Source organism: Streptomyces sp. NPDC057438, assembly GCF_042802995.1.
Classification (GTDB): Bacteria; Actinomycetota; Actinomycetes; order Streptomycetales; family Streptomycetaceae; genus Streptomyces.
This window is the reverse complement of sequence record NZ_JBHVDD010000031.1, coordinates 1-56,214: the sequence shown is the minus strand read 5'-3', so window position 1 is coordinate 56,214 and position 56,214 is coordinate 1. Positions and strand designations below refer to the sequence as shown.

The window sequence follows — 56,214 nt, the reverse complement described above, 5'->3', positions numbered from 1 at the left end:
GAGGCGACCGGCTCCTCGGCCGCCGGGGTCTCCACGTGCTTGCGGGCGACCTGGAGGTGCCGTATCCGCATCCGGGTCAGATTGCAGACCGTCGACCGCAGATACGCCTCCGCGGCCTCGGCGTCCCGCAGGCGCCGCCACTTGCGGTAGATCTGGTAGTACGCCTCGGCGACCACGTTCTCCGGGTCGTCGGCGCCCAGCAGCACCGCGAGCCGCAGCATCGAGGAGTAGTGCAGCTCGAACAGCCGGGCGACGCCCGCCTCGCGCTCCACGTCGGCGGGATCGCCGAGGGCGCCCGGCGGCAGGGCGGGGTTCGGGACCTGTCCGGGGTGCGGTACCTGGGGTTCGGCCGGGGCCGGCACCTGGCTCCGGGGCTGCCCGGCGGCGGCCAGGGGTGCGGATGCGGCCGGGGGCACCGGCACACGGAGGTGCTGTCTGCGTCTCACGGGTTGCTCGCTCCCGTCTCGGGGCGCCGCCTGACGGTCAGGCGGGACGGTAGGTCGGTCGCGTCGGCGCCGCGCGGGACACCGAGCCGTTCGAGGACCGTGGTGCCGACGACGGCGACGGTCAGGTTGAGCAGGAGCGCGAGCAGGCCGGCGTAGATCTCCAGCGAGCCGCCGCCCAGGAGCACGATGGACGAGAAGCCCTCGCGCACCACCAGGAACGTGCCGGTCAGCATGCCCACGCCCCACCCGGCGAGCAGCGCCCGGGGGTGCAGCCGTCCGGTGAAGAGGCCGACGGCCACCGCCGGGAAGATCTGCAGGATCCACACCCCGCCGAGGAGCTGGAGGTTGATGGCGTCCTGGTCACGCAGCCCGAACACGAACGCGATCGCCCCCACCTTCGCGGTCAGGGACACCACCTTGGCGATGCGGACCTGGCGCTTGGGCGTGGCGGTGGGCTGGAAGTACTCGACGTACACGTTGCGGACGAAGCCCGTGGCGGCCGCGATCGACATCACCGCCGCCGGGACCAGCGCACCCACGGTGATCGCGCCGAACACCAGTCCCGCCAGCGGTCCCGGCATCAGCCGGTCCACCAGCATCGGTACGGCCGCCTCGGCACCGCCCTCGGGTGCCCGCACCCCGGACGCGAGCGCGGCGATGCCGAGGAACCCGAAGAGGGCGAGCAGTCCCGTCCAGGCGGGCAGCGCCACGGAGACCTTGCGGACCGTGTGCGGCCCGTCGGCGGCGAACCCGGCGGTGAGGACGTGCGGGTACATCAGCAGGGCCAGGGCCGAGCCGAGCGCGAGGGTGGCGTAGGCGGGCTGCTGTTCGGGGGCCAGCAGCAGCGCGGACCCCTCGACCCCGGTGCCGCCGAGCCGCCGGGCCGCTCCCTCGAAGACCGCGCCCGGGCCGCCGAACCGTTCCAGCACCAACCAGCACACGGCGGTCAGCGACACGAACACGGCCACCGCCTTCAGCGCCGAGATCACCGCGGGCGCCCGCAGCCCGTGCCGGTACGTCGCCACCGCGAGCCCCGCGAACAGCGCCACCATCACGAGGTCACCGGCCGCGCCCCGCGGATAGACGCCCCCGGCCGTCAGCACGGCCCGGATGCCGAGCAGCTGCAACGCCAGGTACGGCATCGTCGCGAGGATCCCGGTCAGCGCCACCACCAGGGCCAGCGGCGCCGAACCGTACCGCCCGCGCACGAAGTCCCCGGCCGTCACATAGCCGTGCCGCCGGGCGACCTCCCAGAGACGGGTCAGCAGGACGAAGGCCAGCGGGCACACGATCACCGTGTACGGCACCGCGAAGAAGGCGGGCGCCCCGTTGCCGTACGCGAGGCCCGGCACGGCGGTGAAGGTGTACGCGGTGAAGATCGTCCCGCCGAGCAGCAGCCAGGTCCACACCGGGCCGAGGCTCCGGTCGGCCAGCGCCCACCCCTCCAGCGACGGCAGCCGCGCCGAGGGGCGCAGCCGGCGCGCGGTCACGGCGAGCAGCGACGCTCCGCCGATCACGGCGAGGAACGTCGCGGTCATGGCTGCGTCCGCCATGGGTCACCGTCCTTGGTGTGCCTGGGCTCGCGGGTGTGCCTCGGCCCTCGCGTGTTGGTTGCGCGGACGGCCGGTTCGGAGGACACACGGCGGCGGGAAATCTTCGGGGAATCTTCTGGAATTCGCTGTCAACCGGATCCGTCGGGTGGGCAACTCTTGCACAGACCCACAGCGACAGGGAGAGGAGCAGAGCCCATGGCACACCACGCTCACCAGCGACTACGGCGCGTCGCGACCGCCGTCCTGCTGCTCGCCCCCGCCGCGGGACTGCTCTGGGTCCCCTGGTACGCCGGTGCGGAGCCACGGCTCGCGGGAACGCCGTTCTTCTACTGGTACCAGCTCGCCTGGGTCCCGGGATGCGGCCTCTGCCTGCTCGCCGCGTACGCGCTGACCGGCCGCCGCCAGGAGGGGCGTCGTCCGGACGGACCGCGCCCCGACCGACATCACTGAGCCGCACCCGCCCGATCGTCCCTGCCGCACACCGCCGCAACACCCGTTGAAATCAGGAGCCGCCATGTCTGTGTCAGTCATGCCCGAATCCGGTCCCGAGGGCCCGGAGAAATCCCGCATGTCGCCGAGATCGATCGCGCTGTGGATAGCCGTGGCCCTCGTCGGCGCGACCGGCTGGGCCGTGCTCGCCCTGTCCCGGGGCGAGGAGATCTCGGCCGTCTGGCTGCTCATGGCGGCCCTCGGTTCGTACGCGATCGGCTACCGCTTCTACTCGCGGTTCATCGTGCGCCGGGTCCTCCAGGCCGACGACACCCGGGCCACCCCGGCCGAACGCCTGGAGGACGGCGTCGACTACCACCCGACCGACAAGCGGGTGCTGTTCGGCCACCACTTCGCGGCCATCGCCGGCGCGGGCCCGCTGGTTGGACCGGTGCTGGCGGCCCAGATGGGCTATCTGCCGGGCACCATCTGGATCATCGCGGGCGTGATCTTCGCCGGTGCCGTGCAGGACATGATCGTCCTCTTCCTCTCCATGCGCCGGGACGGCAAGAGCCTCGGCCAGATGGCCCGCGACGAGATCGGCAAGGTGGGCGGCGCCGCCGCGCTGATCGGCGTCTTCGCCATCATGATCATCCTGCTCGCGGTCCTCGCGATGGTCGTCGTCAACGCCCTCGCCGAGTCCGCCTGGGGCACCTTCTCGGTCACCATGACCATCCCGATCGCCCTCTTCATGGGCTTCTACCTGCGCTATCTGCGCCCCGGCCGGGTCGTGGAGACCAGCTTCATCGGCGTCGCCCTGCTGCTGCTCGCCATCGTCGGCGGCGGCTGGATCCAGGACTCCTCGCTCGCCGAGTACTTCGTCTGGAGCCCCGAGACCCTGGTCTTCTGCCTGGTCGGCTACGGCTTCGTCGCCTCCGTACTCCCCGTGTGGATGCTGCTGGCCCCGCGCGACTACCTCTCCACCTTCATGAAGGTCGGCACCATCGCGCTGATGGCCGTCGGTGTCGTGGTCGCCGCCCCGAACCTCCGCGCCGAGCCGGTCACCGAGTTCGCGCACACCGGAACCGGACCGGTCTTCGCCGGCTCCCTCTTCCCCTTCCTCTTCATCACCATCGCCTGCGGCGCGCTGTCCGGCTTCCACGCCCTGGTCTCCTCCGGCACCACGCCGAAGCTGATCCAGAAGGAGTCGCAGGTCCGGCTGATCGGTTACGGCTCCATGCTCACGGAGTCCTTCGTCGCCGTGATGGCCCTCATCGCCGCGTGTGTGCTGGAGCCCGGCCTCTTCTACGCCATGAACTCCCCGGCCGCGCTGCTCGGCCCGACCGTGGACACCGCCGCCGAGGCCGTCAAGAACCTCGGCTTCACCATCACCCCGGACCAGCTCACGGCGGCGGCCAAGGCCGTCGAGGAGCAGACCCTCGTCGGCCGCTCCGGGGGCGCGCCGACCCTGGCCGTGGGCATGTCGGAGATCTTCGCCGGGGTCTTCGGCGGCGCCGGGATGAAGGCCTTCTGGTACCACTTCGCGATCATGTTCGAGGCCCTGTTCATCCTCACCACGGTGGACGCCGGCACCCGCGTCGGCCGCTTCATGCTCCAGGACATGCTCGGCAACGTCTGGAAGCCGATCGGCCGTGTCACCTGGAAGCCGGGCATCTGGATCACCAGCGCTCTGGTCGTCGGCGCCTGGGGCTACTTCCTCTACGCCGGTGTCACCGATCCCCTCGGCGGGATCAAGCAGCTGTTCCCCCTCTTCGGCATCGCCAACCAGCTGCTCGCCGCGGTCGCGCTGGCCGTGACGACGACGGTCCTGATCAAGTCGGGCAAGCTGCGCTGGGCCTGGGTCACCGGTATCCCGCTGGCCTGGGACGTGGCGGTCACCTTCACCGCCGGCTGGCAGAAGATCTTCTCCGACAACCCGGCCATCGGCTTCTTCGCCCTCCGCGACAAGTACGCGGCGGCCGTCGACAGGGGCGAACTCCTGCCCGGCGCCACGACCATGGACGACATGCACACGATCGTCACCAACAACACGGTCGACGGCGTGATCATGGCGATCTTCCTGATCCTGGTCCTCACGGTCCTGGTCAACTGCGCCGTGGTGTGCGTCCGCGCCGTACGCTCCCCGGTCCCGCTGCCGTCCACCGAGGCCCCGTACGTCGAGTCGCACATCGACGTGGGGGACTCCGAGAAGGAGTTGGTGGGGGCTCGCCGGTGACCGCCCGGAACTGGGTGCGCGGGGTCCGCTGGTACCTGCGGGAGCTGACCGGCGAGGCCGAGTACGACCGCTACTGCGCACGGCACCGCCGGCACCATCCTCAGGCCCCTCTCCCGACCCGCAGGGAGTACGACGCCCTGCGGACCCGGCGGCGAGAGGAACACCCGGAGGGCCGCTGCTGCTGAGTCGCGGCCGCGGACCGCTCCGCGGCCGTGTCGGCCGAGGGGTGCGTGGTCGGGTGCGGGTGCGGGTGCGTGGGGGCTGGTCGCGCAGTTCCCCGCGCCCCTGAAAGCGCAGGCCCCTGCGGGCCTGAAAGCGACGGCCCTGCTGGCCTGAAAAGCGACCGCCCTGCGGGCCTGGAAAGCTCTGGGCGCAGCCCGTGCTTCTCAGGGGCGCGGGGACTGCGCGAGAAGCCCCACCGGGCCCGCACCCGAACCACGCACCCGAACCCACCCCGCTCCCACCCCACCCCCGACCCCGGATCCAGAGATGCTGAGACGCCGACCCGCCCTCCTGATCCGTGACGAACTCGACGACGATCCCCTGCACAGGACCCTGACCGAACTCCGCCCCGCCCCCCAGCTCCACGGCCTCGGCGCCGGCAGCACCCGCCCCCCATGGGAACGCGTGGCCGACCTCCTCCGGGACACCGGCCGTGACTGGGACCGCCGAGCACACCGCCTCGCCGTACTGGCCCGGCACCTCCCCGCCGCCGTCCCCCAACGCTGGACGGCGGACCGCCCGGACGACGGCGACGCCCTCACCCTGCGCGCCTTCGCCGAGTCGTACCGCACCTCCGCCACCGACCGGGCCGCCGTCCGCCGGGCCGAACACTCCTGCCTCCGCGCCGCCGAAGCCTGCCCCGAGGACCCCACCCCCTGGCTGGCGCTGCTGTCCCTGATGGACACCTGCGCCGTACCGGTCAGGGACGCGGTGCCGGTGTGGACCGAGGCCGTCGACCGGGCCCCCTGGCTCCGCACGGCCCACCACCGCCTGCTCCGCTACCTGTCGCCGCGCGGACACGGCACGGTCCCCGACATGATGGACTTCGCCTGGCAGGCCGCCGCCCGGGCACCCCACGGCTCACCGCTCGCCCTGCTCCCCGTGGCGGCCCGCGTCGAACTCATGGCCCACCGCCAGGACACGGCCCCGTTCGAAACGCTCGGCTCGGGCGGCGGCAACTGGCACGAGCCCCGGTCCGTCCACGAGATCGACCTGGCCCTCACCAGCTGGTTCGACACCGGCACCGCACCTCACGCCGAAGCCGTCACCGACCTCAACATCCTCGCGTTCGCCCTGACCCGCGCCCACCGTCCCGCGCAGGCCGCACCCGTCTTCCGGCGCCTGGGCCGTCACATGACACGCCACCCGTGGGACCTGCTGCCCGAGCCGGACCGCACGTTCGCGTACTGGCGGGAGCGGGCGGCCGACGGCCGCGGCCGGACCTGAGACCGAGCCCGGGACTCCTGCTATGCCGACGCGGACGCCGTCTCCTTCTCCTCCTCCGCCGCGGCGGTCGCGGCCTCCGCGCGGTCGCGGCGCTCGCGGCGGACGAGGACGACATAGCCGATCGGGACACCGAGCGCGAAAAGCCACCACTGCAGGGCGTAGGCGTAGTTCAGCGCGGCGTTCTCGTCGCCGGGGCTGCCGAGCTGCTCCGGCGTGTCCCCCTTCGGCTCGGGCGCCGTCTGCGCGAGATAGCCACCGAGCACCGGGACGCCGAGGCGGTCCGCCTCCCGCTCGCTGTCGATCAGCATGATCTGCCGGTCCGGCAGGCCCTGGAGATCCTTGATGCCGCTCGCCTCGGTCGTCTCGTCGGGCATCAGTCGTCCGGTGACGGTGATCTCGCCGCCGGCCGGCGCGGGAATCCTGGGGAACGCGGTCTGGCTCGGGCCGTCCGCGGGGATCCAGCCCCGGTTGACGAGCAGCACCTTGCCGTCGTCGAGCACGAACGGGGTCAGGACGTGGAAGCCGACCTCGTCGTCGGCGTTGACGCGGCGCCGGACGACGACCTCGTCGTCGGTGTCGAAGCGGCCCTTCGCGGTCACCGTGCGGTAGCGCTCGGCGCTGGTGACGGTGTGCCCGGGCGAGGTCAGCCGCTCCACGGGCACCGGCTTCGCGGCCAGCGCGTCGGCGACGAGCTGATTCCGGGCGCTGCGCTCCTCGTAGCGATGCATCTGCCAGATGCCCAGCCTGACCATGGTCGGGATCAGGACGAGCGAGAGCAGCGTGAGGGTCACCCACTGCCGGGACAACAGGAAGCGGTACACCCCACGACCGTACAACTCGGCCATGGGGTGTGTTCGGGCGGGTGTCCGCTCGGGCCGCGGGGGCGTGGTCAGACCTTGTCGACGATGCCCGCCCTCCCCTCGGCCCGCGCGCAGTGGGCGCCGCAGTACCAGTGCCCGTCGACGTCGACACCCTGGCCGATGATCTGCACCCGGCAGTGCTCGCAGATGGGGGCCATGCGGTGGATCGCACAGGAGAAGCAGTCGAAGACGTGTACCGCCCCCTGCGCGTGGATCTCGAAGGTCATTCCGTAGTCATTGCCACAAACTTCGCATCTCGCCATGCGCCACAGGGTGAGCCGTCACCACCGCGCGGGCGAGCGGGCGGCGGGCGAGTCGCGTGCCAATCACCCATCCGTACGGCCGCCGCCACGGGCCTCCCCGCACCTCACCCGTCGGCGGGCTCGACATCCCGGAGCAGTTGCCCGAACGCCGCCTCGTCCACGACCGGCGTCCCGTACTGCCGGGCCTTGACGACCTTCGACGTGTGCGAGTCGGGGTCGTTGGTGACGAGGAGGCTGGTCACCCGGGACAGGCTCGTCGCCACGTGCAGCCCGGCCTCGATCGCGCGGTCCTCCAGCAGTTCGCGTTCGACCGAGGTGTCCCCGGAGAAGGCGACCCGCATGCCCTGCTTGAGCGGTTTGCCGTCCTCGTAGCGCCCGGGGTTCGGGTGGGGGCAGGCGGGCCGCTTCCGCGAGGGGCGCCAACTGGTGGGCCGTTGGGCGCCGAAGCCGCCGGGGCCCGCCTGCTGTCCGATCCGGGGTGCGGCGGGGCTCTCCCGCCACTCGGTCAGCGGCCGGCACTCGTGCAGCGGCAGTCGTACGTTGCTCGCGGCGGCGACCCGCAGGCTGGGCCGGAAGGCCTCCGCCAGCACCCGCGCGTCGTCCAGCGCGTGGTGAGCGCGCTGCTGGACGACCCCGAAGTGCGCCGCCAGCGACTCCAGTTTGTGGTTGGGCAGCGGAAGGCCCAGCTCCTTCGACAGCGCGATGGTGCACAGCCGCTGCCGCACGGGTGCCTCGGTCTGCGCGCGCGCGTACTCCCGGGCGATCATCGACCAGTCGAACACCGCGTTGTGCGCGACGAGTACGCGGTCCGCGAGCCGCGTGGAGAACTCCTGGGCGATCTCCCGGAAGAGTGGCGCCCCTTCGAGTACGTCGCTGGTCAGCCCATGGATCCAGACCGGCCCCGGATCTCGCTCGGGATTGACCAGTGTGTACCAGTGGTCCTCGACCTCGCCCCGCGCGTCCAGTCTGTACACGGCCGCGGAGATTATCCGGTCGTCCCGGGACAATCCGGTCGTCTCCACGTCGACGACCGCGTACCCCTGGGGGTACGCGGCCGGCCAAGGCGCTTGCGGCGCTGCGGTCGTGTGGTCTTCGAGCATGGTCCCTGAGGATACGGGCCGAGACTGACAGCCTGTTACCCGGCGTCGGAGAGGGGCGGGTGACGGAGCGACAGCCCCGTCCCGCCCCGGCCGGATTGGCGGAGAGCGCCAAGAAGCAAGCGCGTGCCACCGGAAATACTTGTCAGTAACAACGTCTAGTCGTCACCGACCGGCGGATCTACCGTGCCCCCATGCCCAACCTGCCCGATGTCGTGCTGTGGTCCATCCCCGCCTTCGTGCTGCTCACCGTGATCGAGGTGATCAGTGTCCGGATCCATCCGGACGACGATGCCGCCGGGTACGAGACGAAGGACGCCGCGACCAGCGTCGGCATGGGGCTCGGGAGCCTCGTCTTCGACTTCCTCTGGAAGATCCCGATCCTCGCCGTCTACACGGCCGTCCACGAACTGACCCCGCTGCGCGTCCCCGTCCTGTGGTGGACGATCCCGCTGATGCTGCTCGCGCAGGACTTCTTCTACTACTGGTCGCACCGCGGCCACCACGTGATCCGGATCCTGTGGGCCTGCCACGTCGTCCACCACTCCAGCCGCATGTTCAACCTGACGACCGCCTTGCGGCAGCCCTGGACCACCTGGACCGTCTGGCCGTTCTACGTCCCGCTCATCGCCCTCGGCGTGCACCCGGCAGCGCTCGCCTTCTGCTCCTCCGCCAACCTCGTCTACCAGTTCTGGATCCACACCGAGCGGATCGGGAAGCTGCCCCGGGCGTTCGAGTTCGTGTTCAACACGCCCTCGCACCACCGGGTCCACCACGCTTCCCAGGGCGGCTACCTGGACCGCAACTTCGGCGGCATCCTCATCGTCTGGGACCGGATCTTCGGGTCCTTCGTCGAGGAGACCGAACGGCCGGTGTACGGGCTGACGAAGAACATCGACACCTACAACCCGCTGCGGGTCGCCACCCACGAGTACGTCTCCATCGCCAAGGACCTGAAGCGGGCGAGCGGTTGGGGCGAACGGGCGGGCCGCGTCTTCCGCGGGCCCGGCTGGCAGCCCGCACAACCGCCCGCCCGGTCGTCCCTGCAACCGCCCGAGCAGGCGCGGGCGGCCGGCCAGGGCGCGGGCAGCGTCGAGGAGACCGCCGCGTGAGACCGGACAGGGCGTCCGTCCTCCTCGTCGCCTTCGGGGCCGTCGCCGCGGCCGACCTCGGGTCTCTCGCCCTCGGCCTCGCTCCCGGGCACACCGTCGCCAAGCCGCTGCTGATGCCGCTGCTCGCGGCGTACGCGTTCACGAGGGGCGCGCCCCGGCCGCTGCTCGCGGCCCTGCTGTGCGGCTGGGGCGGTGACGTCCTGCTCCTCTCCGACGCCGAGCCCGCCTTTCTCGCCGGGATGGCGTCCTTCGCCGCCGGGCACGTCTGCTACCTCGTGCTGTTCGGGAGGTCCGACAGACCCGGGCGGCCCGCGTACGCCGTCGGGTACGGCCTCGCCCTGGCCGCAGCCGTCGCGAGCCTGTGGCCCGGTCTGCCGGCGGAGCTACGGCTCCCCGTCGCCGGCTACAGCGCCCTGCTGACCACGATGGCGTGGGCCGCCACACGGCTCGGGCCCGTCGCGGGCTTCGGCGGCGCGCTCTTCGTGCTGTCGGACATGCTCATCGCGACCGGCGTGGCCGACTGGCCGCAACCGCCCCGCCCCGACCTGTGGATCATGCTCACCTATCTGGCGGCCCAGTACCTCCTGGTCAGAGGCGCCCTCGACCGCCCCGGCGACAGCCGGACAGCCGCCCCGACGCACCCGGCCCGACCGGGCCGGACGGTGTGATCACCTACTGGCCCGCAAGCCGCGCTCACCGGCGGACCGGCAGTGGCGGCGCCGACATGACGGCGACCGCGCCGGGTGGCCGCGTCAGCGTGTGTGTGGGCTCCGGTCGTCATCCCTGCGAACCCGTCCCGTTGCGGCCTGGCGGTGTGATCGCCGGTCGGCGCGCGGGGTGTGTTCACCAGTGGATCGGCAGCGGCAGGGCCGTCAGCAGTGCCGAGACCGCGACGACGGTGGCGAGCACGGCCACCTCCGCCCGCGCGGGGGCGCAGGCGTCCAACCGGTCCCCGGTCGTGCGGCGCAGCCGCTGCCGGGCCCGCAGGGCGAGGGCGGCGACGACGGCCACCAGAAGCACCTTGGCCAACAGGGCGCGCCCGTACGCCGTCTGCGTCAACTGGTCCCCGACCGTCTCCGGCGGCATCCGGCGCAGGGTGCTCCACACACCGGTGGCGGTGACGGCGGCGAGCAGAACGGCGGCCACGCGCGCGTAGAGGCCCAGCAGCGCTGAGCCCGCCCGCGTCGAGCGCCACGCGCGGGTGCGCAGGGTCCGCAGAACGTGGAGCAGGCCGCCCGCCCACAGCGCCGCACAGGTCAGATGGACCAAGGTCAGGCAGGCGCCGACGAGCGGACCGTCCTCGGCCGGCGGATGCGCCCGCAGCGCCTCGGCGACGACGAGCACCGCCAGGGGCACCGCCTGGCCGGCCGGCCGGCGGGAGAGCGCCAGCAGTCCGGCCGCCGCGAAGGCGTTCACCTCCAGCAGGGCGAGTCTGCCGTCCCGGCTGTCGTAGAGGCCGCCCACGTCCAGGTCGGCGAGGGAGCCCGGGACCAGATTGCCCGTGGCCACGACCGAGGCCAGCCCCAGGGAGGCCACGAAGCCGGCCCCCGCCGCCCAGGGCGCCCCACTGCGCGGCACCTCCCCGCGCGCGCCGGGCACCCGCCGGGCCAGCCACCCCACGAACAGCTCACCCACCGGCACACACAAGGCCGCCAGAGCCACCGCCCGGAGCAGGGAGACAAGCTCGGCGCCGGGCGCCCCGGCCTCACCCGTACCGCCCAGCGCGACACGCGGCCCGAGCAGGGGGATCAGCGAGCCCGCGCTCACCAGCACGAGTACGACGACCGCCCGGCGGGCCCCGCCTCCGGGCGGCCCCGTCCGCCGCCCGGAACCCCGCCCGGGCTCGTCCGCCCCCGCCTTCGTCGACTCAGCTGCCCCACTCGTCAGGCTCACCCCGAAAAGTTCACCAGTCGCACCAGAACCGAGCAAGTGCCTGAAAACAACTGGCAGTTCGACATTGCCCCCATACGTACGGGTGAGTGGCCCGGGTGACTCAGGTCCAGCGCGGTGCGTCCGCGCCCCAGGGCCCCGGCGGGCGTGCCCAGTCGCCGGGCCCGCCCTCGAAGGACACCGGCGACAGGGCGTACCGCAGCCGCCCGAGCGGGCTGTCCCGCTCGGCGAGCCATGCCTCCGGTCCGTCGTACGCCTCGCCCTTGCCCGCGTGCTCGTCCGCGGCGTGCCCGATCCCGTCGGTCAGCCAGGCAGCCGTCCGAGCGAGGGACAGCCGCAGGACCCGGCCGTACCCCTGTTCCGCCTGCTCGGTGAGCGCCCTCAGCACGGCCGCCGCCAGCAGGTATCCCGTGCCGTGGTCGAGGGCCTGGGCCGGCAGCGCGCCCGGCCGTTCGCGCGCGCCCTCGATCGCCGCGATGCCGGTCGCCACCTGCACGAGGCTGTCGAAGCCCCGCCGCCCGGCCCACGGTCCGTACGCGCCCCACGCCGAGATCTGTGCCACGAGCAGGCCGGGCCGCCGTGCGACCAGCTCGTCCGGTGACAGCCCGAAGCGGTCGAGGGCGCCCGGCCGGTAGCCGGTGAGGACGACGTCCGCCGCGGCCAGCAGCTCCTCGAAGGCGCGCCGGTCGGCGGCGCGGCCCAGGTCGAGAAGCGTCGACCGCTTCCCGGTACCGGTGTCGGCGTGCTGGTCGGGGAGCTCGGGCAGCCCCGGCGGGTCCACGCGCAGAACGTCCGCGCCCAGCAGGGCGAGCGTGCGGCCGGCAACCGGCCCCGCGATGACCCGGGTCAGGTCCAGTACCCGCAGTCCGGCCGCGGGCAGCAGGGGCGGAGCCTCCCCGACCGCCGCGAGCACGCGCGCAGGCGCCGTGTCCAGCCGTTCGTGCTCGACCAGCGGCCGGGCCGCCACCGCCCTGGCCTGCTCGTGCGCCGCCCACTGCGCGGCCGTCCGCAGGGCGACCGCCAGGCCGCCGGCCGCGTACACCGTCTCCTCGACCTCCAGGGACGCCCGCCCCGCGAGCGCCGCCCCCACGTCGGCGACCGGGTCGGGGGAGGTCTCCGGCACGCCCAGCGCGGACAGCAACCGCTGCCGGTGGTGGGGATAGTTGGCGTGGGTGCGCACCCACCCGTCCGCCGTCCGCCAGAACCGCGACAGCGGCGCGAAGCTGACCGGCGCCCGTCCCTCGACCCGCAGATGACGCTCACTCACGAAGGCGGTGCCGACCGCCCCGTCGTCCACCCGCACCCGGGGCACCTCCGCGAGCCCGGCCCGCCGCGCCCCCAGCTCGGCCGCCGCCAGCGCGCACACCCCGACGCAGGTCCGCGCCCGCTCCCGTACCGGCAGCCGGGCCCGCAGCACCCCGTCCCGCTCGACGGTCGAGACCCTTTGCGGCAGCGCGGGATCCCCGCCCAGGGCCGCCCACACCCAGTCCATGTCAGTCATGATCCGAACCTACGCAACGCAAGGGCCGGGCGGTGTGCCACCGCCCGGCCCGGCCTCCGTGGAGAGGGTTGCGCTCCTTCTCGACGGCTACTTCTCGACGGCCTTCAGGGCGTTGACGATGCCGAAGCCGTAGAAGCCGTTCTGGTCGAGGGTGCCCTGGCACACCGCGTCCTGCGTGCCGTCACCGTTCTGGTCGTACGACGTCGGGCAGGCGTGCTTGTCCGCCTCGGCCTTCAGCAGCCGCTGCAGCCGGCCCGGGTTGGCCCCCGGGTGCGTGGACTTCAGCAGCGCGGCGACACCGGCGGCATGCGGCGACGCCATCGACGTGCCCTGCAGGAAGCCGTACCCGCCGTTCGGCATGGTGGACAGGATGCGGCCGTTCTTCGACGGCGTGTCCGGAATCTGGTAGCGGGCGTCGCCACCCGGGGCCGCGATGTCGACGACACCGTTGCCGTACGTGGAGTAGTACGACTTCTCGTTCTTCACGCCGGTCGCGCTGACCGTGACGACACCCGGCAGCTGGGTCGGGACGTCGAAGCACTCGCTCGGGTCGATGGTGCGCGGGACCGGCGTGGTGTCGTTGGGGCTGGAGGCGTCCGCGATCGCGTCGGAGGCGAGGTCGTGGTTGGAGTTGCCCGCCGACGCCAGGTTCAGCGTGCCCTCCTTCGTGGCGTACTCCTGGGCGCGGTTGACCGCGTCGACGATCGCCTTCTGGTCCGGGTCGTCCATGCAGTTGTAGAGCCACGGGTCGACGTAGTAGCTGTTGTTCGTGATCTCCACGCCGTGGTCGGCGGCGAACACGAACGCGCAGACGACGCTCTCGGCGTAGAAGAGGCCGCTGACGCGGTCGGTCACGTTGATGCCGGAGACCTTCACGCCCGGCGCGACACCGGCGACACCGACGCCGTTGCGGGCCGCGGCGATCTCACCGGCCACGTGCGTACCGTGGTAGTCGTTCGTGGTGTAGGGACGCCAGGCGCCCTCACTGGTGTCGGCGACACCGCCGTCGCAGTTCGCCGACTGCGACTTGGAGAAGTTCGGCGCGAGGTCCGGGTGGGTGTCGTCGACGCCGGTGTCGATCACGGCGACGGTGACGTTCTTGCTGCCCGGGTTGATCTTCGCGGCCTTGTCGGCGCCGATGGCGCGCAGGTCCCACTGGTCGGCCTCGAGGGGCTCGGCGTCGGGGATGTCGGCCGAGGCGGCCTTCACCTTCGCGGCCTCCTCGGCCGTGAGGTAGTCGACACCGCCCACGTCCGTCGTACCGGCCGGCGTCAGCGGCGAGGTCCGGGTGGCACCGGCGGACTGCACACCACGCACGGCGCGGATCTTCGCGCCGAAGGACGGGTCGGTCGAGTGGACCACGATCACGCCGATCTCGTCGTACGTGATCACGATCTTGCCGCCGGCCTCGGCTATCGCCTCCTGGACGGCGGCTATCGTGCGCTTGTTCGTCTTCGTGTTCACGACGTACGAGAGGTTCGGGCCCTCCGCGGTCGCGGCGGTGGACTTCGCGACCGGGGTCGCCGAGGCGACACCCGGCAGGAAACCGAGCGAGGCGGTCAGCGACAGGACGACCGGCACCGCGAGAGCGAGCCGTCGTCTGGAGCGCAGATGAGCCATGGGTTCTCCACATCAGCTTCAAAGAAACCGGCCCAGGACACACCGGTGCCTGGGCAGGTACATGACGTTGGTGGTGCAGCCCGAAGCTATCTCTGGTCGTCGCCGGCCAGCAATGACTTCACGGGCGGGAGGCCGAAGTAGAGGGGTAACCCTCGAAGTCGCCGCACGTCCCGGCCGCTTCAGCATCGGTTTTCGAAAGAAACACACACGGTTGAACCGGTCCCACCGCGCCGCCGTGACGTTGTGCAGGGAGCCCGAGCACGATCGTGCATCCCGTCACCCCAAGGAACAGAGCCCACCCCATGTCCGTACCCCAGCCGTCCCCCGACCCGATGGCGAAGAAGCCACCGTCCGCCGTCGCGACGGCGGCGCAGACGCGAGGAGACTCCGTGGCAACCGACGCACCGCCCCCCTCGAAGACCGAGCATCACCTCCCCTCGCCCGAGGAGTACGCCGCGGTCCATGAGAGCGCCGAGTTCGCCGAACTGCGCCGCTCCTACCGCTCGTTCGCCTTCCCGCTGACCGTGGGATTCATCGCCTGGTACCTGCTGTACGTCCTGCTCTCCAACTACGCGGGCGACTTCATGGGCACCAAGCTGTTCGGCAACATCAACGTCGCCTTCGTCCTCGGCGTCGCCCAGTTCGTCACCACGTTCCTCATCGCCTGGTGGTACTCGCGGCACGCCGCCGCGAAGCTCGACCCCAAGGCCGAGGCGATCAAGTCCCGGATGGAGGGCGGCGCATGAGCCCCGCACAGCAGACGTTCCTCGCGGCCAACGAGGCGAGCCAGCACCGGCCGCTCATCATCACCCTCTTCGGCCTGTTCGTCCTCGCGACCCTGGCCATCACCATCTGGGCCGGCCGCCAGACCAAGGACGCCGCCGACTTCTACGCGGGCGGACGCCAGTTCAGCGCCTTCCAGAACGGCCTCGCGGTCTCCGGCGACTACATGTCGGCCGCCTCGTTCCTCGGCATCGCCGGCGCCATCGCCCTCTTCGGCTACGACGGCTTCCTCTACTCCATCGGCTTCCTGGTCGCCTGGCTGGTCGCCCTCCTCCTGGTCGCCGAGCCGCTGCGCAACTCCGGCCGCTACACCATGGGCGACGTCCTCGCGTACCGCATGCGCCAACGCCCCGTGCGCACCGCCGCCGGTACCTCCACGATCGTCGTGTCGATCTTCTACCTGCTGGCGCAGATGGCGGGCGCGGGCGTCCTCGTCTCCCTGCTCCTCGGCATCACCTCCGACGCGGGCAAGATCCTCATCGTCGCCCTCGTCGGCATCCTGATGATCGTCTACGTCTCCATCGGCGGTATGAAGGGCACCACCTGGGTCCAGATGGTGAAGGCCGTGCTGCTCATCGGCGGCACGCTCCTCATCACGTTCCTGGTGCTGCTGAAGTTCAACTTCAACATCTCCGACCTGCTCGGCACCGCCGCCGAGAACAGCGGCAAGGGCGCCGCGTTCCTGGAGCCCGGCCTCCAGTACGGCGCGACCGGCACCTCCAAGCTGGACTTCATCTCCCTCGGCATCGCCCTGGTCCTCGGCACCGCCGGCCTGCCGCACATCCTGATCCGCTTCTACACGGTGCCCAACGCCAAGGCCGCCCGGAAGTCCGTGAACTGGGCCATCGGCATCATCGGCGGCTTCTACCTGATGACCATCGCCCTCGGCTTCGGAGCCGCCGCGCTGATCTCCCAGGACGAGATCATCGCCTCCAACCCCTCGGGCAACACCGCGGCCCCGCTGCTCGCCCTGCACCTGGGCGGCGTCGACTCGGCCTGGGGCGCGATCCTGCTGGCCACCATCTCGGCGGTGGCCTTCGCGACGATCCTCGCCGTGGTCGCGGGCCTCACCCTCGCCTCGTCCTCCTCCTTCGCGCACGACATCTACGCCAACGTCATCCGCAAGGGGAAGGCCTCCGGCGCCGAGGAGGTCCGCGCGGCCCGCTGGGCGACCGTCGCCATCGGCATCGTCTCCATCGGCCTCGGCGCCCTCGCCCGCGACCTGAACGTGGCCGGCCTGGTCGCGCTCGCCTTCGCGGTCGCGGCCTCCGCCAACCTGCCGACCATCCTCTACAGCCTCTTCTGGAAGAAGTTCACCACCCAGGGCGCGCTGTGGTCGATCTACGGCGGTCTGATCGTCGCCGTCGGCCTGGTGCTGTTCTCGCCGGTGGTCTCCGGCGACCCGAAGGCGATGTTCCCGGACGTCGACTTCGCCTGGTTCCCGCTGAAGAACCCGGGCATCATCTCCATCCCGTTCGGCTTCCTCATGGGCTTCCTCGGCACCGTCCTGTCCAAGGAGAAGGCCGACGACGCGAAGTACGCCGAGCTGGAGGTCCGCTCCCTCACGGGCACCGGCGCGCACTGATCCCGGTCCACTCCGCCCGGGGCCGTCGTAGATCCCTACGGCGGCCCCGCGCGCTGGCCGGTCGTAGGGATCTACGGCGATTGTGCGCCGTATCCCGTCCGATCCGGCCCGTGATGTCGTCAGTGGCGTCACGTAGGCTCGCAGGTATCGGAAGAACCGTGATTGCTTCGAGGGAGGGGGCCCACGTGCTCATCGACACCTACGGCCGAGTGGCCACCGACCTGAGGGTCTCGCTGACCGACCGGTGCAATCTGCGCTGCACGTACTGCATGCCCGAGGAGGGCCTGCAGTGGCTGGCCAAGCCGGACCTGCTCACCGACGACGAGATCGTCCGCCTCATCGGCATAGCCGTGCGCACCCTGGGCGTCACGGAGGTCCGCTTCACCGGCGGCGAGCCGCTGCTGCGTCCCGGCCTCGTCGGCATCGTGGAGCGGGTGGCGGCTCTCGCCCCCCGCCCGCAGATGTCCCTGACCACCAACGGCATCGGCCTCAGGCGCACCGCGACCGCCCTGAAGGCGGTCGGCCTGGACCGAGTGAACGTCTCCCTGGACACCCTGCGCGCGGACGTCTTCAAGACCCTCACCCGCCGGGACCGCCACAAGGACGTCCTGGAGGGTCTGGAGGCCGCCCGCGACGCGGGCCTGACCCCCGTCAAGGTCAACTCGGTCCTGATGCCGGGCCTGAACGACGACGAGGCCCCCGACCTCCTGGCCTGGGCCGTCGAGCACGACTACGAGCTGCGTTTCATCGAGCAGATGCCGCTGGACGCGCAGCACGGCTGGAAGCGCGACGGCATGGTGACGGCCGGCGACATCCTGACCTCCCTGCGCACCCGCTTCGACCTCACCGCCGAGGGCCAGGACGCCCGCGGCTCGGCCCCGGCGGAACGCTGGCTGGTCGACGGCGGCCCGCACCGCGTCGGGGTCATCGCCTCCGTCACCCGCCCGTTCTGCTCGGCCTGCGACCGCACCCGCCTGACCGCCGACGGGCAGGTCCGCACCTGTCTGTTCGCCCGCGAGGAGACGGACCTGCGCGCCGCCCTGCGCTCCGGCGCGCCGGACGAGGAGATCGCCAGGATCTGGCGCCTGGCGATGTGGGGCAAGAAGGCGGGGGCGGGCCTGGACGACCCGTCGTTCGTCCAGCCGGACCGACCGATGTCGGCCATCGGAGGATGACCCGAGGAGACCCGCGCGCTCTACGGCGCCGGGCTCTCCCACTCGTCCAGCGCGACGACGTCCTTGAGGAACCCCCGCACTCCCAGGAACTGCGACAGATGTTCCCGGTGCTCGTCGCACGCGAGCCACGTCTTGCGGCGCTCCGGCGTGTGCAGCTTCGGGTTGTTCCAGGCGAGCACCCAGACCGCGTCGGCCCGGCAGCCCTTGGCCGAACAGATGGGGGAGGACGGATCGGAACCGGGGGTGTCGAGGATGTTCACACGACGACCCTAGCCGCAGAAAAGGCGACGCCGAGCAGCCACGGGGGGAGCTGCCCGGCGTCGGTCTGTCGCTCCGACGGGGGATGCGGAGCGCGTACGAAGTATGTCACGGGTAGGCCTCTGCCCGGCACAGGAACTACATGATTGATCTGAGCATTTCTTGAGCTTGGCGGGTGGCCGGATTCCGCTTCTCCCGGGCCCCCGGCACTCAGAGTCGCTCGCGCGACTCGCCGTGCCGGCCGCCCGCGGGGTCGGCCGTGACGTCCTCCGGGACGGATTCCGCGAAGCGTCCCCCGGCCCCGGAACCGGCCGAGGACGCGGCGTCCGTCTCCCGCGGCGGTGTGATCATCGGCCGCGTCGGGGCGTGGACGAACGTGGACGGCAGCGAGGGCGCGTTCTCCCGCCCCGCGTTGGCGATCACCACGGCCACGTACGGCAGCACCCCGCCGAGCACGAGGGCGACGACCGCGACGTGCCGTTCGACGTTCCAGAGGACCGCGGCGGCGATCACCGCGAGGGTACGGACGGACATCGAGATGATGTACCGGCGCTGCCGGGCGCGGACGTCGTCGGTGAGGCCCTGCCGGGCGCCGGTGATCCGGAAGACCTCGACGTTTCCCTGCTTCCGCATCACGTTCCACCACCCGCCTGTATCGGACGCTCCCCGGCCCGTGCCCTTCCGCGCCGCGGCGCGGAACGCGGTCCGGACACGGTCCACGGTACGCCGCGTCTGCGCCGCCTACGAGACCGGGTCACCTGCGACGGGGAGCGGAGGAAATGCGCCACGGCGCGTACGGCCCGGCCCGACATGCGGCGTATCGCGGGCGGGCCGACACTGGGCGTACTGCTCACGTCGAGCCGTACGAGGAGGCAGCCATGGGCTGGTTGTGGGCGATCATCGTGGGATTCATCCTGGGCCTGCTGGCCAAGGCGATCCTGCCGGGCAAGCAGCACAGCCCGCTCTGGCTGACGACGATCTTCGGCATGCTGGGCGCCGTCGTCGGCAACGCGATCGCACGCGGCTTCGGGGTCGAGGAGACCGCCGGGATCGACTGGAGCCGCCACATCTTCCAACTGGTCGCCGCGATCGTCATCGTGGCCCTGGGCGACATGGCGTACATGGCGACCCTCGGCAAGAGGAAACGGCGCACCTGAGCCCCGTGGAGGGGCGCGGGGGACTGCGCGAGCAACCACCACGCAGCGGCACTCGCCGGACCACCCACGCCCCTACGGCGCCTAGGCCTCGGCGGCCACCTCGACCGCGGCCAGGTTCTTCTTCCCCCGCCGCAGCACCAGCCACCGCCCGTGAATGAGGTCCTCCGACGCCGGCACGGCGTCCTCCGCGGTGACCTTCACGTTGTTCACGTAGGCCCCGCCCTCCTTCACGGTCCGCCGCCCCGCGGACTTGCTCGGCACCAGACCGACCTCCGCGAGGAGATCCACCACCGGTGCCAGCGCGGCCACCTTCGCGTGCGGCACCTCCGACAGCGCCGCCGCCAGCGTCCTCTCGTCCAGCCCGGCCAGGTCACCCTGTCCGAACAGCGCACGGGACGCGGCGATCACGGCGGCCGTCTGCTCGGCCCCGTGCACCAGCGTCGTCAGCTCCTCGGCCAGCGCGCGCTGCGCGGCACGGGCCTGCGGCCGCTCCTCGGTCTGCCGCTCCAGCTCCTCCAGCTCCGCGCGGGACCTGAAGGACAGGATCCGCATGTACCCGCTGATGTCCCGGTCGTCCACGTTCAGCCAGAACTGGTAGAACGCGTACGGCGACGTCATCTCCGGGTCGAGCCAGACGGCGCCGCCCTCGGTCTTGCCGAACTTCGTGCCGTCCGCCTTGGTCATCAGCGGTGTGGCCAGCGCGTGCGCCTCCACCCCCGGCTCCATCCGGTGGATCAGGTCCAGACCGGCCGTGAGGTTGCCCCACTGGTCGCTGCCGCCCTGCTGGAGCGTGCAGCCGTACCGGCGGTAGAGCTGGAGGAAGTCCATGCCCTGGAGGATCTGGTAGCTGAACTCGGTGTAGCTGATGCCCTGGTCCGACTCCAGCCGACGGGCGACGGAGTCCTTGGCCAGCATCTTGTTGACGCGGAAGTGCTTGCCGATGTCCCGCAGGAACTCGATGGCGGACAGGCCCTCGGTCCAGTCGAGGTTGTTGACCATCACGGCCGCGTTCTCCCCCTCGAAGGAGAGGAACGGCTCGATCTGGGCACGCAGCCTGCCGACCCAGCCCGCGACCGTCTCCGGGTCGTTCAGCGTGCGCTCCGCCGTCGGGCGGGGGTCGCCGATCAGGCCCGTCGCCCCGCCGACCAGCGCCAGCGGCCGGTGCCCGGCCTGCTGGAGCCGGCGCACGGTGAGCACCTGCACCAGATGGCCGACGTGCAGGGACGGCGCGGTCGGGTCGAAGCCGCAATAGAACGTGACGGGACCGTCCGCGAGAGCCTTGCGCAAAGCGTCCTCGTCGGTGGACAGGGAGAACAGCCCCCGCCACTTCAGCTCGTCGACGATGTCCGTCACGGTTCTCTTGTCTCCTCGGGTGGGTCGTAATCAGGTACGAGGTTATACGCCCTGGCTGACAGAACTCATATTGAAATCCGGCACCCGCAGCGCGGGCATCGCGGCCCGGGTGAAGTAGTCGCTCCACTCGCGCGGCAGCGTCTTCTCCGTGCGCCCGGCCTCCGTGGCCCGGCCCAGCAGGTCCACCGGCGACTCGTTGAACCGGAAGTTGTTGACCTCGCCCGTGACCTCGCCGTTCTCCACGAGGTAGACCCCGTCCCGGGTCAGCCCGGTCAACAGCAGCGTCGCCGGGTCGACCTCCCGGATGTACCACAGGCAGGTCAGCAGCAGCCCGCGCCGGGTGTTCGCGACCATCTCCTCCAGGGAGCGGTCCTCGCCGCCGTCCAGGATCAGGTTGCCGATCGTCGGCACCACCGGAAGCCCGGTCAGGCCCGCGCTGTGCCGGGTGGTCGGCAGGTGCGCGATCTCGCCCCGGCTGATCCACTCGGTCTCCCGCAGCGGCAGGCCGTTGTCGAACACCGAGCTGTCACCGCCGGAGGAGTGGGCCAGCACGAAGGGGGCGGACTCCAGGCCGGGCGCGTGCGGATCGCTGCGCAGGGTCAGCGGCAGCTCGGTCAGCCGCTCGCCGATCCGCGTGCCCCCGCCGGGCTTGCTGAACACCGTCCGGCCCTCGGCCGCGTCCCGCGCCGAGGCCGACCACATCTGGTAGATCAGCAGATCGGAGACCGCCGTCGGCGGCAGCAGCGTCTCGTACCGGCCGGCCGGCAGGGGAACCCGCCGCTCGGCCCAGCCCAGCCGTACGGCCAGCTCCGCGTCCAGGGCCGCCGGGTCGACGTCCTTGAAGTCCCGCGTGGAGCGCCCCGCCCAGGCCGAGCGCCTGCGGTCCGGGGACTTGGCGTTGAGCTCCAGCGTGCCGTTCGGCTGGTCGTGCCGCAGGCGCAGTCCCGTGGACGTGCCGAGGTAGCTCGACACCATCTCGTGGTTGGCGAAGCCGTACAGCTCGCGGCCGCCGGCCCGCGCGCGGGCGAACGACTCCCCGAGCGCCGGCGCGAAGTCAGCGAACACGGCGGAGGAGGTCTCGGCGGGCGCGTCCTCGAAATCGGGTGAGTGCGCCACGCCCGTGACCAGCGGCTGGGCGTCCTCGGCGGGTCCGGCGCCCCGCGCGGCGGCCTCGGCGGCCCGCACCAGCGGCTCCAGCTCCTCGGCGGTGACGGCGGACCGCGACACCACCCCCGAGGCGGTGCCCTCCTTGCCGTCGACGGTGGCGACCACGGTCACCGACCGGCCCCGGGTCACCCCGTTCGTGGTCAGCGCGTTGCCGGCCCAGCGCAGGTTCGCCGTCGAGTACTCGTCGGCGATCACCACACAGCCGTCGGCCCGCGACAGCTGCAGCGCCCGCTCGACGATCTCGTGCGGCTTGTTGGTACGGGCGCTCATCGACCGGCCTCCTGCGTGGTGTTCAGAATGTTGACGCCCTTGAAGAGGGCCGACGGGCAGCCGTGCGACACCGCGGCGACCTGGCCCGGCTGGGCCTTCCCGCAGTTGAAGGCGCCGCCCAGGACATACGTCTGCGGCCCGCCCACGGCCGCCATGGAACCCCAGAAGTCGGTCGTCGTCGCCTGGTAGGCGACGTCCCGCAGCTGCCCGGTGATCCGCCCGTTCTCGATCCTGAAGAACCGCTGCCCGGTGAACTGGAAGTTGTAGCGCTGCATGTCGATGGACCACGACCGGTCCCCGACGACGTAGATCCCCCGGTCCACCCCGCCGATCAGGTCCTCGGTGGACATCCCGGCAGGGTCCGGCCGCAGCGACACGTTGGCCATGCGCTGCACCGGCACATGCCCGGGGGAGTCGGCGTAGGCGCAGCCGTTGGAGCGCCCGAGACCGGTCAGCCTGGCGATCCGGCGGTCGAGTTGGTACCCGACGAGGGTGCCGTCCTTCACCAGGTCCCAGCTCTGGCCCGCGACGCCCTCGTCGTCGTACCCGATGGTCGCCAGCCCGTGCTCGGCGGTGCGGTCCCCGGTGACGTTCATCAGCTCGGAGCCGTACCGGAGTCTGCCCAGCTTGTCGAAGGTGGCGAAGGACGTGCCGGCGTACGCGGCCTCGTAGCCGAGCGCGCGGTCCAGCTCCGTGGCGTGGCCGATGGACTCGTGGATGGTCAGCCACAGGTTGGAGGGGTCGACGACCAGGTCGTACACGCCCGACTCGACGCTCGGTGCCCGCATCTTCTCGGCGAGCAGTTCCGGGATCCGCGCCAGCTCGTCGTCCCAGTCCCAGCCGGTGCCCGTGAGGTACTCCCAGCCACGCCCCACCGGCGGCGCCAGCGTCCGCATCGAGTCGAACTCGCCGCTGGACTCGTCGACCGAGACGGCCGTCAGCGACGGGTGCAGCCGGACGCGCTGCTGGGTGGTGACGGTCCCGGCGGTGTCCGCGTAGAACTTGTTCTCGTGCACCGTGAGCAGCGAGGCGTCCACGTGGTCGACCCCGGCGGCCGCCAGCATCCGCGTGCTCCACTCCGTGAGCAGCGCGGTCTTCTCCTCGTCGGGGACGGTGAAGGGATCGATCTCGTACGAGGAGACCCAGGTCTTCTCCGCGTGCACGGGCTCGTCGGCCAGCTCCACCCGCTCCTCGGACCCGGCGGCCCTGATGACCTGCGCGGAGAGCTTGGCCATGGCCACGGCCTGCGAGGCGACCTTCGCGGCGGCGTCCATCGTCAGGTCCACCCCGGAGGCGAACCCCCAGGTCCCGCCGTGCACCACCCGCACCGCGTACCCGAGGTCCGTCGTGTCCGAGGACCCGGCGGGCTTGGCGTCCCGCAGCCGCCAGGAAGCACTGCGCACCCGCTCGAACCGGAAGTCCGCGTGATCGGCGCCGAGGGCACGCGCGCGTGCCAGCGCGGCGTCGGCGAGGGCACGCAGGGGCAGTGCGAGAAACGTCGCGTCAATCTCATGGGGCACGATGGCCCTCCTCCTCTTCGACCCCGTTGGGCAGGCACGCCGTCGCCGGAGCGGGCGCACCGAAGTGCAATGATGCGCCACGTCTGCGGATGACCGCGTCTGTTTCCCGATCGGCCGGTGATCTCGCGCCCTCTGGCGCGCGTCAGTCATATCTGATGCGCGGTTGCCTCACGGACTGTCAGATGCTCATGGCAATATCTGGGCATGGAGGGGTGGGGACTTGAGTTCCGCACATGGTCGTTGTCCCTGGACGACATCCGCATGCGGCGATTGCTGACGCGACACGCGTGCCTGCGCCAGCGAAGGTGTGTGCACGGAAAGACCGCGGGGGCGGGGCAGCCCGTCACCCGCCAGGAGGCCCAGTCGGCGCGAGTGTGGCTGACCAGGGCGCGGGAATCCCGGCTGACTGACATCGCACAGTGTGCGCTGGTCACCGCGGCCAGGGCACTGCGGACGGAGTACGGCTTCCCTGAAGAGGTGGTGGCCGAGCCGTCCGGGGAACAACTGGTCACGATGTTGACCGTGCTTGACCCGGAGTTCGCGCACTGCGTCGTGCTCGGCCTGTCGAACCCGGTGTTCAAGAACCTTCCTGCCGCCGCTCTCGTCACGCGCCGTCCGCAGGTGTACTTCAGGGCGGCGGACAGCGAGCCGCCGCCCGATGCCCGGGACATCGGTCCCGCACTGAGCGTTCCCGCCCCGCCCGCCGAGTCCGACCAGAAAGCGGAAGCCGCCACGATGACGTCGCCAGAGCAGCAGGACTCCCGGATCCCTGACGACGGGCAGTTGCGGGGGCTTCGGGACTCCGCCGCCCAACTGCGCTCCCGTGGTACAGAGTTGGCGCGAGCGCTGCGCGAGACGGCCCAGCTGATGAGCGAGGGACGCCACCTGTCGACGCAGGCGTGGACGGCCGACGCGGTGGCCGACTGGCGGCGGCAGCGCACGCTGCTGGCAGGGAGTGTGGCCGAGGCGGGTGGGACCTGGGGCTCGGACTGCGGACATGAAGAGCTGGAGGCCGAGCTCGACCGTCTGCAGGTCGAGGCCTCGCAGGCGCGCGAGCGTCGGCTGGACGAGCTGCGTCTGCGAGAGGCCCAGCTGCAGACGATGGTCGCCGTGTCGGACGCCGCTGTCGCCGCGCATCTGGAGCAGGCGCTGGAGCAACTCGCCGTGCAGATCGCCGACTTGGAGAGCGGTCGGGGCGAGGAGGAAGCCTCGGTCGCGGAGCCGGCTGAGGGGGAGGCCGAACCCCGCCCGGTGACGGAACCGGACACGTCGGCGGACGCAGTCCTTATGGCGGCTCCCTCCCAGCTCTCCGCGGTGGACGGGCACGGCGTTCCGGCCGCTGAATCCGGTGAGGCGCCCAGCGATGAAGCCGCCGCCGAGGAGCCCGATGCCCTCGGTGCGGACGAGTCGACCGTCGTCGGGCAGACCGATGCGGGCGTGGCCGACGCGGGCGGGATCGGCGCCGGGGAGACCGACACCGGGCAGACCGACGCGAGCCTGACTGTGGCCGTGGAGCCCACGGCCATGCCGGAGGCCGTACCGCAGGTGCCCGCCGCGGCAGCCCCCGCCGTCCCGTCCTCGCCGGACACCGCCGCGGAGGACCCCGCCGCGGAGGACACCGCCAAGCAGCCGCCTGCGGCCCCTGAGGGCGACCCGTCGACGGCCGCGGACGCCGCCCCGCCCGGCCCGCAGACCGCGGACGTGCCGTGGCCCGCTGGCATGGACCACGCGGACTGGGACCCTGCGGCACCCTGGGAGACCAGCCAGGACTCGCCGGTGGCGCGGTTGATCGGTGCAGGGCAGCTGCCCCACGCGTACTGGATGACGGCCGCGTCCCAGGAGCCGGAACCGCGCGCCCAGGCGCTGGCCTTCGCCGCCGCGGCCTTCGGCTGTGTCGGCAGCGACGAGGCCACCCAGGTGCAGATCGACCACGACATCACGCCGGAGCGCGTCGCCGAGGACAGGGAGGCGGCGATCGTGGCCACGGTCGCCGCGCTGAGGGCCGGCCTCACCGCGGGCTGGCCGCATGTTCTGGTCAGTGACTTCGCCACGCCTTCCGGACTGTCCGAGCCTTGGCAGCAGCTGCTCACCGTGCTGGTCACGGCGGTGCGGGACTGCCGGACCTTCGTCCCCGGCGCCATCGGTGACCTGGCGGACCCGGGGGACACCGTCACCCTGCGCGATCTCGGCGAGGAGGCGCGCGTTCTGCTGGAGGACCTGCCCCGCCGGAAGATCAAGTACCAGCGGGCCTCCCGGGTGCTGCAGTACCTGACCGGCCCGTCGGGCGCGCCCCACAAGGCGCTCAAGGCGGTGGTCGACTGGGCCCAGGGCGGCGACGCGGCCCCGCTGGCGGTGCTGAGCGAGAACATGCGGCGACCGGAGTACGTGGACCGGCTCATCGAGGAGGCCGACAGCCGCTTCCGCACGCCGAAGCAGTCGAAGGAGGCCATCCATTCCGGTGCACTGCGCCAGCTCCACGCCGCCGTGCGGTCCGTGAGCGAACTGGTGACCAAGGCCGACGCGGTGGCCACAGCGATCCGTAGCCGGGGCGCCGCGCACGGGAGCGACCTGCCCCAGCTGGCCACCGCCATCAACCAGCTGGAGTCGTACGGTCCGCCGCCCGGCGTGGGCGGAGCCATGCTGGGTCTGCTGCGGGACTGGCTCGTCGGTCAGTACGTCGCGGACACCTGGGCGTCGGCGGAACGCACCCCGTCCCACCACGCCCCGTCCGCGGACTGCCTGCTGCTCGCCCCGGACCTGCCCAGGGACATCGAGGGACGACCCGACCTCGCCGACCCGCGCACCCCGCGGGCGATGGCCGCGCTCCTCGCGCCCGCGTCACCCGACGCCGCCCTGAGCACCTACGTGGAAACCGGAGACCTGCACCTCGCCAAAGGGCTGATCGCGTGGGTCGAGCGCAACCCGTCCCTGCTGGCGTCCTTGCCGGAGGACTGGGCCGACGAGGCGACCCGTCGCTGCCGTGAGGCGGAGAAGGGCTGGCGCGACCGCACCGCCGAGTACCACCGCCGAGCCGCCGGACACCTCGCCCAGATCCGCACGCTCAACCTGATGGCACCGGACGTCGAACGCGACCTGACCGGCCGGCTCCAGGAGTTCGCCGACGGGGACGAGGCCGGACGCTACCGGTACGCACGCGAGCAGCTGGCCCGGTTGGTGCAGGAACTCGCGGGTCTGGTCAAGGACTCGACCGGGCGACTGCGCCAGGACCTGGAGCGCCTGCGCCTCGATCGGGAACGTGTTCTGACGGAGAACGACCACGACCGCATCCGGGCGCTCATCGACGAGGGGGACACGGTCACCGCCCAGGAGTTCCTGGCCCTGGCGAACGGCGGGCACAGCCTCCCCGATCGTCCCGAGCACGATGCGACCGAACTCGTCGAGTTCGTGTCGGGGCTCACAGGCCCCGGCATGCCCCGGCCCGGCGGCGAGGGCGTCCATGCCTCGTGGTGGGTCCACCACTACGATTCCGGCGAGCGGCTCACAGCCGCGGCGGAGCAGGCACTCGAATCCTGGCAGGCGCTGTGCACCAAGAAGGGCCGCAGCAGTGAATGGCAGCAGCACATCCCGCGCGTACTGCGCCTGCTGGGTCTGGAACCCGCCGGGCAGCTCCACTCCGACCGCCCTGGCCAGGGCGTCCGCCGGCTCAAGGTCCGCGCGACCGTCGCGGAGGACGCCGGTTACGTCGCGGCCCTCGGATCCCGTGCCACGTCGTACACGATCCTGCTCGTGTGGGAGGAACAGCGTGCGGGCGGTCCGCTGACGCACCTGGAGGACGCCGATGTCGACGCGAACATCGTGCTGTACCTCCATCCGCTGGGCCTGGGAGGCCGGCAGGCGCTCGTCGAGGCGGCCTCCGGACGTGCTCAGCAGGCACTGGTCATCGACCCGGCCGTCTTCGGCTGGATGGTGGCCCGGGCTCCCCGCTCGTTCCGATCCCTGCAGCGGATCACCCTGCCGTGGACGTCGTTCAACCCGTACACCCCCTTCGTCGCCGGACTGGTGCCGCCGGAGGTCTTCTACGGGCGTGACGACGAGCTCCGGGAGGTCATGGACCCCAACGGGGGGCTCTTTCTCTACGGCGGGCGGCAGTTGGGCAAGTCCGCACTGCTCCAGCGGGTGGCCGAGCTGTTCCCCAGCCGGTCGGAGGCCAATGTCGCCGTCTACCTCGACCTGCTCAAGGCCGAGATCGGCCAGGCCGAGCCGCCGGAGCAGATCTGGTCGCTGCTGGCCGAAGGGCTCAAGAGGCGTGGGGTCTTCGACGCGAAGATGTCCGAGCGTGGCGGACCCGACGTGGTGGCCAAGCGGATCCGTGACTGGCTGGACGCGGACGAGTCCCGACGACTGCTGATCCTCGCGGACGAGGCGGACGCCTTCCTCACCGCCGACTCGCGCCGTGTCTTCCGCAGCGGCGGCGAGTCGACGTTCCAGAACGTCAAGCGGTTCCAGCAGCTCATGGAACAGACCAACCGGCGCCTGAAAGTGGTGTTCGCCGGCCTCCACCAGGTGCAGCGCTTCGGCGACCTGTCGAACGTGTCCACCGCCCACGGTGGCCCCGACGTCCTGGTGGGGCCGCTCAAGCCGCACGCCGCGGTCAGGCTGGTGACCGAGCCGATGGCCGCCCTGGGCTTCGTCTTCGACCGGCCCGAGCTGGTGTGGCGGATCCTCGCCATCACCAACTACCAGGCCAATCTGGTGCAGATCTTCTGCAGCGAGCTCATTCGGACCCTCCAGGGGCGCGCGCACCCGGAGCCCGAGCGGCCCATGCGGATCACGGAGGAGGACGTCCAGGGCGTCGCCGCTTCCGAGACGGTCCGGCGGCGTCTGGCGGAGCGGCTGCGCTTCACCATCAACCTGGAGGACCGCTACCGGGTCCTCACCCTGGTGATCGCCCTGCGCAGTCTCGCCGACAAGTACCGGGGCGACTACACCGCAGAGCAACTGCTCGACCTGGCCCGGGAGGCCTGGCCGCAGGGCTTCGACGGCCTCGGTGTGAAGCGGGTCGAGATCTACCTCACCGAAATGGTGGGCCTGGGTCTGCTCGTCCAACTCGGCGACCGGTCCCGGTTCGCGGTGCGCAGCCCCAACGTGGTGAACATGCTGGGAACCCGCGAGGAACTGGAACTGGAGCTCAAGGAGACGGAGTTCAGCCTTCCCTACGACTACGACCCGCGCGCCGCGCGCCGACTCCTCGGACGGGACCCCAAGGACCGTATCCAGCGATACAGCCCTCTGACCGAGGGACAACTGCACGAGGCGGCCCAGCCCGGCGTGACCCTCATCGGAGTGACCGAGTCCTATCGGCCGCCTTTGATGATCAGGGCCGCCGAGGCCTTCGCCGAGGCGCGCGGAGTGGAGGTGCGCAAGGTCAAGGCACCCGATGACCTGCGCGTGGCGCTCCGGGACGCCGCACGGCTGCGACGCAACTACGTCCTCGTGGCCGACCTGTCCAGCCTGAGCAAACAGGAACTGGCCACCGCGGTGCACCTGTGCGCCGAACACGCCGGACCCGCGGCCGACGTCCGGGTGCGCTCCGCTGTCCGCAAGCACACGGGCAACCGCTCGGTGTTCCTGCTGGGTGACGCTCTCGCGACGGGCGCACTGGCGGACGAGGCCCGCGAGGGGACGCGACTGCCGGTGCGGTTCCTGCACCCCGAGCGGTGGACCGTGGACAGCCTGCGCGCCTGGCCCGAATGTCCGTTCGTGTCGAGGACCGAGCGAAGGAGTCTGATCCGGGTGACCGGCGGATGGGCTCCCTGGGTCGAGCTGGCCATCACCGAGGTCTCGGTCAACGGCGCGACCCTGGACAGCTCGCTGGACGCCGTGCGCCACGCCATCGGCAAACCGGGGAACCTCGCCGCGCACTGGAAACAGACCGGACTCGACACTCGCGACGAGCAACTCCTCAGCATGTGGACGTCGTACGTCGACGAGGGGCAAGGGGTGCCCCTGGACGACGTGGCGGCGGCGATCGAACGCCCCCTGGAGGAGGCCAGGCTCTGGCTGGGCCGTCTCGATCTGCTCGGGGTGCTGGACTCCCTGCCCGGGGGACACGCTGTGGACGCCGTCACCTTCCGCGCGGCGCGCGCTCGTACGGCCGGAGGGTGACGCGTGGAGCTCAGCGCCCGAGCGCTGTCCGAACTGCCTGGTGTGCGGCGCCAGATCAGCAGGATCGCGGCTGATCTGGCGGCAGGCGTACATTGCCTCTGGCTGCTCCCGGACGACCTGGTCGAGGGAGGCTACGCCGAGGAACTGCACCATGTGGCGCTCTGCGCCGCACCCGACCGCCTCGACATACCGGCACGCTCCGAGTCGGAGACGTCTTCGGTCCCGCCCCGGGGAGCACTTCCTGAGCAGACAGGCTGGGCCCTGGACGATCTGCCTCTCCTGGAGGACTACGACGACGGGTTCGACCTCGGACGGGAGCCGGTCCTCCCGCGCCAGCGCAGCGCGCCGCGACTCACCGAGGCACCGGAAGCGCCGGAGTCCGGACTCCTCGCCCGGCTGGCCAAGGAACTGTCCGTGCCTCCGAGGGAGGCCGTCGACACCCTCGTGGACCCCGACCGGCGATGGCGGCCGGTGATCGGCGTCCGGGCATGGGAGGAGCCGGCGGCAAGCGCGGCCTCCGGCGATCCGGAGCAGGAGCGCGGCAGGGAGGTGGCCCGTCTCGTCCGCTCGCTCAACGCGGCGGCGAAGCAGGCAGGTCTGCCGCCCGAGAACCGTCCCCGGCTGCTGGTGACGGCCCGGGTCGACGACCTTCCGCCCAGGTTTCCCGACGAACTCGAACTCGACCTGGCCACCTCGGCCGTGCACTGGTGGTGGGGGACCGTCGATCGGCTCGACAGCGCGACGGTCGTCTCGGCCGTGGCCGCCGACGTCTCCCGCGACACCCGCCGACGCGGCGAAATGCCGCGCGACCGCATCCTGCGCGCCGTCCGCGACGAGGTGGTGAGCGAGGTGTGCGGGCCCGATCCCGTGCTCGGCTGGCGACTGGCCCGGCGCTGGGACGGCAGCCAAGGCACGCTGGAGGACAGCCTTCGGGCGTGCCTGGGCGGCGTGCGGGCGGTCCCGCCGGAGGAGCCCTTGACCGTTCTCTCGGGCGTCGGCTCCGGGCACCGGCCGGCGACCGGGCTGCGCCCGGCCTGGGCGCGCGGGCTGCTGCAGGCCTGGGACGGCCGCTCACGCGTCCACCCGGTGGTCTGGTGCGGCGACCGGAGTCGCTCGGACCACTTGAAGATCCTGGTCAGCCAAGCCCAGGCGCGGGTGCTGCTGCCCTGGATCGAGGAGGCTCGCCAGCGTGTGGCATTGCGCGCCCTGTCCGCGGCGACCAGACCCGTGGCCGAGCTGATCGACTGCTATGTCGAGCGGCCTCCGGACGGATACCGCAGCCGCGCGCAGGAGGTGTTCCGCACCATCGAGGTCGGACCCTTGCTCCGTGCCTGCCGTCAGGGCCACCTCAACCTCCCCGTCGAGGACCGGCGGCTGCTGGAGCAGCTCGTCCTGGCCCGGAACGTGCTGTCGCACCGCGGGGTGTTGTTCGACCGCACTCTGCACATCCTGTGCGACGAACTGGCCCGGGCGGATCAGCGCTGGACCGGGGACATGTGAGCAACCGGTGGCACCGCGTCACCGGTCGCCGCGCACGGCAGGCCTGTAGGGATCCCACAGCACTGGCTGTCTCCCACTGTCGGTGCCCGAATGTCCTCCGCGGGGGACGGCCCGATAGGTTTTCGGAGAAGCCGCCTGTCATCCAGGTTTTCGGGCGGGTGTGTCAGACCCCTATGGAAAGGGTGATCCGTTGAGCCGCTCGGTTCTCGTCACCGGAGGCAACCGGGGCATCGGCCTCGCCATCGCCCGCGCGTTCGCCGACGCCGGCGACAAGGTCGCCATCACGTACCGCTCCGGGGAGCCGCCGGCCGCCCTCACCGAATTGGGCTGCCTGGCGGTCAAGTGCGACATCACCGACCCCGAGCAGGTGGAGCAGGCCTACAAGGAGATCGAGGCCGTGCACGGCCCGGTGGAGGTCCTGATCGCCAACGCCGGCATCACCAAGGACCAGCTCCTGATGCGCATGTCCGAGGAGGACTTCACCTCGGTCATCGACACCAACCTCACCGGCACCTTCCGCGTGGTCAAGCGGGCCAACCGCGGCATGCTGCGGGCCAAGAAGGGCCGGGTCGTCCTGATCTCCTCGGTCGTCGGCCTCTACGGCGCCCCCGGCCAGGCCAACTACGCCGCCTCCAAGGCCGCGCTGGTCGGCTTCGCGCGTTCCCTCGCCCGTGAGCTGGGCTCGCGCAACCTCACCTTCAACGTCGTCGCGCCCGGCTTCGTCGACACCGACATGACCAAGGTGCTCACCGACGAGCAGCGGGCGGGCATCGTGCAGCAGGTGCCGCTCGGCCGGTACGCGCAGCCCGAGGAGATCGCCGCGACGGTGCGGTTCCTCGCCTCGGACGACGCCTCGTACATCACTGGAGCCGTCATCCCCGTAGACGGCGGACTGGGAATGGGTCACTGATCACATGAGCGGAATCCTCGAAGGCAAGCGCGTCCTGATCACCGGTGTGCTGATGGAGTCCTCCATCGCCTTCCACACCGCCAAACTGGCCCAGGAGCAGGGGGCCGAGATCATCCTGACCGCGTTCCCGCGGCCCACGCTGACCGAGCGCATCGCCAAGAAGCTCCCCAAGCCCACCAAGGTCATCGAGCTGGACGTCACCAACGACGAGCACCTCGGGCGGCTGGCCGACATCGTCGGCGAGGAGCTGGGCGGCCTCGACGGAGTCGTCCACTCCATCGGTTTCGCCCCGCAGGACGCCCTCGGCGGCAACTTCCTGAACACGCCCTTCGAGTCCGTCGCCACCGCGATGCACGTCTCGGCGTACTCCCTGAAGTCGCTGACCATGGCCTGCCTGCCGCTGATGCAGAACGGCGGATCGGTCGTCGGCCTCACCTTCGACGCGAAGTTCGCCTGGCCGCAGTACGACTGGATGGGCCCGGCCAAGGCCGCCCTGGAGGCCACCAGCCGTTACGTCGCCCGTGACCTGGGCAAGCAGAACATCCGCTGCAACCTCGTCTCCGCCGGCCCCCTCGCCTCGATGGCCGCCAAGTCCATCCCGGGCTTCGGCGAGCTGGCCGCGGTGTGGGACGACCGTTCGCCGCTGGAGTGGGACCTCAAGGACCCGGAGCCGGCCGGCCGCGGTGTCGTCGCGCTGCTCAGCGACTGGTTCCCGAAGACCACCGGCGAGATCATCCACGTCGACGGCGGGCTGCACGCGATCGGCGCGTAGTACTGCCGTCCGGCTCCATCGGCATACGCCTGGCTCCACCGGCGTGCGAGGGCGCGCATCCATTCGGGTGCGCGCCCTCGCCGTACTCCTCTTCCCGGGGACGATCACTCGTTCGGCCCAGCAGGCGGGGCGCCGGGGCCGGGCGCCGCGCACGCTGGAGCTGTACCGCTCAGCCGTTCGGCCTGAGGAGGTTCCCTTGTGCGCGTCTTCCGCAGCATCGCCCCGGCGGTCCTCGCCCTCGCCCTGGCTCTCCTCCCCGCCTTCCCGTCCGACGCGCGTCCGGCCGACAGGCCCGACTCCTTCGGCGCGGCCTGCCGCAGCACCGTCACCGGCTCCCGGGTGATGGCGCACTGTTACAACCCCCACGCCACGGTCGACCGGGTCCGGCTGCACATCGAGTGCGCGCGCTGGTGGGACATCGACAGCGACAGCGCCGCGGTCGCGGCGGGGCCCGCGCAGACCGTGCGGCTCGCCGGGCGCTGCTGGAAGGAAGTCCGCTCGGTGTGGTTCAGCCACCAGCGGGGGGAGGGCTGACCCGTCCGGGGCGGCAGTGGAAGGGATAGCCGGCCGCCTCCGCCGCCGCGGTGCCGGCGTCGCCCGCGCGGATGGCGTCCACGAGCCGGGCGTGGTCCAGGTACGTCTCCGGGGTCAGCTCCTCGCCCACGTCACCGCGGAGCCAGTCCCGCAGGACCTCGCCCAGGTCCGCGTAGACCGTCGTGACGACGTCGTTGTGGGACGCGGCCACGACCGCCATGTGGAAGGTCGCGTCGGCGGTCACGAAGGCCTCCGCGTCGCCCGAGGCCCAGGCCTCCTCGCGGCGCGCCAGCAGCGCGTCCAGCTGCTTGAGGTCCTTCTCGGTACGTCGCTCGGCGGCCAGCTCGGCGGCGCTCGACTCCAGGGCGGAGCGCAGCTCGGCGATGTGGCTCGGATCGGCGTCCGCGAAGCGGCGGTGCATCACGCCCGCGAGCTCGCTGGTCGCGACGACGTAGGTGCCGGAGCCCTGGCGGATGTCGAGCAGACCGTTGTGCGCGAGCGCGCGGACGGCCTCACGGACCGTGTTCCGGGCGACGCCCAGCTGCTCGACCAGCTCGGGCTCGGTGGGGATGCGGGAGCCGACCGGCCACTCGCCCGAGGTGATCTGGTTCCGCAGGGCGGCGATGACCTGCTCGGACAGCGCCGATCGGCGGGGATGGCTCAGCGGCATGGCACACCTTCGCATGCGCGGGCCGGCCGAGGGAGGCCGGGCCATGGACAACCAATCATCCTATGATTCTATGATGGATGTCATGGCGAGCGAGGAGACTTCGGCACAGGCATCGACACGGGCATCGACATCGGCACCGACATCGACACGAGGACGGGCCATGTCCGAACGCGGCGCGCCCGCGCACCCCGCACCCGACGGCGGCCCCGCACCCGAGGGGCCGGCGCGGGGTACGCGCGCGTGGGCGCCACGGCTGGTGGTCGTCGGCATCGTCCTGACGGCCCTCAACCTCCGCCCCGCCATCACCAGCCTCGGCGCCCTCCTCGAAGAGGTGCGCGCCGGGCTCGGCATGAGCGCCGGCGTCGCCGGTCTGCTCACCTCCGTGCCGCCGCTCTGCTTCGCCGTCTTCGGCGTCATGGCGCCCCGGCTCGCCCGCCGCTTCGGCCCGGCCGCCGTCGTCAGCGCGGGCATGGCCGCGATCGCCGGCGGCCTGCTGCTGCGGCCGTTCGCCGGCGGCACGGCCGGCTTCGTGGCCGCGAGCGCGCTCGCCCTGATGGGCATCGCCGTCAGCAACGTCCTGATGCCGGTCATCGTCAAGCGCTGGTTCCCGGACCGGGTCGGCTCCATGACGGGCCTCTACTCCATGGCCCTCGCTCTCGGCACCTCCACCGCCGCGGCCGTCACCGTGCCCATGACGACGGCGCTGGGCGGCAGTTGGCAGACCGGCCTCGCGGTGTGGGCGGGCCTCGCGGCGGTGGCGGTGCTGCCCTGGCTGCCCTTCGTCCGGGACCGCTCCACGCGCCCGGCCGGGCGTGCTCCCGCGCGCGAGGAGGGGACCGCCCGCGTCACCCGGAGCCGAACCGCCTGGGCGCTCGCCGTGTTCTTCGGGCTCCAGGCCACCGCCGCCTACGTCACGATGGGGTGGATGGCCCAGATCTTCCGGGACGCGGGGGTCCCGGCCGGTACGGCGGGGCTGCTGCTGGCCGTCACGATGGTGATGGGCGTACCGCTGGCCTTCGTGATCCCCCGGCTCGCCACCCGGCTGCCCCACCAGGGGCCCATCGTGGTCGTCCTGGGCGTCTGCGGGCTCCTCGGATACGGCGGTCTCCACGCCGCCCCGGCCGGGGGAGCCTGGGCCTGGGCCGTGCTGATCGGCATCGCCAACTGCTCCTTCCCGCTCGCGCTCACCATGGTCGGCATGCGGGCCAGGACCGGTGCGGGCGTGGCCCAGCTGTCGGCCTTCGCGCAGAGCACCGGGTACCTCATCTCGATCCCCGGCCCGCTCCTCGTCGGCGTCCTCTACCAGCACAGCGGCGGCTGGGGGCTGCCCCTCGCCCTCATGGCCGCCCTGGTGATCCCGCAGATGGCGGCGGGCGTCCTCGCGGGCCGTGACCGGGTCGTCGAGGACGAGGCGGCCCGCTGACCGTGCCCCCGGCGGCCCGGTGGGGGAGCAGGGGTGCGAGACTGGGCGCATGCCAGTGCTCGACCCGAACCCCCAGAACGGCCAGAAGAAGATGCTCCTGGTCTTCGGCTCGTTCCTCGCCATCTTCGTCGTCATCGGAGTCATCGCGGCCATCGCGTCACCGTGACCCCGCCGCGGGGTGGGGTTAACCCCCCGTCCCCTAGGGGGTGAGTCTCAGGGTGAAGTGGGTGGATCACCTGATGGGCCGCAGCGCCCGCCGTCCGTAACGTCGAGGTGTGGCCGCAGGTGACCCGCGAGGGTCCACGGAGGACCGGGCCACGAGGACTCGCAGACCACGGAGGCGGCATGTCGGCCCGTACGCACACCCGGCCCCACCCGGCGCCCGCAGGCGCCGTCGGCTTCCGGCTTCCCTGGTGGGCACTCGCCCTGCCCGCCCTCGGCTTCGTCACCCTGCTGCTGGTGATCCTCAACCCCGCGCAGGCCCAGGCGGCGGGCGGCGAACCCGCGATCACCCACCTCGTGGAGCTCATACGCCAGGTGCTGCCGGGCCACGCGCAGTGACGAGTGGCCAGCCCACCGGAGGCACAGGTACGGGTGCCGGGTACCGGCCCTTCAACTCCCTGCGCCCCATGGCCTGTTTCGTGCGAAGCTGGGACGCATGAGCGTCGCAGAATCCCGCAGGATTGTCCTCTTCCGGCATGCGAAGGCCGACTGGCCCCAGGTCTCCGACCACGAGCGGCCGCTCGCCGACCGGGGCCGTATGGACGCCGCCGTCGCCGGGCGCAAGCTGGCAGACTCCGGCATCCCCCTCGACCTTGCCCTCTGCTCCACCGCCGTCAGGACCCGCGAGACCTGGAAGCTGGCCGTCCACGAGCTGCCCGAACGGCCGAAAACGGTCTACGAGGAGCGCATCTACGAGGCCTCGCCCGGCGAGCTGATCGCCCTGCTCAACGAGACCCCGGACGATGTGCGCAACATGGTCCTGATCGGCCACAACCCCGGGATCCAGGGCCTCGCCGACATCCTCGCGGGCAGCGCCGAGGGTGACACCCGCACGCGTCTGAACCGCCACGGATTCCCCGCCGCCGCCTTCGCCGTGCTCTCTTTCGAAGGAGTCTGGAAGGGCCTGGAGCCGGGCGTCACCACCCTGGCCGACTACTGGGCGCCCACGGAGTAACCCCGCCCACGCGTCCACCGGCACCCGGCACGACCGAGGCCCGGCACCCCTCGGGTGCCGGGCCTCCACCCTGCGTACGCCCCGCTACTCGACGTTCGTGTCCGCCGCCTCGACCTCTTCCCGGGTCACGCCGAGGAGGTACAGCACGGTGTCGAGGAAGGGGAAGTTCACCGCGGTGTGCGCGGCCTCGCGGACCACCGGCTTGGCGTTGAAGGCGACCCCCAGGCCGGCCGCGTTCAGCATGTCGAGGTCGTTCGCGCCGTCGCCGATCGCCACGGTCTGGGCCAGCGGCACCCCCGCCTCGGCGGCGAACCGGCGCAGCAGCCGCGCCTTGCCCGCACGGTCCACGATCTCCCCGACCACCCGGCCGGTGAGCTTGCCGTCCACGATCTCCAACGTGTTGGCCTGCGCGAAGTCGAGCCCCAGCCGCTCCTTGAGGTCGTCCGTGACCTGGGTGAAACCGCCCGAGACGACACCGACCTGGAAGCCCAGCCGCTTCAGCGTGCGGATCAGCGTGCGCGCCCCCGGCGTGAGCCGCACCTCGCTGCGCACCTTCTCCACCACCGAGGCGTCCAGCCCCTCCAGCAGCGCCACACGCGCGTGCAGCGACTGCTCGAAGTCCAGCTCGCCGCGCATCGCGGCCTCGGTCACCTCGGTGACCTCCTTCTCGCAGCCGGCGTGAGCGGCGAAGAGTTCGATCACCTCGTCCTGGATGAGGGTCGAGTCCACGTCCATGACCACCAGGCGCTGCGCCCGCCGGTGCAGCCCGGCCGCGACCACGGCCACGTCCACGCCCAGCGCCACCGACTCGGTGACCAGCGCCGTCCGCAGCGTCTCCGGCTCCGTACCGGAGACCGCGAACTCGACGGCCGTCACCGGGTACTTGGCGAGCCGGAAGATACGGTCGATGTTGCCGCCGGTCGCCGTGATCCGGGCGGCGATACGGGCGGTGGACTCGGCGGTCAGCGGGTGGCCCAGCACGGTCACGTGCGAGCGGCCGAGGCCGCGCGGCCGGTTGTCGCCCTTGCCGGAGATGATCTCCGCCTGCATCTTCATCGACTCCGCCCAGCTGTGGACGGTCGCCCGCAGATCGCCCTCCTGCCCGGCGGGCGGCTCGGTCACGAGCGCGCACAGCACGATCCGGCCACGGGTGACGACCTGCTCGATGTCGACCACGTCGACGGAGTACGCGGCGAGGGTGTCGAACAGCCCTGCGGTGATGCCCGGCCGGTCCTTGCCGAAGATCTTGACGAGGAGGGTGGGGACGTCAGAGGAGATCTGCGAAGCGCTCATGATGTGCCCACCGTATCCGGCGTCCCGCGCCTTTTGCCCCTGAGGTCCGCCCAGCGGACGGAGAACACTGGGTTACGGGCGGGCGAAGCGCGCCCGGATCGTGTACGACACCCAGGAGCGCCCCTCGGATCACTCCCGCTCCCGGCATCTCAATGCTCCCGGGGCCCCTGGGGCCCCCGTGGCGGTGGTGGCGGGGGCGGCGGCCCCTCCTCGGGCGGCGGTGGCGGGGCAGGCCAGATGCCCGACCCCGACCCCGAGCCCGACCCGGTCCCCGCCCCTGATCCCGGCCGTTGCCCCGGCCGTCGCGGCGGAGGCGTGAACCGTCGCGCCACCGTGGGCGCCCCGTACACATCGGGCGGCGGCGCCCCCGGACCGCCGGGACGGCCCCGGCCCCCGGAGCCCGCCGGACCTCCAGCACCCCCGGCACCGCTCGCGCCCCCGCCCCACCCCGACGCCTCCCGCGCCCCCCGCTCCCGCCGCAACGCGTCCGGCAGCCGCAGATACGGATTGGTGTCCGGGTTGGGCGGCCGGTACGGCATGCCCGGCGAGTACGGTCCTGAGGAGGAGGAGGCCACCGCGGCCACGGAGCCCGCCGACCGCCCGGCATCGGAGTCCCCCCGTGCCCACGGGGAGGCCCGCAGCCCGGCGGCCCGCGTCGCGCAGGCCAGCAGCGCCCCGACGGCCCCCGCGCCCGCGCCCCACAGCGCGCCCAGCACCACGGCCGCCGCGGCCTGTCCGCGCAGCTCGATGCCCGCGTCGAACGCGTCGATGCCGAACAGACCCAGCGAGGCGTCCACCGACACCTCCGTCAGCCGTACGAGCAGCGGCAGCGCCACCGCCGTCGCGAGGCCCAGCCGAAGTGCGCAGAGTCCCACGAAGCCGGGCGCACCCGTGCCCCGTACGTCCGCACCGGCCCCGCCACCGGCAGCGGCGGCAGCGGACCGCCGTACGAAAGGCGTACGTACGGCGGTCAGGACCCCCGCGTACACCATCATCAGCGCGGCCGCGAGGCCCAACAGCCAGACCCGGCCGTCCAGTTCGGCGAGGCGGCCGAGCGTGACGGGTTCGCTCGCGTCGATGCGCAGCAGCTCGTCGAGCGGGTCGGGCAGGAGGGCGGCGAGTGCGCCGGTGGCCCTGCCGTCCCAGGGGACGAGGAGGCCGAGGGGGACGCCCAGCCAGACACCGTTGGGCGCGCCGAGGAGGGCGGCGCCGGCGATCCGCCGGGGATGGGGGTCGCCGATCGCCGCCCAGGCGGCGGCCGCCAGCCCGGCCAGGACCGCCACCAGCAGCACGGAGACCGTCGCGGACACCGCCGGCCGTACGACACGGTGCAGGGCGCCGAGGGCGGGCGGCAGGGGAGTGCGGCGCGAGGCCAGCAGGGCGACGAGCAGCACGCACAGACACCAGGTCAGGCCGCCGAGGAGGGTCGGCACGGTGTCGACGGTGAAGCCGACCTCGGCGTTCGCGTCGGCCAGGTCGCCCAGCCGGTCCGGCAGCAGACCACCACCGATGTCCCCGATGTCGCCGAGCCCCGGGATCTCCACGTCGTCGAGGGCGCCGCCGCCCGGCAGTCGTCCGTCGAGCCCCAGCTCGTCTCCGTCGAGGGTGATGACGGCGTTCCCGGCCCAGGCCAGCCCGCCCATCAGCGCCACGAAGAGCGCGAGCACCGTGGTTGCCCGCGCGAGGAGTTCGCCGGCGGGGACGACAACTCCCGCGCCCCGCAGGGACCGCAGGAAGAACCAGGCCAGCAGCAGTGCTCCCACCAGGCCGACCCCCAGTGGCGTGATCTCGAGGGAGGTGGTGGCCTGCGCCCCTTCCAGGCCGAAGACGGACACGTCGCCGGTCGGGGTCACCGACCCACCTGCCCCCAGCGCCACGACCGCCGCTGTCATGGGCCCGAGTTCACCCGCGGTGTCGGCCTCCAGCAGATGCAGGCCGAGCGCCGCCGTACCCGCCATTCCGATCAACGCCCAGCTCACGGCGGCGATCGCGGAGAACAGGACGTCCCCCCACGGCACACCGCGGCTCCGGCGGACATTCCGGTCGCTCATGGTCGGACCCCCCGATCCGCATCGCGGCGTTGGACCGCCGATGTCCCTCTCGCGTGGGATTACCACTATCCGGCCCGGTTTCAACCCCGTCAACGTCATGGGCCGACGACCCCCGTACGCACTCTTCACAAGGCCCGACTTTCGGTCAGGGGGCCGAGCCTGAAATAGTTCCCCCCGATGTTCGACATCCCTAGACTCCCTGTGACGGGGGTAATTCGGGGGACAACTCAGTGGGGCATGGAGTGCCGGAACTCGTACTGGAATTGAACGGACAAACCTGGACGCTCGATCCGTCCAGGGCATATACCCTCGGACGTGATCCGCAGGGGGACATCGTGTTCGACGACGCCAGGGTGTCCTGGCGTCACGCCACGATCAGCTTCAGCGGCCGTGGTTGGGTGATCGAGGACCACGGCAGCACCAACGGCACCTTCGCGCAGGGGCAGCGCATCCACCAGCTGGAGATCGGCCCCGGTTCGGCCGTGCACCTGGGCAACGCGACCGACGGCCCGAGGCTCAGCCTCTCCGGTACCGCCGCGTCCGTGGCGCAGCCCCAGCAGCAGCCGTACGCGGCGCAGGGCGCGAACGCCGGATACGCCGGCCAGCAGGCCCCGCCGCAGCAGACACCGCAGGCGGGCTGGCAGCAGCCGCAGGCACAGGTGCCGCACCAGCAGGGCCCCGGTGGTGGCGCGGGGGCGCCGCCGGTCTACGGCGACCGCAGCCCGACCACGTTCCACCACCTGTCGCTCGGCCGGGTCATGCGCATCGGCCGTGCGCTGGAGAACGAACTGGTGGTCTCCGACCTCCAGGTCTCGCGCAACCACGCCGAGTTCCACGCGACGCCCGACGGGCGCTTCGAGATCCGCGACCTCGGTTCGCACAACGGCACGTTCGTCAACGGTATGCCGATCGCCAAGGGCGGCACGGCCCTCCTCGGCCCGAACGACATCGTCGGCGTCGGCCACTCGACGTTCCGTATCGTCGGCGACCGCCTGGAAGAGTTCGTCGACACCGGTGACGTCTCCTTCTCCGCGCGCCATCTGACGGTCACCGTCGACGGCGGCAAGCAGATCCTGAAGGACGTCTCCTTCGGTGTCCCGGAGAAGTCGCTCATCGCGGTCATCGGCCCGTCGGGCTCCGGCAAGTCCACCCTGCTGAAGGCGCTCACGGGCTACCGCCCCGCCAACCAGGGCGACGTCCTCTACGACAACCGGAACCTGTACAAGCAGTTCGCCGAGCTGCGTCAGCGCATCGGTCTGGTCCCGCAGGACGACATCCTGCACAAGGAGCTGACCGTCAAGAAGGCCCTCAAGTACGCGGCCAAGCTGCGCTTCCCGGCCGACACCACGGCCGCCGAGCGCGACGCCCGCATCGACGAGGTACTGCGCGAGCTGAAGCTCGACATCCACAAGGACAAGAAGGTCACCTCGCTCTCCGGCGGCCAGCGCAAGCGCGTCTCGGTCGCCCTGGAGCTGTTGACCAAGCCGTCGCTGATCTTCCTGGACGAGCCGACCTCCGGCCTAGACCCGGGCATGGACCGCGACGTCATGCAGCTGCTGCGCGGCCTCGCCGACGACGGCCGTACGGTCCTGGTGGTCACCCACTCGGTCGCCGAGCTGGCGATCTGCGACAAGCTCCTGGTGATGGCGCCGGGCGGTTCGGTGGCGTACTTCGGTCCGCCCGAGGAGGCGCTGAACTTCTTCGGCTACGAGACCTGGGCCGACGTCTTCTCCGCCTTCGAGAACTACCGCGACTACGACTGGGCGGGCCGCTGGAAGGGCTCGCAGCACTACCAGATGTACGCCGCGGACATCGACGCCGTCGCTCCGCAGTCGGTGCACATGCCGCCGCCGCAGTCGATGCGTCCGCCGAAGCCGCAGGGCTGGCTCTCCCAGCTCGGCACCCTGGTCCGGCGCTATGTCTCCGTCATCGTGTCCGACAAGGGCTTCCTGGCGCTGACGGTGATCCTGCCGGCCGTGCTCGGCGCGGTGAGCCTGCTCATCGACCCGGACAAGGACCTGCTGGTCCGGCCGGTGAACAAGGTGACGAACCTGCCTCTCCCGAACGGCACGGCCACCACGGTGCTGCTGATCCTCGCGGTCGGCGCGTGCTTCGCGGGCGCCGCCAACTCCGTCCGAGAGCTGATCAAGGAACGGGTGATCTACGAGCGGGAGCGGGCCACCGGCCTGTCGCGCTCGGCGTACCTGATGTCCAAGGTGATCGTCCTGGGCGCGGTCACCGTGTTCCAGGGCGCCATGGTCGGCGCCATCGGGTTCTCCAGCCGGACCATCCCGGACGAGTCCCTGATCTTCGGCGAGGGCAAGTTCGCCGTCATGCTCGAACTCTCCATCCCGATCATGGGCCTCGGCTTCACGTCCATGATGTTCGGCCTGGTCATCTCCTCGCTGGTGAAGACCGCCGAGAAGACGATGCCGCTGCTGGTGATGTTCGCGATCGTCCAGGTCGTCTTCACCGGCTGCCTCTTCGCCCTGCACGGCAGCCCCGGTGTCAACGAGTTCTCGTACCTGATGCCCTCGCGCTGGGCGGTCGCCGCGGCCGGTGCCACGCTGGACTTCAACAACATCAGCCCGCCCAAGGAGGCGGGTGACACCGACCCGCTGTGGAACCACACGGTCGGCGCCTACAGCCTCGACATGATCGCCCTCATCGTGCTCGGCGTGATCTGCGGAGTCCTCGTGGCCCGCTTCCTGCGCCGCCACGAGCCGGAGGTCATGCGGAAGTGACCGGCGGACACTGACGAACGAGGGGCGGCACCCGTACCGGGTGCCGCCCTTCCACGTTCTCCGAGGTCCCGCGCGGGCCTCAGTACGCGCTGTTGACGTTGTCGATCGAGCCGTAGCGGTCGGCGGCGTAGTTCGCGGCGGCCGTCAGGTTGGCGACGGGGTCGTACTGGCTCTTCTTCGTGCCCGGGACGTGGTAGGCGTCGAAGGTCGGCTTGATGACCTGCAGCAGACCGATCGACGGGACGCCGTTCTGGGCGTTGATGTCCCAGTTGTTGATGGCGTTCGGGTTGCCCGAGGACTCCCGCATGATGTTCTTGTGCAGGCCGTGGTAGGTGCCCGGGATCTTGTGCTTCTTCATGATGTCGAGCGCCTCGCGGATCCAGCCGTCGAGGTTGTTCGGGTACGACTTCACGGCGGCCTTGGCGATCTTGGCGCGCTGGGCGGCCCGGCTCGCGGCCTCCTTCTTGGCGCGCTCCTGGTCGGCCTTCTTCTTCGCGGCAGCGGCGGCGGCCTTCTTGTCGGCGTCGGCGGCCTGGTTCGTGACGCTGGCCTTCGCGGCCTGGGCCGGGTTCTGGCTGAACGCCGCCGGAGCCGCGGACACGGTCTGCGTGGCGGTCTGAGCCTCGGCCGGCACCAGCGAAAGCGCGAGGGCGGCGGCACCGAAGGTGGCCACACCGGCGAGCGAGAGCTTGTGGGTCTTGGTCAGCGCGAGACTGCGGCCGGGGTTCTTGGCGTTCTTGAGCATCAGTGAGGGACCTCTTCGAATAGCGCGGAGGTCGCTCTCGTGCCGGGTGGGGACATTGCTGTTCCAGCACAAACGCCGCGGGGCGACCCGCGGCGTCGAGCGACAGCAGCAATTCTTAGCGGCCGCAAAATCGTGTGGCAAAGGTGTGACGTACGATGCTGCTTAGTTGAACCGGAAAGGGCAAAACGGGACAGACCAACGCGTCCTTCCCGCTCAAACCGCCCTTATCCCTCTCCTAGGCAGGTTCGTACGTGATGCGCACCCTATGGGCGGGCTCACACGGGCCCGGCCCTCACTTCACGGAAGGTTGCTGCCGCAATGCGCTGAGTGAGGTCCGTCCAGGGGCGGGATCCCCGGCAGGACGAGGTGAACGTCCCCGAACTCGTGCCAGAGATAGCGCCCCTCGACCGCCGCCGTGTACGCGCGGTCGATCGCCGCCCGTCCCGCGACCGCCTCCAGCATCAGCAGATGCGACGCCTCCGGCTCGTGCAGCCCGGTCAGCAGCCCGTCCACCACGCGCACCCCGCGCTCCGGCGTCACCACCAGGTCCGTCCAGCCGTCCCGGGCCCGTACGACACGGTCGGACCCCGCGGCCGACTCCACGGCCCGCACCGCCGTCGTCCCCACGGCGATCACCCGCCTGCCACCCGCGCGGGCCGCGTTGACCAGCCGCGCCGACGCCTCCGGCACCGTGAACCGCTCCGGGTACGGCGGCTCGTGCGCCTCCGCCGACGCCACCCCGGTGTGCAGCGTGACCGGCGCGAACTGCACCCCCCGGCTCACCAGCTCCGCCACCATCCGCGCCGTGAACGGCCGCCCCGCGCTCGGCATCTCGGCGCTGCCCGCCCCGTCCCGCGACGGCAACGCGAACACCGTCTGGTAGACGGACAACGGCTGGTCCCGCTCGGTATAGGCGTACCGGATGGGCCGCCCGTGCTCCCGCAACACCTCGGCGACGGCCGCCGAGGCCACCGAGTCCGCCGATGATCCTGAGGCTCCTGAAGACGCGGACGCACGTGAGGATGCGGAGGCCCCCGACGACGGCGCGGACACCCGCGCCCACCACAGCCGCTCGCCCCGCTCGCTCAGCGGCTCCTCCAGGACGAGCCGCACCTCACGCGGAAGCCGTACCTCCGTCCCCGCAGGACCGCCCGCGCGCACGCGTGTGGTGCCGCGCCCGTCCGGATCCCGCAGTTCCACCGCCCACCGTCCGTCGTCGCCCCGTGTGGAGAAATGCACCACCACACGCGCGTTCCCGACCACCCCGTCCACCGCCGCCGCCAGCGTCGGCGAGGTGTTGACGACCAACAGGTCCCCCGCGGCCAGCAGCCCCGGCAGCGCCGCGAACGCGTGGTGCGACACCTCCGTGCCCCGCGAGACCATCAGCCGCACGCCGTCCCGGTCGAGCCCCGGACCGCGCTGCTCGGCGGGCACCCGCGCGTGCAGCCCGTCCGGCACCCGTACCGTCGCCGTCGTCATCGCCCCTCCAGCAGGGACGGAGCACCGTAGCGGCCACTGACCGGCCGCTCGTCCAGCAGCCGCAGAAATGCCGGGACCACGCTCTCGGGGCTCGGCCGCGGACCGTCGTCGTCCGGTACGGCCGCCGCGTACAGATCCGTGCCCATGTCCCCGGGATCGACGGCCCACACCCGAAGCCCCGGCTCCTCCTCGGCCAGCACCGCCGACAGCTGGTCGAGCGCCGCCTTCGAGGCCCCGTACCCGCCCCACGTCCCGTACGCCTCGGCCGCCGCGTCCGAACTGACGTTGACCACCGACCCCGCCCCCGAGGCCCGCAGCAGCGGCAGCGCCTCCTGGACCAGCCCCAGCGCCGCGACCAGATTGACCTCCAGGGCCCGCCGCAGCCCGTCCAGCGCCAGCCCCTCCAGCCGTACGAGCGGCTCGGCACCCAGCGCGCTCGCGTTGTTGACCAACAGATCGACCCCGCCCAGCGCCCCCGCCGCCGCCACCAGCGCGGCCCGGTGACCGGCGTCGGTGACGTCCCCCGGCAGTGCCTCCACCCGCGTCCCGTACGCCGACAGCTCCGCCGCCGACTTCTTCAGCGCCACGGCGGTCCTGGCGTCGAGCACCAGGTCCCACCCGCGCTCCGCCAGCGCCGCGCCCAGCGCCCGCCCCAGCCCTTTCGAAGCCCCCGTGATGATCGCTACGGGCATGACATCCGTCCCCTCGTCCTCGGCCGCCGCCCGGCCCGGGCGGCGGTGATCCCAACGTAGGAACCAGGCCGCCCCCGCCGCCTCGTACGCGGGCCGCAGACCGCGGGGTCCCTTGGCCCTAGGCCGCCGGCCCGACCCCCGCGACCTAGGCACGGTCCTAGGTCCCCGGCCTAGGACCGAGGGCCCGCGCGAGGCCCCCGGCGGTCCGATCCGCCGTGCCGGACCCCGCCGGTACGGTGAGGTCATGAGTCACGGTCCACGATCCGGCCTCGCCGCGGTGAGCGCCGCGTTGCTGGCCATGAGCAGGCACCTGGAGGTGCGCGACGTCCTCAAGACGATCGTCGCCTCCGCGCGGGAGCTGCTCGACGCGGAGTACGCGGCGCTCGGCGTCCCCGACGATCACGGCGGCTTCGCCCAGTTCGTCGTCGACGGCGTCAGCGACGCCCAGTGGAAGGCCATCGGCCCCCTCCCGCGCCAGCACGGCATCCTCGCCGCCATGCTCCACGAGGCCACCCCCGAGCGCCTGGCCGACGTCCGCGAGGACCCCCGCTTCGAGGGCTGGCCGAGCGCCCACCCCGACCTGATCGACTTCCTGGGCCTGCCGATCCGCGACGGCGACGAGGTCATCGGAGCCCTGTTCCTCGCCAACAAACGGTGTCCCCGGCCCGAGGGCGGCTGCGGCTTCACGGAGGAGGACGAGGAACTGCTGTCGATCCTCGCCCAGCACGCCGCGATCGCCCTGACCAACGCCCGCCTCTACGAGCGCAGCCGCGAACTCACCATCGCCGAGGAGCGCTCCCGGCTCGCCCACGAGCTCCACGACGCCGTCAGCCAGAAGCTGTTCTCCCTGCGCCTGACCGCCCAGGCCGCCACCGCCCTCGTCGACCGCGACCCCTCCCGCGCCAAGGGCGAACTCCAGCAGGTCGCCGCCCTCGCCGCCGAGGCCGCCGACGAGCTGCGCGCCGCCGTCGTCGAGCTGCGCCCCGCCGGGCTCGACGAGGACGGCCTGGCCGCCACCCTGCGCACCCAGATCCACGTCCTGGACCGCGCCCACAGCGCCCGTGTCACCTTCTCCGGCCGGGGCGCCCGCGCGCTGCCCGCCGCCCAGGAGGAGGCCATGCTGCGTGTCGCCCAGGAGGCGCTGCACAACGCCCTGCGGCATTCGGGGGCCGAGCGGGTCGATGTCACCCTCGACCGGCTCGGCGGCGGAGCCGTCCTGCGGGTCACCGACGACGGCGCCGGCTTCGACACCCAGGGCGTGCGTCGCGCGGGACGCCACCTCGGCCTGGTCTCCATGCGCGACCGGGCGAGCGGGGTCGGCGGCCGGCTGACCGTGGAATCGGCGCCCGGAAAGGGCACCACGATCGAGATGGAGGTCCCCGGTGGCTGAGACGATCAAGGTGCTGCTGGTCGACGACCACCAGGTGGTCCGACGCGGCCTGCGCACCTTCCTGGAGGTGCAGGACGACATAGAGGTCGTGGGCGAGGCCGCCGACGGCGCCGAGGGCGTCGCCCGCGCCGAGGAGCTCCGTCCCGACGTCGTCCTCATGGACGTCAAGATGCCGGGCATGGACGGCGTCGACGCCCTGCGCAGGCTCCGCGAACTCGCCAACCCCGCGCGCGTGCTCATCGTCACCAGCTTCACCGAGCAGCGCACGGTCGTCCCGGCCCTGCGCGCCGGCGCCGCCGGGTACGTCTACAAGGACGTGGACCCCGACGCACTCGCCGGCGCCATCCGCTCGGTGCACGCCGGACACATCCTGCTGCAGCCGGAGGTCGCCGACGCGCTGCTGTCCCAGGAGGAGGCCAACTCGGGCCAAGGCAGGGGCGGTTCCCTCACCGAGCGGGAGCGCGAGGTGCTCGGCCTGATCGCCGACGGGCGCTCCAACCGCGAGATCGCCCGCGCGCTGGTCCTCTCCGAGAAGACGGTGAAGACCCATGTCTCGAACATCCTGATGAAACTCGACCTCGCGGACCGCACTCAGGCCGCGCTGTGGGCGGTACGCCACGGTATGGCGGGATGAGGATCGGATCGTCCGGCAATACGGAGGGTTCCACTCCGGGCTGAGATTCATACTGTCGGGTGTATGTCCCCCGGGTGGCGCATCCTCGGGGGAGCCCCGCCGTTCTTCAGTGCGTACTGCGTGCGACCGCCGCAGTGACCGCAAGGAAGGGCTCACCGTGAAGAACCTGAAGAAGGCCGCCGCTGTCACGATGGTGGCCGGTGGCCTCGTCGCCGCCGGTGCCGGCATGGCCTCCGCCACCGACGGCGGGGCGCACGCCGACGGCAAGGCCATCGGCTCGCCGGGTGTCGTCTCGGGCAACGTCATCCAGGCCCCGGTCCACGTCCCCGTGAACGTGGTCGGCAACAGCGTGAACGTCATCGGCGTCCTGAACCCGGCCTTCGGCAACCTGGGTGTCAACCACTGACGTTCCCGCCGCGGAGCATCTGTGACCACCGGCCCTCCAGGCGCCCCTGGAGGGCCGGTCGAATTGTCGCGCCAACGCGCCGAACGGGCCGTTCGGCGCGTTCCTCCGTGCCAAGTGCCACCGCCGGGCGTTGATCAGCGCACGGCCTGCGGGCGGGCCGCCACGTACGGCGCAGGAGGAACGCAGCTCATGAACTTCGCCAAGAAGGCCGCCCTGACCGTCACCGCCGCCGGTCTCGCCGTGGGCGCCTCGTCCGGCGCCGCCGTCGCCGACTCGTCGGCGGACAGCGCGGCCGTGGGCTCCCCGGGCGTCACCTCCGGCCTCGACGCCCAGGTCCCCGTCGACGTCCCCGTCACGGTCACCGGCCTCGGCGCCAACCTCATCGCCGCACTCAACCCGACGTTCGGCAACATCAGCGCCCACCACTGAGTTCCGCCGCCAGTGGCACACCCAGGCCCCGCGAACCTCCCGGGCTCGCGGGGCGCGGCCCTTACGCTGCCCGCCCGGCCCAGTCGCAGCCGCCGGACGACACGCCATCGCACCGGAGCCGCCGGGCGCACGCCGCCCGGGCCCCTCCGCAGCCGGCCGGTCCGTACGTCCCGGGGCCCAGCCACAGCGGCAGCCGCCGGACGACGCACAGTCAAGGCCCACCGCACCCCCGCCCGGCTAGCGCCCGCGCTCCCGTTCCTCCACGAACGCGTTGTACGCCGCCACCTGCGCCCGCCGGGCCGTCCGCTCCACCGGTCGCAGCGCGGAGCTCCGGGAGGCCATCTCGGACGCGCTCACAGCCCCGCCGTGCCCGTTCTCGTACGCCACGGAGATCAGCAGCCCCACCCGCTGCGCCAGCTCCAGCACCCGTACCGCACGCGGCGGATACCCGGGCGCCAACACCTCACGGCCCCGCTCGGCCCGCGCCCGGTACGCGTCGATCGCCGCCTCGGCCACCGGCCCGGACGCCGCGACGTCCAGCCGGGACAGCACGGCGGTGGCGTCCCGCAACGCCTCCGCCAGCTCGCGCTCGGCCTCCCCGAGGGACGGCACGTCGGCCGGCGGGGCCTCCCGCACCTCCAGGCAGTGCCAGACGACCTCCACGTGCTCGTCGCCGGTAGGCCCGGCCGCGTACACCTCCGGCACCAGCCCCAGCGCACCGCCGTGGCAGACGACCGCCTCCTCCGCCTCCAGCGCCCGCTTGTTGAACTCCGGTGGCCCGCTCAGCCCCAGCGGATGCCCCGCCGTCGGCAGCGCGATGCGCAGCCCGCTCACCCCGAGCGCCCGCAACCGCCCCAGCGCGAGCGTCAGTCCGACGGGCCCCGTCTCACCGGGCAACCCCTCCACCCGATGCACCGCGTCCTCCCCGACGATCGCGAGTACCGCGTCATCCGGCGAGACAAGTCCGGCAAGAAGGGCATTTCCCCATGAGGCGAGGCGCCCTGAACGTGGTTCGGAAAGCATGCCCCCACCCTAAGGACCGACCGAGGGGATGGACGGCCCGACCGGTGGCGTAGATTTCCCCATGGGCTGCGCCCACCCGGCGGTGGCTCCGACCACAGGCGTACGCGACAGCCGAGACAGGCCGACACTGCAAGGGGAGACAGCGCGCTCATGAGCGATGTTCTGGAGCTGGAGGACGTATCCGTGGTCCGCGAGGGCCGGGCTCTGGTGGACCAGGTCTCCTGGTCGGTCAAGGAGGGCGAGCGCTGGGCCATCCTCGGCCCGAACGGCGCGGGCAAGACCACCCTCCTGAACATCGCCTCCAGCTACCTCTACCCCAGCAAGGGCACCGCCACGATCCTCGGCGAGACCCTCGGCAAGGTCGACGTGTTCGAGCTGCGCCCCCGTATCGGCATGGCCGGCATCGCCATGGCGGAGAAGCTTCCCCGGCGCCAGACCGTCCTGCAGACCGTGCTGACCGCCGCGTACGGCATGACCGCCACCTGGAACGAGGACTACGAGGAGATCGACGAGCTGCGCGCCCGCGCCTTCCTCGACCGCCTCGGCATGACCGACTACGTCGACCGCAAGTTCGGCACCCTCTCCGAGGGCGAGCGCAAGCGCACCCTCATCGCCCGCGCCCTGATGGCCGACCCCGAGCTGCTGCTCCTCGACGAGCCCGCCGCCGGCCTCGACCTCGGCGGTCGCGAGGACCTCGTCCGCCGCCTCGGCCGCCTCGCCCGCGACCCGATCGCCCCCTCCATGATCATGGTCACGCACCACGTCGAGGAGATCCCGCCGGGCTTCACCCACGTCCTGATGATCCGTCAGGGCAAGGTCCTCGCCGCGGGCCCGCTGGAGCTGGAACTCACCTCCCGCAACCTCTCCCTCTGCTTCGGCCTGCCGCTCGTCGTCGACCAGCTCGGCGAGCGCTGGACCGCCCACGGTCTGCCGCTCACCTGACCCGCGACTTCTCCCGATCCTCCGCCCGTCGCATGCCCTGGGGCCACAACCGGCCCCAGGAGCAACCGACTTGGACGCCCTCTGTACGTGATCTTTGACCGTGCGCTCTGTTCGGCGGCCCGATCGCGGTTCTACCATTGCCGATGTGGACAGCATCGACGCATGGGTGTGGTGGCTGATCGGCGCGGCCGGGCTCGGGATCGCCCTCGTCGTGACCGCGATGCCCGAGTTGGGCATGCTCGCCCTCGGCGCGGTCGCCGGCGCCGCGACCGCGGGGCTGGGCGGAGGGATCATCCTCCAGGTCCTCGTCTTCGCGGTCGTCTCCGTCGCGCTCATCGCGGTCGTACGGCCCGTCGCTGCCCGGCACCGATCCCAGCGGCCCCAACTCGCGACCGGAATCGACGCGTTGAAGGGCAGACAGGCCGTCGTCCTGGAACGGGTCGACGGCTCGGGCGGCCGCATCAAGCTGGCCGGCGAGGTCTGGTCCGCCCGCGCGCTCGACACCGGCCAGGCCTACGAGGTGGGTCAGGAAGTGGACGTCGTGGAGATCGAGGGGGCCACGGCGATCGTCATGTGACCTCGCACGACGTGGTCACGAGGCGATGACGCAATGACCTGAACGACCCACCTGGCAGGCGGTGTTCTGCCAGACTCGACCAGCAAGATCTTCAACAGTCCGAACAGGCATAAGATCTTCCGGAAGCGCCACGGCGGAGAAGGGCACGGGGAGCAACGATGGAACCGATCATCATCGTCCTGATCATTCTGGTGGTGTTGGTCTTCATCGCCCTGATCAAGACCATCCAGGTGATCCCACAGGCCAGCGCGGCCATTGTCGAGCGGTTCGGCCGCTACACCCGCACACTCAACGCGGGCCTCAACATCGTCGTCCCGTTCATCGACTCGATCCGCAACCGGATCGACCTCCGGGAACAGGTCGTGCCGTTCCCGCCCCAGCCGGTGATCACCCAGGACAACCTGGTCGTGAACATCGACACGGTCATCTACTACCAGGTCACCGACGCCCGCGCCGCGACCTACGAGGTCGCCAGCTACATCCAGGCGATCGAGCAGCTCACCGTCACCACCCTGCGCAACATCATCGGCGGCATGGACCTGGAGCGGACCCTGACCTCCCGCGAGGAGATCAACGCGGCCCTGCGCGGCGTCCTCGACGAGGCCACCGGCAAGTGGGGCATCCGCGTCAACCGCGTCGAGCTGAAGGCGATCGAGCCGCCCACCTCCATCCAGGACTCGATGGAGAAGCAGATGCGCGCCGACCGTGACAAGCGCGCCGCGATCCTCACCGCCGAAGGTACGCGCCAGGCGGCCATTCTCACCGCCGAGGGCGAGAAGCAGTCCCAGATCCTCCGCGCCGAGGGTGAGGCCAAGGCCGCCGCCCTGCGCGCCGAGGGCGAGGCCCAGGCCGTCCGTACGGTCTTCGAGGCCATCCACGCCGGCGACCCGGACCAGAAGCTCCTGTCCTACCAGTACCTCCAGATGCTCCCGAAGATCGCCGAGGGCGACGCCAACAAGCTCTGGATCGTCCCCAGCGAGATCGGCGACGCCCTCAAGGGACTCTCCGGTGCCATGGGCAACTTCGGCAACCTGGGCGGCGGCCCGTCGGTCCCGAGGCCGGCGGACGGCAACGGCGAACGCCGCGAGAAGCCCGCGATCGACTAGAGCACACGACGATGGGCCCTTGCCTTCGCGAGAAGGACGGGCCCGGACATCTGCCGGGGTACGGGGACCGCACGCCGAGTCACGACGCACCCCGCGGACCGCGAACCACCGCAACCGCGAAGGGCGTTACGCGGCCCCCTGGGAGAGCCACGCCGGCAGCGCGTCGAAGTCGTCGTGCCCCAGGGACAGCAGCATCGCGTCGGCCGGCGTCGGCTCGAACGGCTCCCGCAGCAGCGGCATACCCGCCTGCTCCGGAGTCCGGTCGGCCTTGCGGTGATTGTCCTCGGCGCACGAGGCGACCGTGTTCAGCCAGGTGTCGCCACCGCCCCGCGAACGCGGCACCACGTGGTCCACGGTCGTCGCCCGCCTCCCGCAGTACGCGCACCTGTGCCTGTCCCGTACCAGCACACCCCGCCTGGACCAGGGCGCTTGTCTTCGGAACGGCACCCTGACGTACCTGCAGAGCCTGATCACCCGGGGCGCCGGTATGTCGACCGCGGCTCCGCGCATGCGCAGTTCGGGGTGGGTCTGCTCGACGACGGCCTTGTCCTGCAGCACCAGCACGACGGCGCGGTTGAGCGTCACCGTCGACAGCGGCTCGAAGCTCGCGTTCAGTACCAGCGTGTCCCGCATCCCAGCCCACCTCCTGTGCCAGCCCACCCCCCGGCGGGCTTGGATCAACTCTGGCCGGGCACGCCGAGATGGACAACGCAATAAAAAATGCCCGTCTCTGATCACTTCCAAGACCAGAGACGGGCAAACGTTCAATGAACGTCCGGCTTCGTTACTTTTCCGCCCCAGCGGCGTACTCGCCGATGAGGTGAGCACGAGCCAAGGTGTGGAACCGCAGGTTGAAGCCGACCACGGCGGGTGAGGCGTCCGAGTCCGGACCGAGCTTCTCCTGATCCACGGCGTACACCGTGAACACATAGCGGTGCGCGGGATCCCCGGGTGGCGGAGCGGCCCCACCGAAGTCCTTCGTCCCGTAGTCGTTGCGCACCTGGACGGCGCCCTCGGGCAGCCCCTCGAACTTCCCCGAGCCCGCGCCCGTCGGCAGCTCCGTCACCGACACCGGGATGTCGAACACCACCCAGTGCCAGAACCCGCTGCCCGTGGGGGCGTCCGGGTCGTAGCAGGTGACGGCGAAACTCCTGGTCTCGGGCGGGAAGCCCGCCCAGCTCAGCTGCGGCGAGGTGTTCCCCTCCGCGTGGACCTGAGCGTCCTTGAGCGTCGCACCCGCCTCGACGTCCTCGCTCGTGACCGTGAACGACGGCACGACCGGGTGGAAATCGTGGGGGAGCGGCGGCCTCTTCGGCTCGGTCACCTCAATACCTCCTGATGGATCCGGGGTGGGTGTGCTCAGAGCCTAGAACCAGCTGCGCTTGCTGCCGACCTCCGACAGCCACTGGTTCAGATACGCGGCCCAGTCCGTGCCCTGGTAGTCGTGCAGCCCCACCCGGAACGAACGGAACGAGTCGCTGCCCTCGCTGAACAGCCCCGGCTTCTTGTCCATTTCCAGCACGACGTCCATCTCGCGGTCGTCGGCGACGAAGCTCAACTCGACCTGGTTGAGGCCGTGGTACTGCTGCGGCGGGTAGAACTCGACCTCCTGGTAGAAGGGCAGCTTCTGCCGGGTGCCCCGGATGTGACCGCGCTCCAGATCGGCGTTCTTGAAGCGGAAGCCCAGCTGGATGAAGGCGTCCAGGATGGCCTGCTGCGCCGGCAGCGGGTGCACGTTGATCGGGTCCAGGTCACCGGAGTCGACCGCGCGCGCGATCTCCAGCTCGGTGGTCACACCGATGTTCATGCCCGGGAGGCTGTGGCCCTGGATGGTGGTGACCGGAGTCTCCCACGGGATCTCCAGCCCGAACGGCACCACGTGGACCGCCCCGGCCTTGAGCTCGAAGGCACCACCGAGCCGCTGCTTGGTGAACACCATGTCCTGCTTGTACTCCGCGTCCTGGCCCTCCACCTCGACCCGGGCCTGCAGACCGACGGACAGCGCCTCGATCTGCTGGTCCACGGACCCGCCCTGGATCCTTACCTCACCCTGGACGACGCCGCCCGGGACGACATTCACCTCGGTCAGTACCGTCTCGACCGAAGCCCCACCGGCTCCCAGGCTCGCGAGCAGCCGCTTGAACCCCATGTCCGTTCCTCCCGTCAGGCAATGCCTGCATATCTGTGTGGTTCTGCTGTGTCTTGTGGTGTGGATCGCTCGGCGAAGCACGGATCCTTGATCCCTACCAACGCAAACCGACGGCGACCGGTTCCGCGTCCTCCAGCTCCACACCCTTCCAAGGAGGACGCCCTCTCGCCACCCGTCGGCACGCACCCGTCTGGACTACGCTCGGACGCCATGATCGCGAGCACCGACCGTACGCCCCCGGCCCGCGAGTCCTTCGACCACCCCGTACCAAAGGGTGACACCGGAGCTCCTGGGAAGCGTCCTCATGAGCGTCACCGCGGACCCCGTCCGCCCGGGGCCCGTGTACGTCTACTTCACCCTCACAGGGCAAGGCGGTCGGCATGAACGTTGACTTCCTCGCCCGACCCGCCGAAGAGGTCGCCCCCGAACTGCTCGGGACCGTGCTCACCTGCAACACCCCTGAGGGGACCGTGAGCATCGCCGTCACGGAGACCGAGGCGTACTCCGGTACGGCTGATCCGGCATCCCACGCCTATCGGGGCCGGACTCTCCGCAACGCGGCCATGTTCGGCCCCGCAGGGCACCTGTACGTCTACCGGTCCCACGGTCTCCACTGGTGCGCCAACGTCGTCACAGGGACGGACGGCATCGCCTCCGCCGTACTGATCCGGGCGGGCAGGGTCGTCGCGGGGCAGGACCTGGCACGCGAGCGGCGAGGGGAGAAGGTCGAGGGGCCACGCCTGGCCCGAGGGCCCGGCAACTTCTGTCAGGCACTCGGCATCACCGGAGAGCACGACGGCGCGGACCTCCTGACCGGTACCACGGTCACGTTGTCCCACGGCGAGTCGCTCCTGCCTCCCGCGCTCATCCGCATCGGCCCTCGGGTGGGAGTGAGCAAGGCCCACGACTGGCAACACCGCTTCTACGTCGCCGGTGATCCAACGGTCTCGGCCTACCGGCTGAGCCCGAGAGCCGAACGGCCCGCCGGAGCCTGAGCCGTCGGGCGCCCTGCGCAGCCTGCCGCAGGGTCCAGCTGTGGGCGAGCGGGATCACCAGAGTGTCGGCACTGCTCCCAAACGTCGAATCTCGGCCTGAAAGGACAAGGAACCGGCCAAAGGGCCCACTCGTCCGGCCGCGCCCCTGGACGTGAAACGTGCCTTCGACGGTACGGAAACCTGTGCGTCGGACGGCTCACCCCAACCATCCTGACGAGTACCCGCGTTGGTCTTGGCCAGGTGCTGACCAGGTACGCAACGGCCCTCACACCGATGCCGCCGGCGCCGGAGTCGTCCACCCCCGGCGCTCCTGGGCCGCGGGCGACCTGACTGTCAGCCTCTGCCGGACCAGGTCGCTCGGCGGCGCTCAACTTGACTCACCCCTGAGGGGTCCGTAACGTAGCCCGAGCCGCTTGAACCGGTTACGGCGTTCAGCCAGCAGCCGAGAGCGGCCAACCCACTACCTACGACATCCCCTCAGCGGGGGCGAATCAGGCATGCCTTGATTCCAGCCCGCGGAACTCAATTATGAGTTGCTTAGGGAATCGGCTAACGTAGTGGATGTCGAAAGGCCGCGAGGGAAACCTAGCGGTCAAAAGACAGCCGAAAGGCAAACCTCCCGACTGGGAATCGGAACCGGAAACGGTCTGATAGAGTCGGAAACGCAAGACAGCAAGACCGAAGGGAAAAGCCCGGAGGAAAGCCCGAGAGGGTGAGTACAAA

The 56,214-nt window shown here is 71.4% G+C and carries 51 protein-coding genes (1 of these 51 only partly in view); 28 read left to right on the top strand and 23 right to left on the bottom strand.

Going from position 1 to position 56,214, the window contains the following annotated elements; all coding sequences use genetic code 11:
• A protein-coding gene (locus tag ACFU5F_RS19165; protein WP_383888394.1) for a SigE family RNA polymerase sigma factor crosses the window boundary here: on the bottom strand, positions 1-446 show its 5' portion. The gene continues 220 nt to the left of window position 1, outside the view; the window shows 446 of its 666 coding nt (coding positions 1-446); the start codon lies at positions 444-446; its stop codon lies off the left edge, out of view.
• Entirely contained in the window at positions 443-1,999 is a 1,557-nt protein-coding gene (locus ACFU5F_RS19160) for a sodium:solute symporter (RefSeq protein ID WP_383888391.1), read from the bottom strand. The genes ACFU5F_RS19165 and ACFU5F_RS19160 overlap by 4 nt, the downstream gene beginning before the upstream one ends.
• Before the next feature lie 195 nt (positions 2,000-2,194).
• On the opposite strand from ACFU5F_RS19160, the gene ACFU5F_RS19155 reads away from it, so the two are divergent.
• From ACFU5F_RS19155 to ACFU5F_RS19140, 4 genes are all read left to right on the top strand, one after another.
• A complete protein-coding gene (locus tag ACFU5F_RS19155; protein WP_383888389.1) occupies positions 2,195-2,449 on the top strand; it encodes a DUF3311 domain-containing protein in 255 nt (84 codons plus the stop codon).
• 64 nt (positions 2,450-2,513) lie between these two features.
• Positions 2,514-4,664 carry a carbon starvation CstA family protein gene (locus ACFU5F_RS19150; protein ID WP_383888386.1) on the top strand — a complete coding sequence of 717 codons (2,151 nt, stop codon included), beginning with the start codon at positions 2,514-2,516 and terminating at the stop codon, positions 4,662-4,664.
• Positions 4,661-4,849 (top strand): YbdD/YjiX family protein, encoded by a 189-nt coding sequence (locus tag ACFU5F_RS19145; protein ID WP_383888384.1) that lies wholly within the window; start codon positions 4,661-4,663, stop codon positions 4,847-4,849. Before ACFU5F_RS19150 ends, ACFU5F_RS19145 begins: the two co-directional genes overlap by 4 nt.
• 304 nt (positions 4,850-5,153) lie before the next feature.
• Positions 5,154-6,113 (top strand): hypothetical protein, encoded by a 960-nt coding sequence (locus tag ACFU5F_RS19140; RefSeq protein WP_383888382.1) that lies wholly within the window; start codon positions 5,154-5,156, stop codon positions 6,111-6,113.
• Positions 6,114-6,133: 20 nt separating this feature from the next.
• Here ACFU5F_RS19140 and ACFU5F_RS19135 read toward each other — a convergent pair whose 3' ends face one another.
• The 3 genes from ACFU5F_RS19135 to ACFU5F_RS19125 all read right to left on the bottom strand — a co-directional run bounded on the left by ACFU5F_RS19135 (position 6,134) and on the right by ACFU5F_RS19125 (position 8,336).
• Complete coding sequence (locus ACFU5F_RS19135) at positions 6,134-6,934, bottom strand: SURF1 family protein (protein ID WP_383888379.1); 801 nt, start codon at positions 6,932-6,934, stop codon at positions 6,134-6,136.
• Between the two features lie 68 nt (positions 6,935-7,002).
• Positions 7,003-7,236, bottom strand: a complete 234-nt coding sequence (locus ACFU5F_RS19130; protein ID WP_078580232.1) for a hypothetical protein — start codon at positions 7,234-7,236, stop codon at positions 7,003-7,005.
• 104 nt (positions 7,237-7,340) lie between these two features.
• On the bottom strand, positions 7,341-8,336 hold the full coding sequence (locus ACFU5F_RS19125; RefSeq protein ID WP_383888376.1) for a DEDDh family exonuclease: 996 nt from the start codon (positions 8,334-8,336) through the stop codon (positions 7,341-7,343).
• 191 nt (positions 8,337-8,527) lie between these two features.
• Here ACFU5F_RS19125 and ACFU5F_RS19120 point away from each other — a divergent pair, with 191 nt between their 5' ends.
• Both ACFU5F_RS19120 and ACFU5F_RS19115 read left to right on the top strand, forming a co-directional pair.
• A complete protein-coding gene (locus ACFU5F_RS19120) occupies positions 8,528-9,445 on the top strand; it encodes a sterol desaturase family protein (protein ID WP_383888373.1) in 918 nt (305 codons plus the stop codon).
• Positions 9,442-10,113 carry a lysoplasmalogenase gene (locus tag ACFU5F_RS19115; RefSeq protein WP_383888370.1) on the top strand — a complete coding sequence of 224 codons (672 nt, stop codon included), beginning with the start codon at positions 9,442-9,444 and terminating at the stop codon, positions 10,111-10,113. The genes ACFU5F_RS19120 and ACFU5F_RS19115 overlap by 4 nt, the downstream gene beginning before the upstream one ends.
• A 175-nt stretch (positions 10,114-10,288) precedes the next feature.
• Here ACFU5F_RS19115 and ACFU5F_RS19110 read toward each other — a convergent pair whose 3' ends face one another.
• From ACFU5F_RS19110 to ACFU5F_RS19100, 3 genes are all read right to left on the bottom strand, one after another.
• A complete protein-coding gene (locus ACFU5F_RS19110; protein ID WP_383888367.1) occupies positions 10,289-11,338 on the bottom strand; it encodes a CopD family protein in 1,050 nt (349 codons plus the stop codon).
• A gap of 100 nt (positions 11,339-11,438) precedes the next feature.
• The gene (locus tag ACFU5F_RS19105) at positions 11,439-12,836 is read right to left on the bottom strand and encodes a CoA transferase (RefSeq protein ID WP_383888365.1); all 1,398 of its coding nucleotides are present in this window, start codon (positions 12,834-12,836) and stop codon (positions 11,439-11,441) included.
• Positions 12,837-12,923: 87 nt separating this feature from the next.
• Positions 12,924-14,456: a S8 family serine peptidase gene (locus ACFU5F_RS19100; RefSeq protein WP_383888362.1), complete on the bottom strand. Its 1,533-nt coding sequence runs from the start codon at positions 14,454-14,456 to the stop codon at positions 12,924-12,926.
• Positions 14,457-14,845: 389 nt separating this feature from the next.
• Here ACFU5F_RS19100 and ACFU5F_RS19095 point away from each other — a divergent pair, with 389 nt between their 5' ends.
• From ACFU5F_RS19095 to moaA, 3 genes are all read left to right on the top strand, one after another.
• Positions 14,846-15,202, top strand: a complete 357-nt coding sequence (locus ACFU5F_RS19095; protein ID WP_383888359.1) for a DUF485 domain-containing protein — start codon at positions 14,846-14,848, stop codon at positions 15,200-15,202.
• Positions 15,199-16,824 (top strand): cation acetate symporter, encoded by a 1,626-nt coding sequence (locus tag ACFU5F_RS19090; protein ID WP_383888357.1) that lies wholly within the window; start codon positions 15,199-15,201, stop codon positions 16,822-16,824. The genes ACFU5F_RS19095 and ACFU5F_RS19090 overlap by 4 nt, the downstream gene beginning before the upstream one ends.
• Positions 16,825-17,009: 185 nt before the next feature.
• A complete protein-coding gene (gene moaA / locus ACFU5F_RS19085) occupies positions 17,010-17,999 on the top strand; it encodes a GTP 3',8-cyclase MoaA (protein ID WP_383888355.1) in 990 nt (329 codons plus the stop codon).
• A gap of 20 nt (positions 18,000-18,019) precedes the next feature.
• Here the strand turns inward: moaA and ACFU5F_RS19080 are convergent, their stop codons facing one another.
• Together ACFU5F_RS19080 and ACFU5F_RS19075 are read right to left on the bottom strand one after the other, a co-directional pair.
• Positions 18,020-18,259 carry a hypothetical protein gene (locus ACFU5F_RS19080; protein ID WP_383888352.1) on the bottom strand — a complete coding sequence of 80 codons (240 nt, stop codon included), beginning with the start codon at positions 18,257-18,259 and terminating at the stop codon, positions 18,020-18,022.
• A gap of 208 nt (positions 18,260-18,467) precedes the next feature.
• The gene (locus ACFU5F_RS19075; protein WP_383888349.1) at positions 18,468-18,890 is read right to left on the bottom strand and encodes a DUF3099 domain-containing protein; all 423 of its coding nucleotides are present in this window, start codon (positions 18,888-18,890) and stop codon (positions 18,468-18,470) included.
• A gap of 245 nt (positions 18,891-19,135) precedes the next feature.
• Between ACFU5F_RS19075 and ACFU5F_RS19070 the strand changes: the two genes are divergently transcribed.
• The gene (locus ACFU5F_RS19070; protein ID WP_383888347.1) at positions 19,136-19,414 is read left to right on the top strand and encodes a GlsB/YeaQ/YmgE family stress response membrane protein; all 279 of its coding nucleotides are present in this window, start codon (positions 19,136-19,138) and stop codon (positions 19,412-19,414) included.
• A gap of 81 nt (positions 19,415-19,495) precedes the next feature.
• Here ACFU5F_RS19070 and tyrS read toward each other — a convergent pair whose 3' ends face one another.
• From tyrS to ACFU5F_RS19055, 3 genes are read right to left on the bottom strand one after another with little or no spacing between them, the layout of a single operon-like run.
• Entirely contained in the window at positions 19,496-20,767 is a 1,272-nt protein-coding gene (tyrS, locus tag ACFU5F_RS19065; RefSeq protein WP_383888345.1) for a tyrosine--tRNA ligase, read from the bottom strand.
• A 42-nt stretch (positions 20,768-20,809) separates the two neighbouring features.
• Positions 20,810-22,204: a metallopeptidase TldD-related protein gene (locus ACFU5F_RS19060; protein ID WP_383888342.1), complete on the bottom strand. Its 1,395-nt coding sequence runs from the start codon at positions 22,202-22,204 to the stop codon at positions 20,810-20,812.
• Positions 22,201-23,724: a TldD/PmbA family protein gene (locus ACFU5F_RS19055; RefSeq protein WP_383888340.1), complete on the bottom strand. Its 1,524-nt coding sequence runs from the start codon at positions 23,722-23,724 to the stop codon at positions 22,201-22,203. The genes ACFU5F_RS19060 and ACFU5F_RS19055 overlap by 4 nt, the downstream gene beginning before the upstream one ends.
• 309 nt (positions 23,725-24,033) lie before the next feature.
• On the opposite strand from ACFU5F_RS19055, the gene ACFU5F_RS19050 reads away from it, so the two are divergent.
• From ACFU5F_RS19050 to ACFU5F_RS19030, 5 genes are all read left to right on the top strand, one after another.
• Entirely contained in the window at positions 24,034-29,850 is a 5,817-nt protein-coding gene (locus tag ACFU5F_RS19050; protein WP_383888338.1) for a hypothetical protein, read from the top strand.
• A 3-nt stretch (positions 29,851-29,853) separates the two neighbouring features.
• Positions 29,854-31,350 (top strand): hypothetical protein, encoded by a 1,497-nt coding sequence (locus ACFU5F_RS19045; RefSeq protein ID WP_383888336.1) that lies wholly within the window; start codon positions 29,854-29,856, stop codon positions 31,348-31,350.
• Between the two features lie 190 nt (positions 31,351-31,540).
• Positions 31,541-32,260 (top strand): 3-oxoacyl-[acyl-carrier-protein] reductase, encoded by a 720-nt coding sequence (gene fabG / locus ACFU5F_RS19040; RefSeq protein ID WP_383888333.1) that lies wholly within the window; start codon positions 31,541-31,543, stop codon positions 32,258-32,260.
• Positions 32,261-32,264: 4 nt separating this feature from the next.
• A complete protein-coding gene (gene fabI, locus ACFU5F_RS19035; protein WP_045560796.1) occupies positions 32,265-33,032 on the top strand; it encodes an enoyl-ACP reductase FabI in 768 nt (255 codons plus the stop codon).
• A gap of 198 nt (positions 33,033-33,230) precedes the next feature.
• Positions 33,231-33,566 (top strand): hypothetical protein, encoded by a 336-nt coding sequence (locus ACFU5F_RS19030; RefSeq protein WP_383888330.1) that lies wholly within the window; start codon positions 33,231-33,233, stop codon positions 33,564-33,566.
• On the opposite strand, the gene ACFU5F_RS19025 is transcribed toward ACFU5F_RS19030, so the two are convergent.
• On the bottom strand, positions 33,541-34,236 hold the full coding sequence (locus ACFU5F_RS19025) for a FadR/GntR family transcriptional regulator (protein ID WP_383888328.1): 696 nt from the start codon (positions 34,234-34,236) through the stop codon (positions 33,541-33,543). The genes ACFU5F_RS19030 and ACFU5F_RS19025 overlap by 26 nt on opposite strands.
• A 160-nt stretch (positions 34,237-34,396) precedes the next feature.
• On the opposite strand from ACFU5F_RS19025, the gene ACFU5F_RS19020 reads away from it, so the two are divergent.
• From ACFU5F_RS19020 to ACFU5F_RS19005, 4 genes are all read left to right on the top strand, one after another.
• Positions 34,397-35,659: a CynX/NimT family MFS transporter gene (locus ACFU5F_RS19020; protein WP_383888325.1), complete on the top strand. Its 1,263-nt coding sequence runs from the start codon at positions 34,397-34,399 to the stop codon at positions 35,657-35,659.
• Positions 35,660-35,708: 49 nt separating this feature from the next.
• Positions 35,709-35,825, top strand: coding sequence for an SGM_5486 family transporter-associated protein (locus ACFU5F_RS19015; RefSeq protein WP_383888322.1), 117 nt, complete (start codon positions 35,709-35,711; stop codon positions 35,823-35,825).
• A gap of 179 nt (positions 35,826-36,004) precedes the next feature.
• Positions 36,005-36,220, top strand: coding sequence for a hypothetical protein (locus ACFU5F_RS19010; RefSeq protein ID WP_383888319.1), 216 nt, complete (start codon positions 36,005-36,007; stop codon positions 36,218-36,220).
• A gap of 97 nt (positions 36,221-36,317) precedes the next feature.
• A complete protein-coding gene (locus tag ACFU5F_RS19005; RefSeq protein ID WP_383888316.1) occupies positions 36,318-36,836 on the top strand; it encodes a SixA phosphatase family protein in 519 nt (172 codons plus the stop codon).
• A gap of 84 nt (positions 36,837-36,920) precedes the next feature.
• Here the strand turns inward: ACFU5F_RS19005 and serB are convergent, their stop codons facing one another.
• Both serB and ACFU5F_RS18995 read right to left on the bottom strand, forming a co-directional pair.
• Positions 36,921-38,129 carry a phosphoserine phosphatase SerB gene (gene serB, locus ACFU5F_RS19000; protein WP_383888313.1) on the bottom strand — a complete coding sequence of 403 codons (1,209 nt, stop codon included), beginning with the start codon at positions 38,127-38,129 and terminating at the stop codon, positions 36,921-36,923.
• A gap of 149 nt (positions 38,130-38,278) precedes the next feature.
• On the bottom strand, positions 38,279-40,180 hold the full coding sequence (locus ACFU5F_RS18995; RefSeq protein ID WP_383888310.1) for a streptophobe family protein: 1,902 nt from the start codon (positions 40,178-40,180) through the stop codon (positions 38,279-38,281).
• A 242-nt stretch (positions 40,181-40,422) separates the two neighbouring features.
• Here ACFU5F_RS18995 and ACFU5F_RS18990 point away from each other — a divergent pair, with 242 nt between their 5' ends.
• A complete protein-coding gene (locus ACFU5F_RS18990) occupies positions 40,423-42,924 on the top strand; it encodes an FHA domain-containing protein (protein ID WP_383888308.1) in 2,502 nt (833 codons plus the stop codon).
• Positions 42,925-43,003: 79 nt separating this feature from the next.
• Here ACFU5F_RS18990 and ACFU5F_RS18985 read toward each other — a convergent pair whose 3' ends face one another.
• The 3 genes from ACFU5F_RS18985 to ACFU5F_RS18975 all read right to left on the bottom strand — a co-directional run bounded on the left by ACFU5F_RS18985 (position 43,004) and on the right by ACFU5F_RS18975 (position 45,840).
• Entirely contained in the window at positions 43,004-43,669 is a 666-nt protein-coding gene (locus ACFU5F_RS18985) for a transglycosylase SLT domain-containing protein (RefSeq protein ID WP_383888305.1), read from the bottom strand.
• Between the two features lie 297 nt (positions 43,670-43,966).
• The gene (locus ACFU5F_RS18980) at positions 43,967-45,148 is read right to left on the bottom strand and encodes an S-adenosylmethionine:tRNA ribosyltransferase-isomerase (protein ID WP_383888302.1); all 1,182 of its coding nucleotides are present in this window, start codon (positions 45,146-45,148) and stop codon (positions 43,967-43,969) included.
• Positions 45,145-45,840, bottom strand: coding sequence for an SDR family NAD(P)-dependent oxidoreductase (locus ACFU5F_RS18975; protein ID WP_383888299.1), 696 nt, complete (start codon positions 45,838-45,840; stop codon positions 45,145-45,147). Before ACFU5F_RS18975 ends, ACFU5F_RS18980 begins: the two co-directional genes overlap by 4 nt.
• Positions 45,841-46,084: 244 nt before the next feature.
• Here ACFU5F_RS18975 and ACFU5F_RS18970 point away from each other — a divergent pair, with 244 nt between their 5' ends.
• The 4 genes from ACFU5F_RS18970 (at position 46,085) to ACFU5F_RS18955 (ending at position 48,699) form a co-directional block, all read left to right on the top strand.
• Positions 46,085-47,230, top strand: a complete 1,146-nt coding sequence (locus ACFU5F_RS18970) for a GAF domain-containing sensor histidine kinase (protein ID WP_383888297.1) — start codon at positions 46,085-46,087, stop codon at positions 47,228-47,230.
• Entirely contained in the window at positions 47,223-47,864 is a 642-nt protein-coding gene (locus ACFU5F_RS18965; RefSeq protein WP_383888294.1) for a response regulator, read from the top strand. Before ACFU5F_RS18970 ends, ACFU5F_RS18965 begins: the two co-directional genes overlap by 8 nt.
• Before the next feature lie 157 nt (positions 47,865-48,021).
• A complete protein-coding gene (chpE, locus tag ACFU5F_RS18960) occupies positions 48,022-48,270 on the top strand; it encodes a chaplin ChpE (protein WP_013004687.1) in 249 nt (82 codons plus the stop codon).
• A 189-nt stretch (positions 48,271-48,459) separates the two neighbouring features.
• Positions 48,460-48,699 (top strand): chaplin family protein, encoded by a 240-nt coding sequence (locus ACFU5F_RS18955; RefSeq protein ID WP_383888291.1) that lies wholly within the window; start codon positions 48,460-48,462, stop codon positions 48,697-48,699.
• Positions 48,700-48,936: 237 nt separating this feature from the next.
• On the opposite strand, the gene ACFU5F_RS18950 is transcribed toward ACFU5F_RS18955, so the two are convergent.
• Positions 48,937-49,722 carry a hypothetical protein gene (locus ACFU5F_RS18950; protein ID WP_383888289.1) on the bottom strand — a complete coding sequence of 262 codons (786 nt, stop codon included), beginning with the start codon at positions 49,720-49,722 and terminating at the stop codon, positions 48,937-48,939.
• 150 nt (positions 49,723-49,872) lie between these two features.
• Here ACFU5F_RS18950 and ACFU5F_RS18945 point away from each other — a divergent pair, with 150 nt between their 5' ends.
• From ACFU5F_RS18945 to ACFU5F_RS18935, 3 genes are all read left to right on the top strand, one after another.
• Positions 49,873-50,664, top strand: a complete 792-nt coding sequence (locus ACFU5F_RS18945; RefSeq protein ID WP_383888286.1) for an ABC transporter ATP-binding protein — start codon at positions 49,873-49,875, stop codon at positions 50,662-50,664.
• A gap of 145 nt (positions 50,665-50,809) precedes the next feature.
• The gene (locus ACFU5F_RS18940) at positions 50,810-51,241 is read left to right on the top strand and encodes an NfeD family protein (RefSeq protein WP_383888283.1); all 432 of its coding nucleotides are present in this window, start codon (positions 50,810-50,812) and stop codon (positions 51,239-51,241) included.
• Between the two features lie 158 nt (positions 51,242-51,399).
• Positions 51,400-52,347 (top strand): SPFH domain-containing protein, encoded by a 948-nt coding sequence (locus ACFU5F_RS18935; protein ID WP_005477598.1) that lies wholly within the window; start codon positions 51,400-51,402, stop codon positions 52,345-52,347.
• Positions 52,348-52,473: 126 nt separating this feature from the next.
• Here ACFU5F_RS18935 and ACFU5F_RS18930 read toward each other — a convergent pair whose 3' ends face one another.
• The 3 genes from ACFU5F_RS18930 to ACFU5F_RS18920 form a co-directional block, all read right to left on the bottom strand.
• Complete coding sequence (locus tag ACFU5F_RS18930) at positions 52,474-52,980, bottom strand: HNH endonuclease (RefSeq protein WP_383888279.1); 507 nt, start codon at positions 52,978-52,980, stop codon at positions 52,474-52,476.
• Positions 52,981-53,131: 151 nt separating this feature from the next.
• Positions 53,132-53,671, bottom strand: a complete 540-nt coding sequence (locus ACFU5F_RS18925; protein ID WP_383888276.1) for a YbhB/YbcL family Raf kinase inhibitor-like protein — start codon at positions 53,669-53,671, stop codon at positions 53,132-53,134.
• Positions 53,672-53,713: 42 nt separating this feature from the next.
• Positions 53,714-54,496 (bottom strand): sporulation protein, encoded by a 783-nt coding sequence (locus tag ACFU5F_RS18920; RefSeq protein ID WP_383888273.1) that lies wholly within the window; start codon positions 54,494-54,496, stop codon positions 53,714-53,716.
• A 380-nt stretch (positions 54,497-54,876) separates the two neighbouring features.
• Between ACFU5F_RS18920 and ACFU5F_RS18915 the strand changes: the two genes are divergently transcribed.
• On the top strand, positions 54,877-55,491 hold the full coding sequence (locus tag ACFU5F_RS18915) for a DNA-3-methyladenine glycosylase (RefSeq protein WP_383888270.1): 615 nt from the start codon (positions 54,877-54,879) through the stop codon (positions 55,489-55,491).
• Positions 55,492-56,214: the final 723 nt, after the last annotated feature.

What these genes read in the sequence shown, in the direction of transcription:
- ACFU5F_RS19160 (WP_383888391.1), bottom strand. Translation starts at nt 1,999, where the DNA reads ATGGCGGACGCAGCCATGACCGCGACGTTCCTCGCCGTGATCGGCGGA.
- ACFU5F_RS19155 (WP_383888389.1), top strand. Translation starts at nt 2,195, where the DNA reads ATGGCACACCACGCTCACCAGCGACTACGGCGCGTCGCGACCGCCGTC.
- ACFU5F_RS19150 (WP_383888386.1), top strand. Translation starts at nt 2,514, where the DNA reads ATGTCTGTGTCAGTCATGCCCGAATCCGGTCCCGAGGGCCCGGAGAAA.
- ACFU5F_RS19140 (WP_383888382.1), top strand. Translation starts at nt 5,154, where the DNA reads ATGCTGAGACGCCGACCCGCCCTCCTGATCCGTGACGAACTCGACGAC.
- ACFU5F_RS19130 (WP_078580232.1), bottom strand. Translation starts at nt 7,236, where the DNA reads ATGGCGAGATGCGAAGTTTGTGGCAATGACTACGGAATGACCTTCGAG.
- ACFU5F_RS19125 (WP_383888376.1), bottom strand. Translation starts at nt 8,336, where the DNA reads ATGCTCGAAGACCACACGACCGCAGCGCCGCAAGCGCCTTGGCCGGCC.
- ACFU5F_RS19120 (WP_383888373.1), top strand. Translation starts at nt 8,528, where the DNA reads ATGCCCAACCTGCCCGATGTCGTGCTGTGGTCCATCCCCGCCTTCGTG.
- ACFU5F_RS19105 (WP_383888365.1), bottom strand. Translation starts at nt 12,836, where the DNA reads ATGACTGACATGGACTGGGTGTGGGCGGCCCTGGGCGGGGATCCCGCG.
- ACFU5F_RS19100 (WP_383888362.1), bottom strand. Translation starts at nt 14,456, where the DNA reads ATGGCTCATCTGCGCTCCAGACGACGGCTCGCTCTCGCGGTGCCGGTC.
- ACFU5F_RS19090 (WP_383888357.1), top strand. Translation starts at nt 15,199, where the DNA reads ATGAGCCCCGCACAGCAGACGTTCCTCGCGGCCAACGAGGCGAGCCAG.
- ACFU5F_RS19075 (WP_383888349.1), bottom strand. Translation starts at nt 18,890, where the DNA reads ATGCGGAAGCAGGGAAACGTCGAGGTCTTCCGGATCACCGGCGCCCGG.
- ACFU5F_RS19070 (WP_383888347.1), top strand. Translation starts at nt 19,136, where the DNA reads ATGGGCTGGTTGTGGGCGATCATCGTGGGATTCATCCTGGGCCTGCTG.
- ACFU5F_RS19060 (WP_383888342.1), bottom strand. Translation starts at nt 22,204, where the DNA reads ATGAGCGCCCGTACCAACAAGCCGCACGAGATCGTCGAGCGGGCGCTG.
- fabI (WP_045560796.1), top strand. Translation starts at nt 32,265, where the DNA reads ATGAGCGGAATCCTCGAAGGCAAGCGCGTCCTGATCACCGGTGTGCTG.
- ACFU5F_RS19025 (WP_383888328.1), bottom strand. Translation starts at nt 34,236, where the DNA reads ATGCCGCTGAGCCATCCCCGCCGATCGGCGCTGTCCGAGCAGGTCATC.
- ACFU5F_RS19020 (WP_383888325.1), top strand. Translation starts at nt 34,397, where the DNA reads ATGTCCGAACGCGGCGCGCCCGCGCACCCCGCACCCGACGGCGGCCCC.
- ACFU5F_RS19015 (WP_383888322.1), top strand. Translation starts at nt 35,709, where the DNA reads ATGCCAGTGCTCGACCCGAACCCCCAGAACGGCCAGAAGAAGATGCTC.
- ACFU5F_RS19010 (WP_383888319.1), top strand. Translation starts at nt 36,005, where the DNA reads ATGTCGGCCCGTACGCACACCCGGCCCCACCCGGCGCCCGCAGGCGCC.
- ACFU5F_RS19005 (WP_383888316.1), top strand. Translation starts at nt 36,318, where the DNA reads ATGAGCGTCGCAGAATCCCGCAGGATTGTCCTCTTCCGGCATGCGAAG.
- serB (WP_383888313.1), bottom strand. Translation starts at nt 38,129, where the DNA reads ATGAGCGCTTCGCAGATCTCCTCTGACGTCCCCACCCTCCTCGTCAAG.
- ACFU5F_RS18995 (WP_383888310.1), bottom strand. Translation starts at nt 40,180, where the DNA reads ATGAGCGACCGGAATGTCCGCCGGAGCCGCGGTGTGCCGTGGGGGGAC.
- ACFU5F_RS18985 (WP_383888305.1), bottom strand. Translation starts at nt 43,669, where the DNA reads ATGCTCAAGAACGCCAAGAACCCCGGCCGCAGTCTCGCGCTGACCAAG.
- ACFU5F_RS18980 (WP_383888302.1), bottom strand. Translation starts at nt 45,148, where the DNA reads ATGACGACGGCGACGGTACGGGTGCCGGACGGGCTGCACGCGCGGGTG.
- ACFU5F_RS18975 (WP_383888299.1), bottom strand. Translation starts at nt 45,840, where the DNA reads ATGCCCGTAGCGATCATCACGGGGGCTTCGAAAGGGCTGGGGCGGGCG.
- ACFU5F_RS18970 (WP_383888297.1), top strand. Translation starts at nt 46,085, where the DNA reads ATGAGTCACGGTCCACGATCCGGCCTCGCCGCGGTGAGCGCCGCGTTG.
- ACFU5F_RS18955 (WP_383888291.1), top strand. Translation starts at nt 48,460, where the DNA reads ATGAACTTCGCCAAGAAGGCCGCCCTGACCGTCACCGCCGCCGGTCTC.
- ACFU5F_RS18950 (WP_383888289.1), bottom strand. Translation starts at nt 49,722, where the DNA reads ATGCTTTCCGAACCACGTTCAGGGCGCCTCGCCTCATGGGGAAATGCC.
- ACFU5F_RS18945 (WP_383888286.1), top strand. Translation starts at nt 49,873, where the DNA reads ATGAGCGATGTTCTGGAGCTGGAGGACGTATCCGTGGTCCGCGAGGGC.
- ACFU5F_RS18935 (WP_005477598.1), top strand. Translation starts at nt 51,400, where the DNA reads ATGGAACCGATCATCATCGTCCTGATCATTCTGGTGGTGTTGGTCTTC.
- ACFU5F_RS18930 (WP_383888279.1), bottom strand. Translation starts at nt 52,980, where the DNA reads ATGCGGGACACGCTGGTACTGAACGCGAGCTTCGAGCCGCTGTCGACG.
- ACFU5F_RS18920 (WP_383888273.1), bottom strand. Translation starts at nt 54,496, where the DNA reads ATGGGGTTCAAGCGGCTGCTCGCGAGCCTGGGAGCCGGTGGGGCTTCG.
- ACFU5F_RS18915 (WP_383888270.1), top strand. Translation starts at nt 54,877, where the DNA reads ATGAACGTTGACTTCCTCGCCCGACCCGCCGAAGAGGTCGCCCCCGAA.